Annotated in this window: 54 protein-coding genes (2 of these 54 cut by a window edge); 40 read left to right on the top strand and 14 right to left on the bottom strand. The window is 71.5% G+C overall.

Annotated elements, in window-relative coordinates; genetic code table 11:
• On the top strand, nucleotides 1-89 hold the end of the coding sequence (locus tag ACFFR3_RS31200) for a hypothetical protein (protein ID WP_345386147.1). The gene continues 703 nt to the left of window position 1, outside the view; the window shows 89 of its 792 coding nt (coding positions 704-792); its start codon lies off the left edge, out of view; its stop codon occupies nucleotides 87-89.
• A gap of 63 nt (nucleotides 90-152) precedes the next feature.
• On the opposite strand, the gene ACFFR3_RS31195 is transcribed toward ACFFR3_RS31200, so the two are convergent.
• Nucleotides 153-905 (bottom strand): class I SAM-dependent methyltransferase, encoded by a 753-nt coding sequence (locus tag ACFFR3_RS31195; protein ID WP_345386145.1) that lies wholly within the window; start codon nucleotides 903-905, stop codon nucleotides 153-155.
• Nucleotides 906-1003: 98 nt separating this feature from the next.
• On the opposite strand from ACFFR3_RS31195, the gene add reads away from it, so the two are divergent.
• Nucleotides 1004-2023, top strand: coding sequence for an adenosine deaminase (gene add / locus ACFFR3_RS31190; protein ID WP_345386143.1), 1020 nt, complete (start codon nucleotides 1004-1006; stop codon nucleotides 2021-2023).
• Nucleotides 2024-2130: 107 nt separating this feature from the next.
• On the opposite strand, the gene pgl is transcribed toward add, so the two are convergent.
• The 6 genes from pgl to tkt are packed head-to-tail and all read right to left on the bottom strand — an operon-like array spanning nucleotide 2131 to nucleotide 10207.
• Nucleotides 2131-2904, bottom strand: coding sequence for a 6-phosphogluconolactonase (gene pgl, locus ACFFR3_RS31185; protein ID WP_364381188.1), 774 nt, complete (start codon nucleotides 2902-2904; stop codon nucleotides 2131-2133).
• 5 nt (nucleotides 2905-2909) lie between these two features.
• Nucleotides 2910-3824 carry a glucose-6-phosphate dehydrogenase assembly protein OpcA gene (locus tag ACFFR3_RS31180; RefSeq protein ID WP_345386141.1) on the bottom strand — a complete coding sequence of 305 codons (915 nt, stop codon included), beginning with the start codon at nucleotides 3822-3824 and terminating at the stop codon, nucleotides 2910-2912.
• Between the two features lies 1 nt (nucleotide 3825).
• On the bottom strand, nucleotides 3826-5463 hold the full coding sequence (gene zwf / locus ACFFR3_RS31175) for a glucose-6-phosphate dehydrogenase (RefSeq protein WP_364381080.1): 1638 nt from the start codon (nucleotides 5461-5463) through the stop codon (nucleotides 3826-3828).
• Nucleotide 5464: 1 nt separating this feature from the next.
• Entirely contained in the window at nucleotides 5465-7078 is a 1614-nt protein-coding gene (locus ACFFR3_RS31170; protein ID WP_379484308.1) for a phosphoglucose isomerase-related protein, read from the bottom strand.
• A complete protein-coding gene (gene tal / locus ACFFR3_RS31165; protein WP_345386137.1) occupies nucleotides 7078-8169 on the bottom strand; it encodes a transaldolase in 1092 nt (363 codons plus the stop codon). The genes ACFFR3_RS31170 and tal overlap by 1 nt, the downstream gene beginning before the upstream one ends.
• A 7-nt stretch (nucleotides 8170-8176) precedes the next feature.
• Nucleotides 8177-10207: a transketolase gene (gene tkt, locus ACFFR3_RS31160; RefSeq protein ID WP_379484307.1), complete on the bottom strand. Its 2031-nt coding sequence runs from the start codon at nucleotides 10205-10207 to the stop codon at nucleotides 8177-8179.
• Nucleotides 10208-10578: 371 nt separating this feature from the next.
• On the opposite strand from tkt, the gene ACFFR3_RS31155 reads away from it, so the two are divergent.
• Genes ACFFR3_RS31155 through ACFFR3_RS31140 form a run of 4 tightly spaced genes read left to right on the top strand, consistent with a single transcriptional unit; the run spans nucleotide 10579 to nucleotide 14099 of the window.
• A complete protein-coding gene (locus ACFFR3_RS31155; protein ID WP_345386135.1) occupies nucleotides 10579-11523 on the top strand; it encodes a heme o synthase in 945 nt (314 codons plus the stop codon).
• Between the two features lie 53 nt (nucleotides 11524-11576).
• A complete protein-coding gene (locus ACFFR3_RS31150) occupies nucleotides 11577-11960 on the top strand; it encodes an ArsR/SmtB family transcription factor (RefSeq protein ID WP_345386133.1) in 384 nt (127 codons plus the stop codon).
• A complete protein-coding gene (locus ACFFR3_RS31145) occupies nucleotides 11957-12922 on the top strand; it encodes a cation diffusion facilitator family transporter (RefSeq protein ID WP_345386131.1) in 966 nt (321 codons plus the stop codon). Before ACFFR3_RS31150 ends, ACFFR3_RS31145 begins: the two co-directional genes overlap by 4 nt.
• Complete coding sequence (locus ACFFR3_RS31140; protein ID WP_364381071.1) at nucleotides 12909-14099, top strand: PrsW family intramembrane metalloprotease; 1191 nt, start codon at nucleotides 12909-12911, stop codon at nucleotides 14097-14099. Before ACFFR3_RS31145 ends, ACFFR3_RS31140 begins: the two co-directional genes overlap by 14 nt.
• On the opposite strand, the gene ACFFR3_RS31135 is transcribed toward ACFFR3_RS31140, so the two are convergent.
• The gene (locus tag ACFFR3_RS31135; protein WP_379484288.1) at nucleotides 14075-14836 is read right to left on the bottom strand and encodes a SanA/YdcF family protein; all 762 of its coding nucleotides are present in this window, start codon (nucleotides 14834-14836) and stop codon (nucleotides 14075-14077) included. The two genes, ACFFR3_RS31140 and ACFFR3_RS31135, sit on opposite strands and share 25 nt — an antisense overlap.
• A 62-nt stretch (nucleotides 14837-14898) precedes the next feature.
• A complete protein-coding gene (locus ACFFR3_RS31130) occupies nucleotides 14899-15885 on the bottom strand; it encodes a COX15/CtaA family protein (protein ID WP_345386124.1) in 987 nt (328 codons plus the stop codon).
• On the opposite strand from ACFFR3_RS31130, the gene ACFFR3_RS31125 reads away from it, so the two are divergent.
• From ACFFR3_RS31125 to ACFFR3_RS31090, 8 genes are read left to right on the top strand one after another with little or no spacing between them, the layout of a single operon-like run.
• Nucleotides 15767-17140 carry an NAD(P)/FAD-dependent oxidoreductase gene (locus tag ACFFR3_RS31125; RefSeq protein ID WP_345386122.1) on the top strand — a complete coding sequence of 458 codons (1374 nt, stop codon included), beginning with the start codon at nucleotides 15767-15769 and terminating at the stop codon, nucleotides 17138-17140. The genes ACFFR3_RS31130 and ACFFR3_RS31125 overlap by 119 nt on opposite strands.
• Nucleotides 17137-17379, top strand: coding sequence for a (2Fe-2S)-binding protein (locus tag ACFFR3_RS31120; RefSeq protein WP_345386119.1), 243 nt, complete (start codon nucleotides 17137-17139; stop codon nucleotides 17377-17379). Before ACFFR3_RS31125 ends, ACFFR3_RS31120 begins: the two co-directional genes overlap by 4 nt.
• Nucleotides 17376-19031 carry an FAD/NAD(P)-dependent oxidoreductase gene (locus ACFFR3_RS31115; RefSeq protein WP_345386117.1) on the top strand — a complete coding sequence of 552 codons (1656 nt, stop codon included), beginning with the start codon at nucleotides 17376-17378 and terminating at the stop codon, nucleotides 19029-19031. The genes ACFFR3_RS31120 and ACFFR3_RS31115 overlap by 4 nt, the downstream gene beginning before the upstream one ends.
• A gap of 19 nt (nucleotides 19032-19050) precedes the next feature.
• Nucleotides 19051-19944, top strand: a complete 894-nt coding sequence (locus ACFFR3_RS31110; protein ID WP_364381059.1) for a dihydrodipicolinate synthase family protein — start codon at nucleotides 19051-19053, stop codon at nucleotides 19942-19944.
• Complete coding sequence (locus ACFFR3_RS31105) at nucleotides 19941-20942, top strand: proline racemase family protein (RefSeq protein ID WP_345409239.1); 1002 nt, start codon at nucleotides 19941-19943, stop codon at nucleotides 20940-20942. The genes ACFFR3_RS31110 and ACFFR3_RS31105 overlap by 4 nt, the downstream gene beginning before the upstream one ends.
• A 10-nt stretch (nucleotides 20943-20952) precedes the next feature.
• Nucleotides 20953-21927, top strand: coding sequence for a proline racemase family protein (locus tag ACFFR3_RS31100; RefSeq protein ID WP_345386115.1), 975 nt, complete (start codon nucleotides 20953-20955; stop codon nucleotides 21925-21927).
• A complete protein-coding gene (locus ACFFR3_RS31095; protein ID WP_379484287.1) occupies nucleotides 21924-22901 on the top strand; it encodes an ornithine cyclodeaminase family protein in 978 nt (325 codons plus the stop codon). The genes ACFFR3_RS31100 and ACFFR3_RS31095 overlap by 4 nt, the downstream gene beginning before the upstream one ends.
• Nucleotides 22902-22914: 13 nt before the next feature.
• Complete coding sequence (locus tag ACFFR3_RS31090) at nucleotides 22915-23583, top strand: GntR family transcriptional regulator (protein ID WP_345386113.1); 669 nt, start codon at nucleotides 22915-22917, stop codon at nucleotides 23581-23583.
• A 292-nt stretch (nucleotides 23584-23875) separates the two neighbouring features.
• Here ACFFR3_RS31090 and ACFFR3_RS31085 read toward each other — a convergent pair whose 3' ends face one another.
• Nucleotides 23876-24796 carry an EamA family transporter gene (locus tag ACFFR3_RS31085; RefSeq protein ID WP_364381050.1) on the bottom strand — a complete coding sequence of 307 codons (921 nt, stop codon included), beginning with the start codon at nucleotides 24794-24796 and terminating at the stop codon, nucleotides 23876-23878.
• A gap of 120 nt (nucleotides 24797-24916) precedes the next feature.
• On the opposite strand from ACFFR3_RS31085, the gene ACFFR3_RS31080 reads away from it, so the two are divergent.
• The gene (locus ACFFR3_RS31080) at nucleotides 24917-26125 is read left to right on the top strand and encodes an MFS transporter (protein ID WP_379484286.1); all 1209 of its coding nucleotides are present in this window, start codon (nucleotides 24917-24919) and stop codon (nucleotides 26123-26125) included.
• Nucleotides 26126-26128: 3 nt separating this feature from the next.
• On the opposite strand, the gene ACFFR3_RS31075 is transcribed toward ACFFR3_RS31080, so the two are convergent.
• Nucleotides 26129-26896, bottom strand: a complete 768-nt coding sequence (locus tag ACFFR3_RS31075) for an ABC transporter permease (protein ID WP_379484285.1) — start codon at nucleotides 26894-26896, stop codon at nucleotides 26129-26131.
• Complete coding sequence (locus tag ACFFR3_RS31070) at nucleotides 26893-27849, bottom strand: ABC transporter ATP-binding protein (RefSeq protein WP_364381041.1); 957 nt, start codon at nucleotides 27847-27849, stop codon at nucleotides 26893-26895. Before ACFFR3_RS31070 ends, ACFFR3_RS31075 begins: the two co-directional genes overlap by 4 nt.
• Nucleotides 27850-28026: 177 nt before the next feature.
• Between ACFFR3_RS31070 and ACFFR3_RS31065 the strand changes: the two genes are divergently transcribed.
• From ACFFR3_RS31065 to ACFFR3_RS30990, 16 genes are all read left to right on the top strand, one after another.
• Complete coding sequence (locus tag ACFFR3_RS31065; RefSeq protein WP_345386102.1) at nucleotides 28027-29331, top strand: multidrug effflux MFS transporter; 1305 nt, start codon at nucleotides 28027-28029, stop codon at nucleotides 29329-29331.
• Between the two features lie 92 nt (nucleotides 29332-29423).
• Nucleotides 29424-30122 carry a helix-turn-helix transcriptional regulator gene (locus ACFFR3_RS31060; RefSeq protein ID WP_364381038.1) on the top strand — a complete coding sequence of 233 codons (699 nt, stop codon included), beginning with the start codon at nucleotides 29424-29426 and terminating at the stop codon, nucleotides 30120-30122.
• Complete coding sequence (sufB, locus tag ACFFR3_RS31055; protein ID WP_345386100.1) at nucleotides 30119-31531, top strand: Fe-S cluster assembly protein SufB; 1413 nt, start codon at nucleotides 30119-30121, stop codon at nucleotides 31529-31531. The genes ACFFR3_RS31060 and sufB overlap by 4 nt, the downstream gene beginning before the upstream one ends.
• Nucleotides 31531-32661 (top strand): Fe-S cluster assembly protein SufD, encoded by a 1131-nt coding sequence (gene sufD / locus ACFFR3_RS31050; RefSeq protein WP_345386098.1) that lies wholly within the window; start codon nucleotides 31531-31533, stop codon nucleotides 32659-32661. The genes sufB and sufD overlap by 1 nt, the downstream gene beginning before the upstream one ends.
• The gene (locus ACFFR3_RS31045) at nucleotides 32658-32978 is read left to right on the top strand and encodes a non-heme iron oxygenase ferredoxin subunit (RefSeq protein ID WP_345386096.1); all 321 of its coding nucleotides are present in this window, start codon (nucleotides 32658-32660) and stop codon (nucleotides 32976-32978) included. The genes sufD and ACFFR3_RS31045 overlap by 4 nt, the downstream gene beginning before the upstream one ends.
• A 4-nt stretch (nucleotides 32979-32982) precedes the next feature.
• Entirely contained in the window at nucleotides 32983-33729 is a 747-nt protein-coding gene (sufC, locus tag ACFFR3_RS31040; protein ID WP_345386094.1) for a Fe-S cluster assembly ATPase SufC, read from the top strand.
• The gene (locus tag ACFFR3_RS31035; RefSeq protein WP_364381033.1) at nucleotides 33726-34982 is read left to right on the top strand and encodes a cysteine desulfurase; all 1257 of its coding nucleotides are present in this window, start codon (nucleotides 33726-33728) and stop codon (nucleotides 34980-34982) included. Before sufC ends, ACFFR3_RS31035 begins: the two co-directional genes overlap by 4 nt.
• 2 nt (nucleotides 34983-34984) lie before the next feature.
• A complete protein-coding gene (gene sufU / locus ACFFR3_RS31030; protein ID WP_345386092.1) occupies nucleotides 34985-35425 on the top strand; it encodes a Fe-S cluster assembly sulfur transfer protein SufU in 441 nt (146 codons plus the stop codon).
• On the top strand, nucleotides 35422-35781 hold the full coding sequence (locus ACFFR3_RS31025; protein ID WP_345386090.1) for a metal-sulfur cluster assembly factor: 360 nt from the start codon (nucleotides 35422-35424) through the stop codon (nucleotides 35779-35781). The genes sufU and ACFFR3_RS31025 overlap by 4 nt, the downstream gene beginning before the upstream one ends.
• Nucleotides 35782-36085: 304 nt before the next feature.
• Nucleotides 36086-37906 (top strand): DEAD/DEAH box helicase, encoded by a 1821-nt coding sequence (locus tag ACFFR3_RS31020; protein WP_364381028.1) that lies wholly within the window; start codon nucleotides 36086-36088, stop codon nucleotides 37904-37906.
• 251 nt (nucleotides 37907-38157) lie between these two features.
• Entirely contained in the window at nucleotides 38158-38421 is a 264-nt protein-coding gene (locus ACFFR3_RS31015; protein WP_345386086.1) for a phosphoribosyl-ATP diphosphatase, read from the top strand.
• A 61-nt stretch (nucleotides 38422-38482) separates the two neighbouring features.
• Nucleotides 38483-39328: an ATP phosphoribosyltransferase gene (gene hisG, locus ACFFR3_RS31010; RefSeq protein ID WP_345386084.1), complete on the top strand. Its 846-nt coding sequence runs from the start codon at nucleotides 38483-38485 to the stop codon at nucleotides 39326-39328.
• Nucleotides 39329-39403: 75 nt separating this feature from the next.
• Nucleotides 39404-40288 carry an ABC transporter ATP-binding protein gene (locus ACFFR3_RS31005; RefSeq protein WP_379484284.1) on the top strand — a complete coding sequence of 295 codons (885 nt, stop codon included), beginning with the start codon at nucleotides 39404-39406 and terminating at the stop codon, nucleotides 40286-40288.
• Complete coding sequence (locus ACFFR3_RS31000) at nucleotides 40288-41022, top strand: ABC transporter permease (RefSeq protein WP_345386078.1); 735 nt, start codon at nucleotides 40288-40290, stop codon at nucleotides 41020-41022. The genes ACFFR3_RS31005 and ACFFR3_RS31000 overlap by 1 nt, the downstream gene beginning before the upstream one ends.
• A complete protein-coding gene (locus ACFFR3_RS30995) occupies nucleotides 41019-42140 on the top strand; it encodes a sensor histidine kinase (protein ID WP_345386076.1) in 1122 nt (373 codons plus the stop codon). Before ACFFR3_RS31000 ends, ACFFR3_RS30995 begins: the two co-directional genes overlap by 4 nt.
• Nucleotides 42137-42742, top strand: a complete 606-nt coding sequence (locus tag ACFFR3_RS30990) for a response regulator transcription factor (protein ID WP_345386074.1) — start codon at nucleotides 42137-42139, stop codon at nucleotides 42740-42742. Before ACFFR3_RS30995 ends, ACFFR3_RS30990 begins: the two co-directional genes overlap by 4 nt.
• 42 nt (nucleotides 42743-42784) lie before the next feature.
• On the opposite strand, the gene ACFFR3_RS30985 is transcribed toward ACFFR3_RS30990, so the two are convergent.
• The gene (locus tag ACFFR3_RS30985) at nucleotides 42785-43807 is read right to left on the bottom strand and encodes an EAL domain-containing protein (protein ID WP_379484283.1); all 1023 of its coding nucleotides are present in this window, start codon (nucleotides 43805-43807) and stop codon (nucleotides 42785-42787) included.
• Between the two features lie 217 nt (nucleotides 43808-44024).
• Between ACFFR3_RS30985 and ACFFR3_RS30980 the strand changes: the two genes are divergently transcribed.
• On the top strand, nucleotides 44025-44681 hold the full coding sequence (locus ACFFR3_RS30980) for an acVLRF1 family peptidyl-tRNA hydrolase (protein ID WP_345409238.1): 657 nt from the start codon (nucleotides 44025-44027) through the stop codon (nucleotides 44679-44681).
• 4 nt (nucleotides 44682-44685) lie between these two features.
• Here ACFFR3_RS30980 and ACFFR3_RS30975 read toward each other — a convergent pair whose 3' ends face one another.
• Complete coding sequence (locus ACFFR3_RS30975; protein ID WP_379484282.1) at nucleotides 44686-45507, bottom strand: NAD(P)H-binding protein; 822 nt, start codon at nucleotides 45505-45507, stop codon at nucleotides 44686-44688.
• Between the two features lie 88 nt (nucleotides 45508-45595).
• On the opposite strand from ACFFR3_RS30975, the gene ACFFR3_RS30970 reads away from it, so the two are divergent.
• The 8 genes from ACFFR3_RS30970 to abc-f all read left to right on the top strand — a co-directional run.
• Nucleotides 45596-46165, top strand: a complete 570-nt coding sequence (locus ACFFR3_RS30970) for a TetR/AcrR family transcriptional regulator (protein WP_345386068.1) — start codon at nucleotides 45596-45598, stop codon at nucleotides 46163-46165.
• Nucleotides 46166-46342: 177 nt separating this feature from the next.
• A complete protein-coding gene (locus tag ACFFR3_RS30965; RefSeq protein WP_345386066.1) occupies nucleotides 46343-47365 on the top strand; it encodes a LacI family DNA-binding transcriptional regulator in 1023 nt (340 codons plus the stop codon).
• A 588-nt stretch (nucleotides 47366-47953) separates the two neighbouring features.
• Nucleotides 47954-48583: a YesL family protein gene (locus ACFFR3_RS30960; RefSeq protein ID WP_345386064.1), complete on the top strand. Its 630-nt coding sequence runs from the start codon at nucleotides 47954-47956 to the stop codon at nucleotides 48581-48583.
• Nucleotides 48584-48708: 125 nt separating this feature from the next.
• Entirely contained in the window at nucleotides 48709-50139 is a 1431-nt protein-coding gene (locus ACFFR3_RS30955) for an extracellular solute-binding protein (protein WP_364381005.1), read from the top strand.
• Between the two features lie 50 nt (nucleotides 50140-50189).
• Nucleotides 50190-51152, top strand: a complete 963-nt coding sequence (locus ACFFR3_RS30950; RefSeq protein WP_345386059.1) for an ABC transporter permease — start codon at nucleotides 50190-50192, stop codon at nucleotides 51150-51152.
• A gap of 9 nt (nucleotides 51153-51161) precedes the next feature.
• Nucleotides 51162-52037 (top strand): carbohydrate ABC transporter permease, encoded by an 876-nt coding sequence (locus ACFFR3_RS30945; protein WP_345386057.1) that lies wholly within the window; start codon nucleotides 51162-51164, stop codon nucleotides 52035-52037.
• A 19-nt stretch (nucleotides 52038-52056) separates the two neighbouring features.
• Nucleotides 52057-54633 carry an exo-rhamnogalacturonan lyase family protein gene (locus ACFFR3_RS30940; RefSeq protein WP_379484281.1) on the top strand — a complete coding sequence of 859 codons (2577 nt, stop codon included), beginning with the start codon at nucleotides 52057-52059 and terminating at the stop codon, nucleotides 54631-54633.
• A 109-nt stretch (nucleotides 54634-54742) separates the two neighbouring features.
• A protein-coding gene (abc-f, locus tag ACFFR3_RS30935; RefSeq protein ID WP_364380996.1) for a ribosomal protection-like ABC-F family protein crosses the window boundary here: on the top strand, nucleotides 54743-55905 show its 5' portion. 436 nt of this gene lie beyond the right edge of the window; only the first 1163 of its 1599 coding nucleotides appear in the window; its start codon is at nucleotides 54743-54745; the stop codon falls past the right edge of the window.

Here is a 55905-nt window from a genome sequence, read left to right as displayed (position 1 = left end):
AGGCCCGCAAGAAGCTCGACGACGCCAGGCAGCGCCTGGAGGTCACGAAGCGGGAGGAACGCCACGCCCGGCAACGGCTGGAACGGTGACCGGCGCGGACGGGGGCGGGCCGCGATGGTGAGCCGGGCGGACGCGCAGGGGTGGCGCGGGGGTTACGTGGGGCGGTGGGCGGTGACGAGGTAGGCGCAGACGGGGAAGCCGTCCTGTCCGTACGGAGCCGCGAGCCTCAGGTAGTGGGCTCTGACGCGTGCCACGACCTCGGGCGGGCGGCCGGCGATCGTGCCGAAGCGGGCGCCGCCCGCCGCCACCACGTCGGTCCACCACGTCGCGAGGTCGACCTGGTGCCGCCAGCGGACGCACTCCACGGCCGGTTCGCCGAAGCCCGTCTCGGTCAGCAGGGCCGTGAAGCGGGACGGGGTGTCGTGGGCGGAGAACGGCCTGACCGGCGGGTCGTAGGGGATGCCCGCCTGGGCGATGGCGTCGGCGAAGACGTTGGTGGCGGTCATCTCGTCGCCCTTCCACCAGGTCAGCGCGAGCGTGCCGCCGGGACGCAGCAGCCGGTGCAGCTCGGCGAGCGCCGCGCGGGTGTCGGGGACGTGGTTGATGACGAAGTTGCCGGCGATCGCGTCGAAACGCCCGTCCTCGAACGGCAGGTCGGGCAGGGCGGCGAGCCGCACGGTCGCGTACGGGTGCCGCCGGGCGGCCAGCTCCAGCATGGCGGCGTCGGCGTCGACGGCGGTGACCTCGGCGCCCAGCGCCAGCGCGGCGGCCGTCACCACGCCGGTGCCGCAGCCCACGTCGAGCAGGCGCGGCGCGCGGCCAGGGCACGCCCTGGCGAGGAGGGGGCCGACGGTGTGGCAGCTGAGGTGGGCGAAGCCGCGATCGTACGCTTCGGCGTTGGTCACCGCCTCAGCCTAACCCAGCCGAGTAAACTGACAATGTCGTGTGAGATTCAGCGGAAAAGCCTGTTCTTCGGGGGAATGCCCGTCCTAGGGTCGTCCGCATGACCATCGACGCCTTCATCGACGCCCTGCCCAAGGTCGAGCTGCACGTCCACCTCATCGGCTCCGCCTCGGTGCCGACCGTCCTGGAGCTCGCCAGGCGCCACCCCGGCAGCGGCGTGCCGACGGACGAGGAGGAGTTGCGCCGCTTCTACACCTTCACCGACTTCCCGCACTTCGCCCGCGTGTACGGCGCCGTCAACGCCCTCGTACGCGAGCCGGAGGACATCGCCACCCTCGTGCTCGGCCTGGCCCGCGACCTCGCCTCCCAGGGCGGCCGCTACGCGGAGCTGCAGGTCACCCCGTACGCCCACCGCGTGGTCGGGCTCCCCATGCGCGCGGTCACCGAGGCGCTCGACCTGGCCGCCCGCCGCTCGCTCACCGAGCACGGCGTCGAGATGGCGTACATCTTCGACATCCCCGGCGAGTACGGCGAGGAGGCCGCCAAGGTGACGCTGGAGCACGCCCTGCAGGAACCTCCCGCCGCATTGGTAGGTTTCGGCATCGGCGGGATCGAGCAGGAACGCCCGAAGTACCGCGACGCCTACCGCGCCGCGTTCACCGCCGCGCGGGCGGCCGGGCTGCACAGCGTCCCGCACGGCGGGGAGATGAGCGGGCCCGAGACGATCTGGGAGGTCGTCGAGCACTACGGCGCCGAGCGCATCGGCCACGGCATCAACTGCCTGGACGACCCCCGCCTGGTGGCCCACCTGCGCGAGACCGGGATCCCGCTCGACGTGTGCCCCACCTCGAACCTGTGCACCGGCCAGATCGGCCGCATCGAGGACCACCCGCTGCCCCGCCTGCTGGCCGAGGGCCTGTTCGTGACGCTGAACAGCGACGACCCGCCCATGTTCGCGACCACGCTGGCCGACGAGTACCGGGTCGCCGCCCGGGTCTTCGGGCTCGGCCGGCAGGACCTGGCCGAGCTGGCACGTAACGGGGTGCGGGCGTCGTACCTGGCCGAAGAGCGCAAGCAGGCGCTGCTCGCCGAGATCGACGCCCTCACCGCGACGGCCTGACGCGGCAGAAGCCGCTCGAAGGCGAACAGGACGGGCCCGGTCTCACGAGGAGACCGGGCCCGGAATGACCTGGGCGAACCCGCGAGGCCGGTGGCTCGCGGGCCGGGTCACGGAGAGGCGTGGCGGCCGAGGCCGGGCGGGATCTTGGCCGCAGCGGCCCGGTCGAGCAGGAACAACGTCCGCCCGCGCCCCCGCGCCCCCGCTGCCGGCACCTGGACGGGGCCGGAGTCGGACAGCGCCATCCGCACCGCGCCCGACTTCTCCTCACCGGCCGCGACCACCCACACCTCGCGCGAGGCCTGGATGGCGGGCAGGGTCAGCGAGATGCGGGTCGGCGGCGGCTTGGGCGAGCCGTGCACGGCCACCACGGGGCGCGTGTCGTACAGGGCGGGCATGCCGGGGAACAGCGACGCCACGTGGGAGTCGGGCCCCATGCCGAGCAGCATCACGTCGAAGGCCGGCACCGGGCCGTGGTCCTCGGGTCGCGCCGCCTTGCGCAGCTCGGCGGCGTACGCGTCGGCGGACTCCTCGGCCGACATGCCGGAGTCGGAGCCGCGCATGACGTGCACGCGCTCCGGATCGACGTCGACGTGGTCGAGCAGCGCCTGGCGGGCGCCGGTCTCGTTGCGCTCCTTGTCGCCGTCGGGCAGGAAGCGTTCGTCGCCCCACCAGACGTCGAGGCGCCGCCAGTCGACGGCGTCCCTGGCGGGCGTGGCCGCGATGGCGGCCAGTGTGGCGATGCCGACCGTGCCGCCCGTCAGCACGATCGACGCCGAGCCCTTCGCCGACTGCACGTCGACCAGCCGTGTGATGATGCGCGCCGCCACGGCCTTGGCCAGGACGTCGGCGTCGCGGTGCACGACGATGCTGGGCACGCTCACTTTGCTCATCCCTTGAACGTCCTCGCGAACCGCTTCACCGCGGCCTCGTAGATCTCGTCGCTGTCGAGCCTGCGCAGCTCCTCCGCCATCAGCTCCGACGTCTGCCGCCTGGCCAGTGCCACGTTCCTGTCGGGCTGGCCGGGGCGGGAGAGCGTGGCCAGCCGGGCGTCGGTGCGCACGACGGACAGCTCACCCTCGGCGAGCTGCAGGCGTACGGCGGTCAGGCCGGGACCCGCCGACTCGGTCACCCTGACCGAGCAGCCCAGCCGCTCCGACAGCCACGCCGCGAGCAGCGGCGCGCTGGGGTGGCCCGCCGACGCCTCGACGACGCCCTTGCGCACCTTGCCCACCGGCTGGTCGAACGCGGCGGCGAGCAGGCTGCGCCACGGCGTCAGCCGGGCCCACGCCAGGTCGGTGTCGCCGCGGGCGTAGCCCTTGGCGCGGGTCACCAGCGACTTGACGCCGCCGTCGTCGAAGCCCTTGGCATCGGTGATGCGCCGCTGCGCCAGTGCCCCGATGGCGTCCTTGGACGGCGCGTCCGGCGCCGCGCCCGGCCACCACGCCACCACGGGCGTGTCGGGCAGCAGCAGCGGGCTCACGACGGAGTCGGCGTGCTCGGTCAGCTCGCCGTACAGGCGCAGCACCACGACCTCGCCCGGCGTGTTCTCGCCGATGCGCAGCTCGGCGTCGAGCCTGATCGGCTCGTCCTCCTCGCGCTTGATCACCACGATGATGCGCGACGGGTGCTCGCGGGCCGCCTCGGTGGCGGCGCGCAGCGCGTCGTACTGGTGGCGCTCCTCGCTCACCACGACGAGCGTGAGCACCATGCCGATGGCCGGCGCGCCCATCTGGTGCCGCAGGTGCGTGAACTGGGCGGCGATCTTGCCTGCCGTGGTGTCGGTCAGCATGAAGGTCGTCATGTCAGAGCCTCCTCCACACGCGGCCGTCGCGGGCCATCATCGCGTCGGCCGACTCGGGGCCCCACGACCCCGACTCGTACGCCTCCGGCTGGCCCTGCGTGGCCCAGAACTCCTCGATCGGGTCGAGGATCTTCCACGACAGCTCCACCTCCCGCTGGTGCGGGAACAACGGTGGATCACCGATCATCACGTCGAGCAGCAGGCGCTCGTACGCCTCCGGCGACGACTCCAGGAACGACTCGCCGTAGGCGAAGTCCATGGACACGTCGCGCACCTCCATCGCCGTGCCCGGCACCTTCGAGCCGAAGCGCACGGTGATGCCCTCGTCCGGCTGCACGCGCACGACCAGCGCGTTCTGGCCGAGGATCTCGGTGTCGTCGGCGCTGAAGGGCAGGTGCGGCGCCCGCTGGAACACCACGGCCACCTCGGTCACCCGGCGCCCCAGCCGCTTGCCGGTGCGCAGGTAGAACGGCACCCCGGCCCAGCGCCTGTTGGCGATCTCCAGCTTGATCGCGGCGTACGTCTCGGTCGTGGACTCCGCCGAGATGCCCTCCTCCTGGAGGTAGCCGACGACCTTCTCGCCGCCCTGCCAGCCGGCGGCGTACTGGCCGCGCGCGGTGTTGAGCCCCAGGTTGGCCGGCAGCCGCACGGCCTTGAGCACCTTCTCCTTCTCCCGGCGCAGCGAGGCCGCCTCGAACGAGGTCGGGTCCTCCATCGCGACCAGCGCGAGCAGCTGGAGCAGGTGGTTCTGGATCACGTCGCGGGCGGCGCCGATGCCGTCGTAGTAGCCGGCCCGGCCGCCGATGCCGATGTCCTCGGCCATCGTGATCTGCACGTGGTCGACGAAGCTGCGGTTCCAGATGGGCTCGTAGAGGTTGTTGGCGAACCTCAGCGCCATGATGTTCTGGACGGTCTCCTTGCCCAGGTAGTGGTCGATCCTGAAGATCGAGCTCTCCGGGAAGGCCGAGGTGGTGATCTCGTTGAGCTCGTGGGCCGACTGCAGGTCGTGGCCGAACGGCTTCTCGATCACCACGCGCCGCCACGAGCCGTCGGGGGCGTCGGACAGGCGGGTGCGCTTGAGCTGCTCCACCACCACGGGGAAGAACTTCGGCGGCACCGACAAGTAGAAAGCGTAGTTTCCGCCCGTGCCCCGGGTCTCGTCGATCTCGGCCAACGCCATGGCGAGCGCGTCGAAGGCGCCGTCGTCGGAGAACTCGCCGGGCACGAAGTGGATGCCCTCGCGCAGCTGCTTCCAGACCTCCTCGCGGAACGGCGTCCGCGCATGCGCCTTGACGGCCTCGTACGTCAACTGGGCGAAATCCTGGTCCTTCCAATCGCGCCGGGCAAAGCCGACCAGCGAGAAGCCGGGCGGCAGCAGCCCCCGGTTGCCCAGGTCGTAAATGGCCGGCAACAGCTTGCGCTTGGCCAGGTCACCCGTCACGCCGAACAACACCATCACGCACGGCCCTGCCACCCTGGGCAGCCGCTTGTCGCGCGGGTCGCGCAGCGGGTTGGCCGCCGCCACCGCCTCGGTCGTGGCGGTGCCGGCGACGGCCGACGCCACGGCGAGCGCCTCTTCCGCGGGAGCCGCGGCGACGGGCTCCTTCGCGGATGCCGCGGGGTCTGCGCGGTCAGTCATCTCAAGCCTCCTGTGCGGCTGCGAGCAAACGCGCGACTCCCGCCGCGCGGTCGGTCAGATGCAGGCGTACGGCGGGACGCCCGCGGGTCTCCAGGGCCCCCAGGTCGCCCAGCGCCTGCGCGAGCTGGAGCCGGCCCAGCGTGTAGGGCCGGCCGGGAACGGCGACGTCTTCCTCCACTGCCCCTGTGATCTGCAGAAACACGCCGTTCTGTGGCCCGCCCTTGTGGTATTGCCCGGTCGAGTGCAGATAGCGCGGCCCCCACCCGAACGTCACCGGCCGGTCGGTGCGCAGCGCGAGCAGGGTGCGCAGGGTCAGCGGGTCGGCCATCATCCAGGCGTCGGTCATCTGCTCGAAGTCGGCGCCGTCGGGCACCGGGGCGTCGAAGGCGGCCAGCCGGTCGAGGTAGGCGGTGACCGCGAGGTAGCCGTCGCCCGGGATCGCGCGCAGCAGCTCGGCGAACAGGCCGGGCAGATCCTTCGCCGTCGCCGCGCCGTACGCCTCGACCGGGCCGTCCACGAACGACGGCGCGCCGGTCGGCAGGTCGGGCAGGGCCAGCAGCGCGTCGGCGCCCGCGGCCGACTCGGCCACGTTGGGCTCGTCGAACGGGTTGACGCCCAGCACCGAGCAGGCGAGGGCGGTCGCGTACTCCCAGACCAGGAACTGCGCGCCCAGCGGCCCGTCCACCCGCACGTCCCCGACGTCGGAGTCGATGGCGACGACCAGCTCGTCGCGGGTGCCGTTGGGGTCGGCGCCCACCACCGGCAGGATCCCCCTGCCCTGCTTGCCGGTGGACTCCGCGACCAGCTCCTCGATCCAGTCGGGCAGGCCGTTGATGGCCGTCAGCTGGTCTTCGAGCACCAGCTTGTCGCGGCCGGCCAGCGCCGCGCCGGCGAGCGCGGCGCCCAGCTCGAGACCGGGGTTGCCGGTGTCGCGCGACAGCAGCGGCGACACCTCGTCGGCGTCGTCCAGCAGCCGCTCCACGTCGGCCCCCGCCAGCGCGGCGGGCACCAGCCCGAACGCCGACAGCGCCGAGTAGCGGCCGCCCACGCTGAGGGCGGCGGGCACGAGCTGGTAGCCGGCCGACACGGCCCGCCGTTCGAGCGGCGAGCCGGGAGCGGTGACGATCACGATGTGGCCGGCCGGGTCGAGCCCCGCGTCGGCGAAGTGCTGCTCATAGACGCGCAGCAGGCTGTCGGTCTCGACCGTCGAGCCGCTGCGCCCCGCCACCACCACGACCGTGGCGGAAAGGCCCTCGGCCAGGGCCCTGCGGACCTGGCCCGGGTCGGTCGTGTCGAGCACGGTGAGCGGCACGTCGGCGGTGTCGCAGATGACCTGCGCCGCCAGCGACGAGCCGCCCATGCCGGCCAGCACCACGTTCGTCAGGCCCGCGGCGCGGGCCCGGCCCGCGAGCTCGCCCAGCACGGGCAGCAGCTCGCGGGAGTGGCGGGGCAGCGACAGCCAGCCGAGCCGGGCCGCCGCCTCCGCCTCGGCGTCCTCACCCCACAACGTGGGGTCGCCGCCGGCGAGCCGCGCGGGCACGCCGTCGGCGACGAGGCGCCCCGCGACGGAGGAGGCGGCGGATGCCACCCCCTCCTCGCGGTAGGAGACCTCCATCACGGAACCAGGTTCTTGGTGACGCTCTCGAGCAGCTCGTTCCAGGACGCCGCGAACTTCTCCACGCCCTCGTCCTCCAGCACCTTCACGACGTCGTCGTAGTCGATGCCGGCGTCCTTGAGCGCGGCCATGGTGTTCCAGGCCTGCTCGTAGAACGGGCGCACGGTGTCGCCCGAGACGGCAGCGTGGTCGGCCGTGGCGTCGAGCGTCTTCTCCGGCATCGTGTTGACGGTGCCGGGCGCGACGAGCTGGTCGACGTAGAGGGTGTCGGAGTACTCGGGGTTCTTGACGCCGGTCGAGGCCCACAGCGGCCGCTGCGGCCGCGCGCCCGCCTCACGCAGGCGCTGCCAGCGCTCGGAGTTCATCACGTCCTCGAACGCCGCGTACGCCAGGCGCGCGTTGGCCACGCCCGCCTTGCCCTTCAGCTCCGGCTTGCCCACCTTGTCGAGCCGCTTGTCGATCTCGGTGTCGACGCGGCTGACGAAGAACGAGGCCACCGACTCGATCGTGGCCAGGTTGAGCCCCTTGGCCTGCGCGGCCTCCAGGCCGGCGAGCCAGGCGTCCATGACCGCGCGGTAACGCTCGAGGGAGAAGATCAGCGTGACGTTGACGCTGATGCCCTCCGACAGCGCCTGCGTGATCGCGGGCAGACCCTCCACCGTGGCCGGGATCTTGATCATCAGGTTGGGCCGGTCGACCAGCCACCACAGCGCCCTGGCCTCGGCGATCGTCTTCTCGGAGTCGCGCGCCAGGCGCGGGTCGACCTCCAGCGAAACGCGGCCGTCCACGCCGCCGCTGGAGTCGTAGACCGGGCGCAGCACGTCGGCGGCCCAGCGGATGTCGTAGGTGGTGATGGCGCGCACGGCCTCCCCGACGTCGACGCCGCGGACCGCGAGGTCGTGCAGCTGGGCGTCGTAGGCGTCGCCCTTGCTGAGCGCGTTGGCGAAGATCGTCGGGTTGGACGTCACCCCGACGACGTTCTTGACGCGGATCAGCTCTTCGAGGTTGCCGGTGCGCAGCCGCTCACGGCTGATGTCGTCGAGCCAGATGGCCACGCCCTGGCCGGACAGCTTGTTGAGGATCTCGCTCATCTCTTCTTCAGTTTCCCGTCGTCTCGCCCTTGTCCTGACCCAGCTTGGCCAGGCTCGCCCTCGCCGCGGCCGCCACGCGCTCCGCCGTCAGCCCGAACTGCTCGTACAGAGTCCTGTACGGGGCCGAAGCACCGAAGTGTTCGAGGCTGACCACCTCGCCGCACTCGCCGACGTACTCGTGCCAGCCGAGCGCGATGCCCGCCTCGACCGCGACCCGAGCCCGGATCGACGAGGGCAGAACCGTCTGCCTATATGCGGAATCCTGCCCCTTGAACCATTCGACACACGGCATCGAGACCACCCGCGTCGGGATGCCCTGCGACTCCAGGAGTTCGCGGCCCTCGACGGCGAGCTGCACCTCGCTGCCCGTGGCGATGAGGATGACCTTCGGCTGGCCGTCGGACGCCTCGCGCAGCACGTAGCCGCCGCGGGCCACGCCGTCGGCGCTGGTGCCCTCGTAGACCGGGAGGTTCTGGCGGGTCAGCGCCAGCGCGGCGGGCCGGTCGGTGTGCTCGAGCACGGCCTTCCAGGCGTAGGCCGTCTCGTTGGCGTCGGCGGGCCGGACCACGTCGAGGCCGGGGATCGCGCGCAGCGCCCACAGGTGCTCGATCGGCTGGTGGGTGGGGCCGTCCTCGCCGAGGCCGATGGAGTCGTGCGTCCACACGTAGGTGACCGGCAGCTTCATCAGCGCGGCCAGGCGCACCGACGGCCGCATGTAGTCGGAGAAGACCAGGAACGTGCCGCCGTAGGGGCGGGTGCCGCCGTGCAGCGCGATGCCGTTGAGAATGGCGCCCATGGCGTGCTCGCGGATGCCGAAGTGCAGCGTGCGGCCGTAGCGGTTACCGGGGAACTCCTTGGTCTGGTGTTCCTCCGGGATGAAGGACGGCTCGCCCTTCATCGTGGTGTTGTTGGACTCTGCCAGGTCGGCCGAGCCGCCCCACAGCTCGGGCAGCACCGGCGCGAGCGCGTTGAGCACCTCGCCGGAGGCCTTGCGGGTGGCGATCGAGGCGCCCTTGTCGAACGACGGCAGCGCGGTGGCCCAGCCGGCCGGCAGCTCGCGGTGGGAGATGCGGTCGAGCTCGGCGGCCCGCTCGGGGTCGGCCAGACGCCACTCGCTGTAGCGCTTGTCCCAGTCGGCGTGCTCGGCGCGGCCACGCCGGGCGATGCCGCGGGCGTGCTCCAGCACCTCGGCCGGCACGTCGAAGCTCTTGCTCGGGTCCATGCCGAGCACTTCCTTGGTGGCGGCGACCTCGGCCTCGCCCAGGGCGGAGCCGTGGATCTTGCCGGTGTTCTGCTTGTTGGGCGCGGGCCAGCCGATGATCGTGCGCAGCCGGATGAACGACGGGCGGTCGGTCTCGGCCTTGGCCGCCTGGAGCGCCTCGTAGAGCGCCTGGACGTCCTCGACGTAGTCGCCGGTCGCGGTCCAGTCGACGCTCTCGGTGTGCCAGCCGTAGGCCTCGTAGCGGGCCACGACGTCCTCGGACTTGGCGATCTGGGTGTCGTCCTCGATGGAGATGTGGTTGTCGTCGTAGACGACCACGAGGTTGCCCAGCTTCTGGTGGCCGGCGATCGCGCTGGCCTCGTGGCTGATGCCCTCCTCGATGTCGCCGTCGCTGACGATGCACCAGATGTGGTGGTCGAACGGCGAGGTGCCGGGCGCGGCGTCGGGGTCGAACAGGCCGCGCTCGCGGCGGGCCGCCATCGCCATGCCGACCGCGTTGCCGAGGCCCTGGCCGAGCGGGCCCGTCGTGGTCTCGACGCCCGCGGTGTGTCCGTGCTCGGGGTGGCCGGGGGTCAGGCTGTCCCACTGGCGCAGCCGCCTCAGGTCGTCCAGCGTGAGGCCGTAGCCCGACAGGTAGAGCTGGATGTAGAGCGTCAGGCTGGTGTGGCCGCACGACAGCACGAAGCGGTCACGCCCGATCCACGAAGGATCGGTCGGGTCATGCCGCATGACGTGCTGGAACAACAGGTAGGCGGCGGGGGCCAGGCTCATGGCGGTGCCGGGGTGACCCGAGCCCGCCTTCTCCACTGCGTCCATCGCCAGTGCCCGGACGACGTCGACCGCCTTCTTGTCGAGGTCGGTCCATTCAAGGGCTGGCACGAGTTCGGTGCTCAAGTGCTCGATCTCCGGAATCTAGTTGTCATTGGTTGTGGCTTGTCCCGCCCGCGGCCCGCACGATCGGCCGCGAGATCGCGTGGCCCGCGCCTACACCGGACACTAACCGAGGCGGCGGGGCGATCGATTCCCATTCCACCCTCGCGTGTCCATGTACGGCTCAAGCCCCCCATTGGCCGGACCGGCTCACCCTGCGACTACAGTTTGTTTGTTCGCAGGGGCGTTCCGGCGCCCGCCCATGGATCCGCTCTAATCAGAGGTTACGCGTTGACTTCCGACAGGCTGGAAGCGCCTTGACGGTGCTGACCAACAGGCAGGCGACGGCCCCCTCTCCGCAGGTGGAGGCGCCGCGCTCGATCGGCATGACCGTCAAGGCCTACATCGCTCTCACCAAGCCGCGGATCATCGAGCTGCTGCTGATCACGACACTGCCGGTGATGTTCCTCGCGGCAGGCGGCCTGCCGCCGCTGTGGACGTCGATCTCGGTCATGGTGTTCGGCACCCTATCGGCGGGCAGCGCCAACGCGCTCAACTGCTACGTGGATCGCGACATCGACCAGAAGATGCGGCGCACCCGCAGGCGGCCGCTGGCCAGGCACCAGGTGTCGCCGCGCAACGCGCTGATCTTCGGCATCGCGCTGGGTGTGGCGTCCACGCTGGGGCTTTGGCTGACCACCAACTGGCTGGCCGCGCTGCTGTCGCTCGGCGCGATCCTGTTCTACGTGCTGGTCTACTCGATGATCCTCAAGCGCCGCACGGCCCAGAACATCGTGTGGGGCGGCATCGCGGGCTGCATGCCGGTGATGATCGGCTGGGCCGGCATCACCGAGCGGCTCGACTGGGCGCCGCTGGTGCTGTTCGGGGTGGTGTTCTTCTGGACGCCGCCGCACACGTGGACGCTGGCCATGCGCTACAAGGAGGACTACGCGGCGGCGAAGGTGCCGATGCTGCCGGTGGTGGCCACCGAGCGGCGGGTGGTGCTGGAGTCCATCGCCTACACCTGGGCGACCGTGCTGTGCTCGCTGGCGCTGTGGCCGGTGGCGGGCACCACGCTGTTCTACCCGGTGGTGGCGGCCGTGCTGGGAGTGGTGTGCCTGTGGGAGGTGCACCGCCTGCTGGCCAGGCTCAACGCCGGCAAGACGGGCGTGCAGCTGCGGCCGATGCGCTTCTTCCACTGGTCGAACGCCTACCTGGCGCTGCTGTTCCTCGCCGTGGCGATCGACCCCCTCTTGTCCTGACTTTTCCGGCCCGGCCATTGCGCCGGGCTTTTTCACGTTCGTATCATGCACAGATGAACACCTCTTCAGATGTTGTCACCAGCCTGGACGGATGCGCCGTGCCGGAGGCCGACGCCGCCAGGGTCGCGGCCACCCGCGACCGGCTCGTGACCCCTGAGGAGGCCACCCGGCTGGCCGAGCTGTTCCGCCTGCTCGGCGACCCCACCAGGGCCAGGCTGCTGTACGCGCTGCTGGAGGCGGGCGAGCTGTGCGTGTGCGACCTGGCGGACGCCGTCGAGGTGACCGACACCGCCGTCTCCCACGCGCTGCGCCTGCTGCGCACGGCCGGGATCGTGGCCAGCCGCAGGGCCGGCAGGACGATCTACTACCGGCTGGCCGACGCCCACGTCCGCATGCTGCTCGACCTGAGCCGGGAGCATCTGAAGGAGACGGGATGAGCGGGGGGCACGGGCATGGTCATGGGCACGGGCATGCCCTGAGCCAGGAAGCCGACAAGCGCTACCTGTGGGGCGCGCTCGCGCTCATCCTCACCTTCATGGTGGCCGAGGTGGTCGCCGGCGTGGTCGCCAACTCGATCGCGCTGATCTCCGACGCCGCCCACATGCTGACCGACGCCAGCGCGATCGCGCTCGCGCTGATCGCCATGCGCATCGCCGCCCGCCCGCCCAAGGGCGCCTACACCTTCGGCTACAAGCGCGCCGAGATCCTCTCGGCGCAGATCAACGGCGTGACGCTGCTGCTGCTCGTGGCGTACTTCGTGTACGAGGGCGTGCACCGCATCCTGGAGCCGCCCGACGTGCACGGCCCGATCGTGCTGGTCACCGCGGTGGCCGGGATCGCGGTCAACGCGGGCGCCGCCCTGCTGCTGTCGAAGGCGAACCGGCGCAGCCTGAACGTCGAGGGCGCCTTCCAGCACGTGCTCAACGACATGTACGCCTTCGTCGCCACCGCCGTCTCCGGCCTCGTGGTGTGGCTGACCGGCTTCCGCCAGGCCGACGCCATCGCCGCGCTCGTGGTGGCGGCGCTCATGCTCAAGGCCGGCTGGGGGCTGCTGCGCGACTCCGGCCGCGTGCTGCTCCAGGCGGCGCCCAGCGACCTCGACCCCGACGAGATCGGCCGCCTGCTCGCCGCGGACGCCGACGTGGAGGAGGTGCACGACCTGCATGTCTGGACGGTGACGAGTGGCTATCCGACGCTGTCGGCCCACGTGATCGTGGCCCGCGGCTCCGACTGCCACCAGGTGCGCACCCGGCTCGCGGACCTGCTGCACGAGCGGTTCGCGATCGGTCACACGACGCTGCAGGTCGATCACGGGGTGCCGGGGCTCGACCGGCACTGCGCGGACCCGCACGGACCCCGCCACTCTGATCCGTTAAAGTCACCCTATGGCGACCCGTGATCCACGCTGGGTGTTGAAGGACCGCCCGTCGTTCGCGTTGATCATCGGGCTGGTCGTCACCGGCATCTGCGCCCTCGTCTCGTTCTCCTTCGACGTGATCAACGGCGCGCCGGTGCAGTTCTTCATCGCCCTCGCACTCGCGCTCGCGCCGGTGCCGCTGCTGCTCGCCGCGGTGCTGGCGCTCGACCGCATGGAGCCAGAGCCGCGCAGCAACCTCATCTTCGCCTTCGCCTGGGGCGCGGGCATCGCGGTGCTCGTCGCCGGTGTGATCAACTCGCTCAACCTGCACTACATCATCGACACCGCCAAGCTGTCGGAGGCGAGCGCCCGCAACATCGCGGCCACGTTCGGCGCCCCGGTCGTGGAGGAGACGATGAAGGGGCTGGTGCTGCTCGGCCTGCTGCGCTTCCGCAGGGCCGAGCTGGACGGGCCCACCGACGGCGTCATCTACGCCAGCATGGTCGGCCTCGGCTTCGCCATGAGCGAGAACGTCAGCTACTACCTCGGCGCCCTGTCCACCTCGGGCGTCAAGGGGCTGGCCGTCACGGTGGTGCTGCGCGGGGTGCTGTCGCCGCTGGCCCACCCGCTGTTCAGCTCGATGATCGGGGTCGCGGTGGCGTACGCGGCGCAGCGCAGCGGGCCTGAGCGCACCACGTACGTGCTGGCCGGCTGGACCGGCGCGATGATCCTCCATGGGCTGTGGAACGGCCTGGCCTCCTACGGCGGGTTCCCCGGGCTCGTGGTGGCCTACCTGGCGCTGCTGGTCGTGCTGGTGGTGCTCATCGGCGTGGTGTTCAGGGACCGGCGGCGCATCGTGGCGCTCATCCAGCGCTACCTGCCGCCGTACGAGCCGACCAAGCTCGTCACCCAGGCCGACATCTACATGCTCTCGGCCTTCTCGCGGCGCCGCCAGGCCCGGCAGTGGGCGCGCGCCCACGGCGGCAAGACCGGCGTGCGCGCCATGCGCGACTACCAGCTCGCCGCCACCGAGCTGGGGCTGCTGCACGAGCGGGCGGCCCGCCACATGGTCGACGAGCACACCTTCCACGAGGAGCAGCGGGCGCTGCTGGAGTGCATGAGCACGGCCAGGGCCGACTTCCCCGTGCCGTCGATCCACGCGCGCTCGGCGGCGCGGGGCTCACCCCCGCCCGGCTACGCTCCCGGCGCCCCCACCTGACCGGCTGGTGATTCGGCCAGGATCCGCGTGAGCGAGACCTCGCGCGGCCCCGGGAAGACGGGGTCGGAGCGCAGGATCACGGCGTCGGCGAACGCCTTGCCGGCGGCGAACAGCTCGCGGGCGGCGCCGGCGTAGGTGGTGGCGGCGTAGCGCCCGGCCGAGTCGTCGCCCACGCCGAACGCCTCCAGCCCCGCCGCCCTGCACAACGTCACCGCGCGGGGGAGGTGGAACTCCTGGGTCACCACGGTGACCTGCTCGGCGCCGAAGACGCGGCGGGCCCGCACGCACGAGTCCCACGTGTCGAACCCGGCGTAGTCGAGCACCATCACGGAGTCGGGCACGCCCTTGGCGCGCAGGTAGTCGCGCATCGCCGTCGGCTCGTCGTAGTCCGCGCGGCTGTTGTCGCCCGACAGCAGCAGGGCGCGCACCTTGCCGGTGCGGTAGAGGTCGGCGGCGATGTCGAGCCTGCGGGCCAGCATCGGGCTGGGGTGGACGCCGTCGTACAGGCCGGCGCCCAGCACGAGCGCGGCCTGCGCGGCCGGCACCCGCGCCTGCCAGCCCTGGTCCCCGCCCGTGTCCTCCGCCGTGTCCTCCGTCGTGTCTTCCACCGTGGTCCGATGCCCGTAGCTGCTCAGCCAGGCCCACGTCATGGGGGCCAAGGCCAGCACGCTGGCCAGCACCAGCCCTTGGTACGTGCGGCGGAGCGCCTTACGGGAGAGGCGGACTTTTCCCAGCAAATCGCACCCCTTCGGAGCCGGGGGAGTGGCGGACATCACCCCTCAAACCCTGGCATATCCGATCAGAGGGCGGCGGCCGTTTCGGTGGGGGAGGGGCTCACGGGGGCGGGCTCGCGGTCGCGAGACCGCAGCGAGGTGACGACCCGCAGCGCGGCGATCCACACCAGGGTCGAGCCGAGGACGTGCAGCAGCACCAGCATCGCCGGCACGGCGAGGAACCACTGCGTGTAGCCGATCACGCCCTGCAGCAGCTCCACCCCGAACAGGGCGAGCGCGGCCCGCCGGGCCGGACGCGGCGCGTTGGTCACGTGGAGGGCGAACAGCAGCGCGAACGTCAGCCCGACCACGGCGTAGGCGATGTCGGCGTGGAAGCGGGCGATGGCCTCGATGTCGAAGTCGAAGCGGGAGGCCAGCGCGTCGCCCGAGTGCGGGCCGGTGCCGCTGACCCCGACGCCCACCACCAGCAGCACGAACACGGCGGCCAGCAGCACGTGGCCGAGCCGCCTGATGTCGCGGTGGGTGATGCGCCGCACGGGGGCGTCGCCCTCGCCGGAGCGCGCGTAGAGCAGCCAGCAGACCGCGATGAGGCCGCTGGAGATGAGGTAGTGCATGCCGACCGTGAACGGGTTGAGCATGGTGTTGACCACCAGCCCGCCCCACAGCGCCTGGGCGACGATGCCGACCGGCTGCAGCCAGGCCAGCCGGACGAGGGAGGTGCGCCGGGGCGCCATCCGCAGCGCCGCGAGCACGCACGCCACGCCCACGGCCAGCACCAGGAACGTCAGCAGCCGGTTGCCGAACTCCACCGCCATGTTGAGCGGATCGACCTCGGGATGCAGCACGGGGACGAAGCTGTCGGGCGTGCACCGCGGCCAGGTCGGGCAGCCCAGCCCGGAGGCGGTCACGCGCACGCCCGCCCCGGTGACCGTGATGCCGGCGTTGACCACCACGGACGCCAGCGCCCATGCCCGCATGGACCGTTCGGTCGGGACCCAGAACGAGCGCAGGAGCCGGACGAAGGGGTGGGTGCTGTCGGCGGGTAGCTTCACGTCATCGATGGTAGGGGCCGGACCGGGCGGTCCCGCCATCGGCCACCGGACCCGCTGGTACGGGCTTCTCAAGCCCTCAAGGTATGTGACATATTACTGGAAGGAGGTGGTGATGTCCGACGTGATCGTCGTCGGCGCCGGAGTCGTGGGCGCGGCCTGCGCCTATTACGCCGCGCGCGCGGGACTCGACGTGACCGTGATCGACCGCGGGCCCGTGGCCGGCGGCACGACCGGCTCGGGCGAGGGCAACGTGCTGGTCTCCGACAAGGAGCCGGGGCCCGAGCTGGAGCTGGCGGTGCTGTCCAACCGGCTGTGGCGCGAGCTGGCCGGCCACGGCGGGTTCGAGTTCGAGCCCAAGGGCGGGCTCGTCGTCGCCGAGACCGAGAAGGTCATGGTCGCGCTCACCGACCTGGCCGGGCAGCAGGGCGTGGAGCACCGCCTCGTCCCGGCGACCGGGCTGCGCGACTACGAGCCGCACCTCGCGGACGGGCTGGCCGGTGGGGTCTTCTACCCGCAGGACGCCCAGGTCCAGCCCATGCTCGCGGCCGCCACCCTGCTCAGGCACGGCGCCGACAGCTTCGGTAAGGGGACGCTGCGGCTGCGGCTCGGCGCCCGCGTCACCGGGTTCCTGCGCTCCGGCGACCGGCTCACCGGTGTGCGCACCACCCAGGGCGACGTGCTCGGCGGCGCCGTCGTCAACGCGGCGGGCACCTGGGGCGGCGAGGTCGCCGCGCTGGCCGGGGTCGAGCTGCCGATCCTGCCGCGGCGCGGCTTCATCCTCGTCACCGAGCCGCTCAGCGAGCCGCTCATCAGGCACAAGGTCTACACCGCCGCCTACGTCACCAACGTCGCCAGCGACAACGCCGGCCTGGAGACCTCGGCCGTCATCGAGGGCACCCCCGCCGGGACCGTGCTCATCGGGGCCAGCAGGGAACGCGTCGGGTTCGACCGCACCACCTCCGTGCCCGTGCTGGCCCGGCTCGCCCGGCAGGCGGTCGAGCTGTTCCCCGCGCTGGGCGGGATCCGGGCCATCAGGTCCTACTGCGGGTTCCGGCCGTACTGCCCGGACCACCTGCCCGTCATCGGCGCCGATCCGCGCGTACCAGGGCTCTACCACGCCTGCGGGCACGAGGGCGCCGGCATCGGGCTCGCGCCCGCCACCGGGCACCTGCTCGCCCAGTTGCTCACCGGCGAGCCGCCCGCGCTCGACCTGCTCCCCTTCCGCCCCGACCGCTTCGCAGAGGAGGCCGCATGACCTTCCACATCACCGTGGACGGCCGGCAGGTGCCGGTCGTGCCCGGCCAGACCATCGGCGCGGCCCTGCACGCGGCCGGGGTGCGGTCGTGGCGCAGCACCCGCTTCGGCGGGCGGCCACGCGGGCTGTTCTGCGGCATCGGCGTCTGCTTCGACTGCCTCATCTCGGTGAACGGCCGCGCGCCCGAGCGCGCCTGCCTCCTGGAGGCGGCTCCCGGGGACGAGGTGACGACGGCATGAGCACGCCATCGACCGACGGCACCGTGATCGGCGGCAGGGGTCCCGAGGGTGGGACATACGACCTCGTGGTGATCGGCGGCGGCCCCGCCGGGGTGGCAGGAGCCCTCACAGCGGCCCTGGCCGGCCTCCGTGTGGCTCTGCTGGACTCCGGCCTCCGACTCGGCGGCCAGTACTTCCGCCACACTGCCACCGAGGAAGCTGGCAGCGCCGCGCCTGGCGGCGGGCGGACCGGCGGGCGGACCGGCGCGAGGGCCTCTGACGGCGATGGGCGCACCGGCGGGAAGGTCTCGCCCGACCTCGCCCGTTTCCTGCGCCAGGCGCGGGACCTGGAGGCGCGCGCCGACGTGCTGCTGCGCCACCAGGTCTGGAACGTCTCCCACGAACCCGACGGCGAGTTCCTCGTGCACTGCGCGACGCGCGGCACGGCCGGGCGGCGGCCGGACGGGGACCGCACGGTGAGGGAGCGGACGAGCGAGGAGCGCCCACCTGAGCTGCGCACGGATGGGGAGCGGGTCGTCGAGGTGCGTGCCCGGCGGTTGCTGATCGCGACCGGTGCGCATGATCGGCCGTTGCCGTTCCCCGGGTGGGATCTGCCCGGGGTGCTCACCGCCGGAGGCGCGCAGGCGCTGCTCAAGGGGGCCGGGGTCGTCGCGGGGCGGCGGATCGTGGTGTCCGGTACCGGGCCGTTCCTGTTGCCGGTCGCGGCCGGGCTGGCCGCGGCCGGGGCGCGGGTGCTCGGTGTGCACGAGGCCAACGGCGGGCTCGGGCTGGCCAGGCATCCTCTGCGGGCCCTGGGCAAGGCGGGGGAGGCCGCCGGGTACGCCGCCGCGCTGGCCCGGCATCGGGTGCCGTACCGGACCAGACAGGCGGTCGTGGCCGCGCACGGCGAGCGCGAGGTCCAGGCCGTCACCGTGGCCAGGCTCGACGCCGATTGGAACGTGCTGGCCACCCGCGTCGTCGAGTGCGACACGGTGGCCGTGGGCTACGGGTTCGTGCCGCAGATCGAGCTCGGCACCCAGCTCGGCTGCGCGACCAGGAACGACGTGGACGGCAGCCCCGTGCTCGACGTGGACGTCGCCCTGCGCACCAGCGTCCCCGGCGTCTGGGCGGCCGGCGAGCCCACCGGCGTGGCCGGATGGCGGCCCGCCGAGCTGGAGGGCCGCATCGCCGGGCACGCCATCGCCACCGCCGCCGGCCGCACCACCGCCCCCGGCGGCCCCACCACCGCAAACAGCCCCACCACCGCAGGCCGCGCCGCCGTAGGGGCGGGCGCTGGGAGCGATGGTGTTCCCGCGGCGCTGCTGCGGCGGCGGGAGCGGGGGCGGGGGTTCGGGGTGGCGTTGCAGGAGGCGTACCCGGTCAAGGCGGGGTGGCGCACCTGGTTGCGTGACGACACGCTCGTGTGCCGGTGCGAGGAGGTGCCGCTGGCGCGCGTACGCGAGGCGCAGGAGCTCGGCGCCACCGACGCCCGCGCCGTCAAGCTCCTGGCCCGCCCCGGCATGGGCTGGTGCCAGGGCCGCATCTGCGGCTACGCCGTCTCCTGCCTGGCCGGGGAGCCGCCGCAGCCGCCGCGCCGCCCGATCGCCCAGCCGGTGACGCTGGGCGCGCTGGCCGAGCTCACCACCGACCCCGACGAGCGCCCCGCTCACTGACCTCTGGAGGACTGCCCCGATGGACAACCGCAGCAAGCCCTGGCACGGCATCATGGTCGCCACCGCGCTGCCCCTGCGCGACGACCTGTCGGTCGACTACGGCCGCTACGCCGAGCACTGCGCCTGGCTGGTCGAGCACGGCTGCGACGGCGTCGTGCCGAACGGCTCGCTCGGCGAATACCAGACCCTCACCCACGACGAGCGGGCCAAGGTGATCGAGACCGCCGTCGAGACCGTGGGCGGCGCGCGGGTGATGGCCGGGGTCGGCGCGTACGGCGCGGCCGAGTCGCGCCGCTGGGCGGAGCAGGCGGCCGACGCCGGCTGCGGCTCGGTGCTGCTGCTGCCGCCCAACACCTACCGGGCCGACGAGCGGGCCGTCATGGAACACTACGCGCAGGTCGCCGAGGTGGGCATCCCGGTCGTGGCCTACAACAACCCCTACGACACCAAGGTCGACCTGACCCCCGCGCTGCTCGCCAGGCTGCACGAGGCGGGGTTCATCGTGGCGATCAAGGAGTTCACGGGGGACGTGCGGCGCGCGTACGAGATCGCCGAGCTGGCCCCCGAGCTGGACCTGCTGATCGGCTCCGACGACGTGCTGCTCGAGCTGGCCCTCGCGGGCGCGAAGGGGTGGATCGCCGGCTACCCGAACGCGCTGCCCGAGTCGAGCGCCGCGCTCTACCGGGCGGCGGTGGCGGGCGACCTGGAGACGGCGCTGCCCCTCTACCGCAGCCTGCACCCGCTGCTGCGCTGGGATTCCAAGACCGAGTTCGTGCAGGCCATCAAGCTGTCGATGGACCTGGCGGGCCGGCACGGCGGCCGGTGCAGGCCGCCCAGGCAGCCGCTCACCGACGAGCAGGCCGCTATCGTGCGGGCGGCGACCGAGAAGGCACTGGCAGAAGGGCTGCGATGAGGACAAAGCGCGTTTTCCACGCCGTCGACTCCCACACCGAGGGCATGCCGACCCGCGTCATCACCGGCGGCATCGGCGTCATCCCCGGCGCGAGCATGGCCGAGCGGCGCGTCCACTTCCGCGACAACCTCGACCACATCCGCACCCTGCTGATGACCGAGCCGCGCGGCCACTCGGCCATGAGCGGCGCCATCCTGCAGCCGCCGACCAGACCGGACGCGGACTTCGGGGTGCTGTTCATCGAGGTGTCGGGGCTGCTGCCGATGTGCGGCCACGGCACCATCGGGGTGGCGACCGTGCTGGTCGAGACCGGCATGGTGGAGGTCGTCGAGCCGGTCACCACCGTACGTCTCGAGGTGCCCGCCGGGCTGGTCGAGGTGGACGTCGAGGTCGAGGACGGCATGGCCATGTCGGTGACGCTGCGCAACGTGCCGTCCTACTGCGACCGGCTGGACGCCAAGGTGAGCGTGCCGGGGTTCGGGGAGATCCCGTACGACCTGGCGTACGGCGGCAACTTCTACGCCATCGTCAACCTCGACCACTACGGCCTGCCGTTCGACCGCGCCGCCAAGAACGAGATCATCGCCGCCGGCCTGGCCACCATGGAGGCGATCAACGCTGCCGACGAGCCGGTGCACCGCGAGGACGACCGCATCCGCGGCTGCCACCACGTCTACTTCGCCGCGCCGGGCTCCGACGCCACGCGTTCCCGGCACGCCATGGCCATCCACCCCGGCTGGTTCGACCGCTCGCCGTGCGGCACCGGCACCAGCGCGCGCATGGCGCAGCTGCACGCACGCGGCGAGCTGGAGACCGGGAAGGAGTTCGTGAACGAGTCGTTCATCGGCACCCGGTTCATCGGCCGGGTGCTGGAGGAGACCGAGGTGGGCGGGCGGCCCGCGATCCTGCCCTCGATCACGGGGCGGGCCTGGATCACCGGCACCGCCCAATACTTCCTCGACCCTCGCGACCCGTTCCCCGCCGGTTTCGAGCTGTGAGGACGCCGCGATGATCACGACCGTCGACTACCACACGGGCGGTGAGCCGTTCCGCATCGTCACCGGCGGGGTGCCCGAGATCGCCGGGTCCGGGGTGCTCGACCGGCGCACCACCGCGATGGCCGAGTTCGACGACGTGCGGCGGCTGCTGTGCAACGAGCCGCGCGGTCACGCCGACATGTACGGCTGCTTCCTGGTGCCGCCCGACGATTCGGGCGCGCGGCTGGGTGCGCTGTTCTGGCACAAGGACGGCTTCTCCACCGCGTGCGGGCACGGCACGATCGCGCTGGGCGCGTACGCGGTGCACGAAGGGCTGGTCGAGGCCCCGGCCGACGGGGTGACCGACGTGGTGGTGGACGTGCCGTCGGGGCGGGTCACCGCCCGCGTACGCACCGCCGCCGGCCGCGTCGACGCCGTCACCTTCGTCAACGTCCCCTCCTTCGTCCTGGCCAGGGGCGTGCCCGCCGGGGACGTGCTGGTGGATCTCGCGTACGGGGGCGCCGTCTACGCCTCGCTGCCCGCCGCCGGCCTCGGACTGACCGTCGAGCCCCGGCACCTGGGCGCGCTCATCGAGCACGCCCGCCGCATCAAGGCCGCGCTGGCCGGCCACCCCGCCACCCGGCACCCGTCCGACGAGCGGCTCTCCGGCGTGTACGGCGTGATCTTCCACGAGGACCTGCCCGACCTGCCCGACCTGGACGGCGTACGGCACCAGCGCAACGTCACCGTCTTCGCCGACGGCGAGGTGGACCGCTCGCCCTGCGGCTCCGGCACGGCCGCCCGCATGGCGCTGCTGCACGACGCCGACGGGACCGCGACGCTGGTGCACGAGAGCGTCGTGGGCAGCGTCTTCACCGCCCGCGTGGGCGCCACGAGCAGCGACGGCGTGGTGGCGGAGATCGACGGCACGGCCTACAGGACGGGCCGGCACACCTTCGAGCTCGACCCGGCCGACCCGTTCCCGACCGGATTCACGCTCCGATGAGCGCGCCGGCGGGCGGGTTGCCCTATCTCGACGCGGCCACCGTCGAGCGGCTGGTGCCCATGGGGCGGGCCGTGGCGGTGCTGGAGGAGGCGTTGCGGGCCGGGCTCGATCCGGAGGAGACACCGCGGCGGCCGGTCGTGGACGTGGCCGCGGGCCAGCTGCTGCTCATGCCCGCCGCCACCCGGCGGTACGCGGGCGTCAAGGTCGTCAGCATCGCCCCCGGGAACCCGGAGCGCGGGCTGCCCCGGATCCAGGGGACGTACCTGCTGTTCGACGGCGACACCCTGGCGCCGCTCGCCGCCCTGGACGGGATCGCGCTGACCTCGCTGCGCACGCCCGCCGTCTCGGCCCTGGCCGTCCGGCACCTGGCCGAGGAGGGGGCGCGGCGGCTGGTGGTGTTCGGCAGCGGGCCGCAGGCGTACGGGCACGTCGCGGCCCTGCGTGAAGTTCGGCCCGTCGAGGAGGTCACGGTGGTCGGCCGCGACGCCGCCCGCGCCGAGGCGCTCGCCGCCCACTGCCGCGCCCAGGGCCTCACCGCCCGCGCCCTGACCAACCCCGCGGCCGCGCCCGCGGACCCTGCCGCCGGCCCGGGAGCGGAGGCCGTCGCCGGGGCTGATCTGGTCGCGTGCTGCACCACCGCCAGGACCCCCCTGTTCCCCGGTAAGCTCGCCCGCGACGGTGTCACCGTCGTCGCCGTCGGCTCCCACGAGCCCGGCGCCCGCGAGCTCGACGACGACCTGGTCGCGCGCGCCACCGTGGTCGTCGAGGCGAGGGCGGCCGCCCTGGAAGAGGCGGGAGACCTCCTCGTGCCGATAGGCCGGGGTACGATCACCTCTCGCCATCTCGCCGGTAACCTCGCCGACCTGATCGCCGGAAGGGTGGTCGTGGGGCCGGGGCCGCGCGTGTTCAAGAGCACCGGCATGGCGTGGGAGGACCTCGTGGTCGCGGCAGCCGCTTACGAGGCGTGGACATAGAAGGGATGGGCGGATGACCGCCGACGACCGGCTGGATCTGCCGATGGTGGGAGAGCGCCAGAGCCTGCGCGAGCAGGTGGCGCACGCGTTGCGGGCCGCGCTGATCACGGGTGAGATGCGCCCCGGTGTGGTCTACTCCGCGCCGGTGCTGGCCGCCCAGTTCGGCGTCTCGGCGACGCCCGTCCGCGAGGCGATGCTCGACCTGGCCAAGGAAGGGCTGGTCGAGGCGGTGCGCAACAAGGGCTTCAGGGTGACCGAGCTGTCCGACCGCGACCTCGACGAGCTGACCGAGATCCGCCAGCTCATCGAGGTGCCGACGGTCTCGCGGCTGGCCGACAGCTCGCGGGCGGAGGAGTTCGAGCGGCTGCGGCCCATCGCCGAGGAGATCGTCTCGGCCAGCGAGCGGGGCGACCTGCTCGCGTACGTGGACGCCGACCTGCGCTTCCACGTCGAGCTGCTGTCGCTGAGCGGCAACACGCACCTGGTGTCGGTGGTCCGCGACCTGCGCAACAGGGCCAGGCTGTACGGCCTGTCGCAGCTGTCGGAGCGCGGCACGCTGACCGACTCGGCCAGGGAGCACCTGCAGCTGCTCGACGCGCTCAAGAGCGGCGACGGCAAGGCGGTCGGGCACCTGATGGCCGAGCACATCGGCCACGTACGCGGCATCTGGGCAGAACACTGAGCCGGGAACAGAACGCTGCACTGACCGCAAGTTCCGACATTCACGGATCGAGCACTCCCCGATGGGGGTAATCTCGATGCGGGCCGCCAGAGCGGCGAACGCCGGCGGTCCCACCATTCTCGTCCATGACGGCTGCGGTCACCCCGCATCCGCTGATGGCGCATGCCTGGTCAAGCGGACTCCCGCACTCCGCTGACCTTCCCGGGCTCGGCACACCCCGCCCACCGAGCCGAGCCCACCGCCGCGCGCCCGAGAGACCCCATCCCACGGGCGCGCGGCGGAACCCTCGTGACTATCTCCGGGCCCTGCTCGTCCTGGTCGAGCCGAGGCTGGCGGCCACGATGCACACGATCGCGGCCCACTGCTGCACGTGCAGGATCTCGCCGAGCACCAGCACGCCGATCAGCGCCGCCGCGGCCGGCTCCATGCTCATGAGGATGCCGAAGACGTGCTTGGGCATCCGCCGCAGCGCCTGCAGCTCCAGCGAGTAGGGGATCACCGACGACAGCAGCCCCACGCCGAGCCCGATGAGCAGCAGCTCGGGCTGCAGCAGGTCGGCGCCGCCGGTGGTGACGCCGACGGGCGCGATCACCACGGTCGAGACGATCATCGCGAACGCGAGCCCGCTCGTCCCGGGGAAGCGCCGCCCGGCGGCGGCCGACAGCAGGATGTACGCCGCCCAGAACACGCCCGCCATCAGCGCGAACGCGATGCCGAGCCAGCTCACCGTGTCGGACTCGCCCCACGGGGCCAGCAGCACCACGCCCGCACCGGCCAGCCCGACCCACAGCAGGTCGATGCGCCGCCGGGAGGCCGCCACGGCGACGCCGAGCGGCCCGAGGAACTCGATCGCCACCGCGATGCCCATCGGCAGCCGCGCGAGGGCCTCGTAGAAGACGAGGTTCATGAGGGCGAGCGTGACGCCGAACCCGGCGCCCACCGCCCAGTCACGCCAGGAGAGCCCCCTCAGCCTGGGCCGGACGAACGCCCCCATGATGAGCGCCCCCGCCGCGATGCGCAGGAACACCACCGCGCTCGGCGGCAGCACCCCGAACAGCTCCTTGGCGAATCCGGCGCCCAGCTGCACCGAGAAGATGCCGAGCAGCACGAGCCCCGTGGGCGGGATCGAGTCGGCGGCGCTGCGCAGCAGGTTGCCGGCGCCGCTCAGGCGGGATCCGCGGTCGAGCGGATCATCGAGGGCGAAGTCGGTCACGGAACTCCTCGGTGGTGCTGGGACAACCGTCTGAGCTTACCCAGGTCAGGCGACATTCCCGGTCTGAGGTGGTACGACTGACATTTGGCTCATATTTCCGGACAAAACCACCAGGGATCGATGAAAGCCCCCACCCCGCCGGTGAACCTCGCCCGGCCGCCGCTGGCCCTGTCCGTGTCCTCCTTCGTCAGCAGCTTCGACCGGTTCGCGGTGAGCCCCATGCTCGTGCTCATCGCCGCCGACCTGGACGTCCCGCTGTCGGCCTCCGTCACCGCCGCCAGCGGCTACTACCTGGCGTACGGGCTGACCCAGCCGCTGTGGGGCCTGCTGTCCGACCGGTTCGGGCGGGTGCGGGTGATGCGCTGGGCGCTGTCCGGCGCCGCAGCCGCGGGCGCGGTCTCCGCGCTGATGCCGGTGCTGTGGGCGCTGGTGCTGGCCAGGGTCGTCACGGGCGCGTGCTTCGGCGCGGTCATCCCGACGAGCCTGACGTACGTGGGGGACACCGTCGCGCCCTCCGTACGCCAGCGTGCGCTCACCGACCTCATGGCCGCCGCCGCGCTCGGCACGGCGCTGGCCACCGGGCTCGGCGGGGTCGTGGCGGGGTTCGTGGACTGGCGGGTGGCGTTCACCGTACCGGCGGTGTGCGCGCTGGTCTGCGCCCTCGCGCTGCGCTCGCTGCCCGAGCCGCCGGCGCACCCGGGAGTGGGCAGGGGCGTCGCCGGGCATCTGGGGGCGGTGCTCGGGCAGCGGTGGGCGCTGCTGGTGTTCGGGCTGGCGTTCACCGAAGGGGCCATCATGCTGGGCGCGATGCCGTTCCTCGCCACCGCGCTGCAGCACACCGGGCTGGCCGCCGCCGTGGCGGGCCTTGCCATCACCGCGTACGGGCTGGGCCTCTGGGGCTTCTCCCGCCTGGTCAAGACGCTCTCGGGACGCTGGCCCGCACCCGTGCTCATGCTGGTCGGCGGCGCGCAGCTGTGCCTCGGGTTCGCTCTGGTGAGCGTGCACGTCAACGTGCCGCTGGTGGCCGTCACCGCGCTGCTGCTCGGCGGCGGCTGGTCGTTCCTGCACTCCTCGCTGCAGACCTGGGCCACCTCGGTCGTCCCCGAGGCCAGAGGGACCACGATCGCGTTCTTCGCCTGCGCCTTGTTCGTCGGCAGCGCGGTCGCGTCGTGGGCGGCCGGCCCGCTCGCCGAGGACGGACGGTACGCGCTGCTGTTCGGCCTGGCCGCGGCCGCCGCCGTGCCGCTGACGGCGGTGGCCGTGCTCAGCCGCCGCCGCTACGGCGCCCTGCGCGCCGCCACGGATCCGGGAGCCGGGCCGGGAGGCTGAGCGTCACTCCCAGCGGAACGTCCGCGAGACCAGCGCCAGCGACAGCACCGCCCACGCGGCGAGCACGGCGAGCGGCACGAGCGGGAGCGCGGCGCCCTCGGCGAGCACCGAGCGCAGGCCGCCGGTCAGCGCCCCGATGGGCAGCGCCTCCAGCACCGGCCGCACCCCCTCGGGGAACGCGCTCAGCGGGAACATCACCCCGCCCACCCCCAGCAGCACCAGGTAGACCAGGTTGGCGGCGGCCAGCGTGGCCTCGGCCCGCAGCGTGCCGGCCATGAGCAGCCCCAGCCCGCTGAAGGCCGCCGTGCCCGCCACGATCAGCAGCGCCGCGCCCAGGAACGACCCGTGCGGCCGCCAGCCCAGCGCCAGCCCCACGGCCACGATCACCACGGCCTGCACCAGCTCGACGCCCACCACGGCCGCGGTCTTGGCCAGCATCAGCCCGCTCCTGGACAGCGGCGTCGCGCCCAGCCGCTTGAGCACGCCGTAGCGGCGCTCGAAGCCGGTGGCGATGGCCTGCCCGGTGAAGGCGGTGGACATGACCGCCAGCGCCAGCACCCCTGGCACCAGGAAGTCGACCCGCCGGCCGCCCCCCACGTCGATCAGCGGCGCCAGCGAGAAGCCGGTCAGCAGCAGCACGGGGATGATGAGCGTCAGCAGCAGCTGCTCGCCGTTGCGCAGCGTGGCCCGCATCTCCGCGCCGGCCTGCGCCAGCACCATGCGCGGGAACGGCGCCGCGCCGGGCGCGGGCGTGAGGTCGAGCGCGGTCATCGCAGCTCCTTGCCGGTCAGCTCGAGGAAGACGTCTTCGAGGGTGCGCCGCTCGATGCGCAGGTCGTCGGCCGTGACGCCCTCGGCCGCGCACCAGGCGGTGACGGTTGCCAGCAGCTCGGGCCCGACCAGGCCCTCGATGATGTAGTGGCCGGCCGGCGACTCCTTGGCCGCGCTGCCCGTGGGGAGCGCGTTGAGCAGCTCTTCCAGCGCCAGCCCTGGCCGCGCCCTGAACCGCAGCTGCCGCTCGGCCCCGGTCAGCGAGGCCGGGCTGCCCTCGGCGACCACGCGGCCCCTGTCGATGATGACGACGTGGTCGGCCAGCCGCTCGGCCTCGTCCATGTGGTGGGTGGTGAGCACCACCGACACCCCCGAGCCGCGCAGCTCGGCGACGAGGTCCCAGCACGCGTGGCGGGCCTGCGGGTCGAGGCCGGCCGTCGGCTCGTCGAGGAAGACCAGCTCGGGACGCCCGATGACGGCCGCGGCCAGCGACAGCCGCTGCTGCTGCCCGCCGGACAGCCGCCGGAACGGGGTGCGGGCGTGCTCGGTAAGCCCCAGCCGCGCGAGCAGCGCGCCGGAATCGAGCGGACGGGCGTAGAAGCGGGCGACCAGGCGCAGCCACTCGGCGCAGCGCGTGGCCGGCGGCACGCCACCGGCCTGCGGCATGATGCCGACGCGGGCGCGCAGCTCGGGCCGCGTCGGGGCGAGGCCGAGCACCTTCACCGTGCCGCCGTCGGCCCTGCGGAACCCCTCGCAGATCTCCACGGTGGACGTCTTGCCCGCGCCGTTGGGGCCGAGGACGGCGGTGACCTCGCCGCGTTCGGCCCGGAAGGTGAGGCCGTCGACGGCCGTGGTGGCGCCGTAGCGTTTGACCAGGCCGGCGACCTCGACGGCCGGCTCCGGCGGCTGCCGTGGGACCGGCCCTGGCAGCGGGTCGGCGGCTCGGGATTCCATGGCCACGAGTTTAGGGACTCCACGGGGCGGTTCGCCGCGCAGGTGAGAGCGCCGCCGGGCGCGGCTCTTGCGTAAAGTCAGGAAATATCAGATAACCGGGAATTAGGAGGACCGGAACACCGTTCCTACACCTCGGCCCTCGTGGGGCCAGCGCCGACGAGGGAGAGGGGAACACGCATGTCCGTGGCCGAAGCCGCCACGTCCGCAGCACCGTCCGTCACCACACCCGCAGCACCGGGTTCAGCACAGAACGCAGCAGGTCCAGCAGGCACGGCCGTCCCGCAGGAGCGGAGGAGCCGCCGCGGACTGCTGCTGCTGATCCTCGGCGCGCTGTCGGCGATCGGCCCGCTGTCCATCGACATGTACCTCCCCGCCCTGCCCGCCATCACCTCCGAGATGCTGAGCGCGCCCGCGCAGGTGCAGCTCACCTTGACCGCCTGCCTCATCGGCGTGTCCGTCGGCCAGGTGGTCGCCGGGCCGCTCAGCGACGTCCGCGGGCGGCGGGTGCCGCTGATGATCGGCGTCGCCGGGTTCATGGCCGCCTCGCTGCTGTGCGCGTTCGCGACCTCGGTGCCGGCCCTCATCGTCTTCCGGCTGCTGCAGGGCGTGCTGGGCGGCGCCGCGCTGGTCATCGTGCGCGCGGTCGTGCGCGACCTGTACGACGGCGCCGCCATCGCCCGCATCTTCGCCACGCTGATGCTGGTCAGCGGTCTCGCGCCGATCCTCGCCCCGATCGCGGGCGCGCAGCTGCTGGCGTTCACGTCGTGGCGCGGGGTGTTCGTGGCGCTCAGCCTCGCGGGCGTCGTGCTGCTGGTGGCCGTGCTGGCCGGCGTGCGCGAGACCCTGCCGGCGGGACAGCGCGAGGCCGGCGGCCTCAAGCACACCGTGCGGACGTTCTGGCAGCTCCTGCGCGACCGTACGTTCATGGGCTTCGCCCTGACCGGCGGCCTGGCGTTCGGCGCGATGTTCGGCTACATCTCCGGCTCGCCGTTCGTCCTCCAGGAGGTGTACGGCGCCACGCCCCAGCAGTACTCGCTCATCTTCGGCCTCAACGCCCTGGCGCTGACCATCACCGCGCAGGTCGGCGGCCGGCTGTCGGGACGGGTGCCGCCCGTCCTGCTGGTCCGCATCGGCCTGGCCACCTCGCTGGCGGGCGCGGTGCTGCTGCTGACCGCCGCGCTGGCCGGGCTCGGCCTGTGGGGCGTGGTGGCGGGCCTGTTCGTCATCATGCTCGGCCAGGGCCTGACCCTGCCCGGCACCGGCGCGCTGGCGCTCGGCTCCCAGCCCGCCCAGGTCGCGGGCAGCGCCTCGGCGCTGACCGGCGTGCTGCAGTTCGCGCTGGGCGCGGCCGCCGCCCCGCTGGTCGGACTTGCCGGATCCGGCTCCGCGCTGCCCATGGCATGTGTCATGCTCGGGCTCTTCCTGTGCTCGGCGCTGTCGTTCACGATCCTGGGCCGGGCAAAGGCGACAAAAGTTAGGTAAGCCTACCCTGCGTGACAAATTCCATTCCCGCCCCTGCTCAGATCCGTTTGTGCACCGGGAAGGAATTACGGCACACTGATGTTGTGAAAAACATGTCCACGATGGAGCCAGGCAGCGAGCGCGGCACGCGCGCCCGTGTCGCCAGGCTGATCCTGGAGCATGGTCCCATCGCGGCCGCCGCCCTGGGCGAGCGGCTCGGGCTCACGCCCGCCGCCGTCCGGCGTCACCTCGACGCCCTGGTGGCCGAGGGGATGATCGAGCCTCGCATGATCCGCCCGCGCGGTCAGCGCGGGCGCGGACGGCCGGCCAAGCTGTTCGCGATCACCGATGCGGGGCGCAGTGCTTTCGAGCACGCCTATGACGACCTGGCAGGGAGCGCGCTGCGATTCCTGGCCCGGCGCATGGGAGAGGAAGCCGTGGCCGACTTCGCCCGCGAGCAGGTGGCGAGCCTGCTCCAGCGGCTGGAGCCGGCCATGCGGACGGTGCCCGCGGACCAGCGCGTGCAGATGCTGGCGCAGGCTCTGTCGGCGGAGGGGTACGCCGCCTCGGCCACCAAGGCCAAGTCCGGCGGCGACCAGCTCTGCCAGCACCACTGCCCGGTGGCTCACGCGGCCGCGGAGTTCCCGCAGCTGTGCGAGGCCGAGACGGAGGCGTTCGCGCAGCTGCTCGGCACCCCGGTGCAGCGCCTGGCCACGATCGCTCACGGCGACGGGGTGTGCACCACGCACGTGTCCCCCCAGTCCCTGGCCGATTCCGCACATAAAGACAAGAGCAAGGAGACCGGAAGGTGACTGTCACCGACCGCCCGGAGCTGGAAGGCCTCGGGAATTACAAGTTCGGCTGGGCCGACCCGGATGCCGCGGGTGCGGCGGCCAAGCGAGGCCTGTCCGAGGAGGTCGTCCGCAACATCTCCGCGCTCAAGAGCGAGCCGGAGTGGATGCTCGACCTTCGCCTGAAGGGCCTCCGCCTGTTCGACAAGAAGCCGCTGCCGACGTGGGGCTCCGACCTCACCGACATCGACTTCGACAACATCAAATACTTCGTGCGCTCGACCGAGAAGCAGGCCGCTTCCTGGGACGAGCTGCCCGCCGACATCAAGAACACCTACGACAAGCTCGGCATCCCCGAGGCGGAGAAGCAGCGCCTCATCGCCGGTGTCGCGGCCCAGTACGAGTCCGAGGTCGTCTATCACAAGATCCGTGAGGACCTCGAGGAGAAGGGTGTCATCTTCGTCGACACCGACACGGGCCTGCGCGAGCACGAGGACCTCTTCAAGGAGTACTTCGGCTCGGTGATCCCGGTGGGCGACAACAAGTTCGCCGCGCTCAACACCGCCGTGTGGTCCGGTGGCTCGTTCATCTACGTGCCGCCGAACGTCGAGGTCGAGATCCCGCTGCAGGCCTACTTCCGGATCAACACCGAGAACATGGGCCAGTTCGAGCGGACCCTGATCATCGTCGACGAGAACAGCTACGTCCACTACGTCGAGGGCTGCACCGCGCCGATCTACTCCTCCGACTCGCTGCACAGCGCGGTCGTCGAGATCGTCGTGAAGAAGAACGCCCGCTGCCGTTACACGACCATCCAGAACTGGTCCAACAACGTCTACAACCTGGTCACCAAGCGCGCCGTCGCCTACGAGGGCGCGACCATGGAGTGGATCGACGGCAACATCGGCTCCAAGGTGACCATGAAGTACCCGGCCGTCTACCTCATGGGCGAGCACGCCAAGGGCGAGACGCTGAGCGTCGCGTTCGCCGGCGAGGGCCAGCACCAGGACGCCGGCTCGAAGATGGTGCACCTGGCGCCCAACACCAGCTCCAGCGTCATCTCCAAGTCGGTGGCGCGCGGCGGCGGCCGCACCTCCTACCGCGGTCTCGTGCAGATCGAGGAGGGCGCCCACGGCAGCGCCAGCACCGTCAAGTGCGACGCCCTGCTGGTCGACCAGATCAGCCGCTCCGACACCTACCCCTACGTCGACGTCCGCGAGGACGACGTCTCGATGGGTCACGAGGCCACGGTCTCCAAGGTCAGCGAGGACCAGCTGTTCTACCTCATGAGCCGCGGGCTCGACGAGGACGAGGCGATGGCGATGATCGTGCGCGGCTTCGTCGAGCCGATCGCGCGTGAGCTGCCCATGGAATACGCGCTCGAGCTCAACCGGCTGATCGAGCTGCAGATGGAAGGAGCCGTCGGCTGATGGGCCTGAACGAGAAGCCCCTGTCGACCCTGCACGAGAAGTCGTCCTTCGACCTGGCCGACTTCGACGTCCCGACGGGTCGCGAGGAGGCGTGGCGCTTCACGCCGCTCTCCCGCCTGAAGGGCCTGCACAGCGGCAAGGCCGAGCCGGCCGGCCACGTCCGCGTCGACGTCGAGGCGGCGCCCGAGGTGACCGTCGAGACGGTCGGCCGCGACGACGCCCGCCTCGGCACGTCGTTCGTGCCGTCCGACCGGGTCAGCGCCCAGGCCTGGACCAGCTTCGAGAAGGCCACCGTCATCACAGTGCCGCGCGAGGCCGTCACCTCCAGGCCGACCGTGCTGACGCTGACCGGCGAGCAGGCCGTCGCCGGCGGCGCCGCCTACGGCCACATCGTGGTCAAGGTCGAGCCGCTGGCCGAGGCCGTGCTCGTGCTCGACCACAAGGGCAGCGCCGTCTACGCCGACAACATCGAGTTCGTCGTCGGCGAGGGCGCCAGCCTCAAGGTCGTCAGCCTCCAGGACTGGAACGACGACGCGGTCCACGTCTCGGCCCACCACGCCCAGCTCGCCAAGGACGCGACGTTCCGCAGCTTCGTGGTGACACTCGGCGGCGACCTCGTACGCCTGTCGCCCAGCGTCTCCTACACCGCCGCGGGCGGCGACGCCGACATGTCGGGCGTCTACTTCGTGGACGCGGGCCAGCACCTCGAGCACCGCCTGCTGGTCGACCACTCGCAGCCCAACTGCAAGAGCAACGTCGACTACCGCGGCGCGCTGCAGGGCGAGGAGGCGCACGCCGTCTGGATCGGCGACGTCATCATCAGGGTCGAGGCCGAGGGCACCGACACCTACGAGCTCAACCGCAACCTCATCCTCACCGACGGCGCCCGCGCCGACTCGGTGCCCAACCTCGAGATCCTCACCGGCGAGGTCGCCGGCGCGGGGCACGCCTCCGCCTCCGGCCGCCTCGACGACGAGCACATCTTCTACCTCCAGGCCCGCGGCATCCCGCACGACGAGGCCCGCAGGCTGGTCGTGCGCGGCTTCCTCGGCCAGCTGATCGAGAAGATCGAGATCGAGGAGATCCGTGAGCGCGTCCTGAACGCCCTGGAGGCGGAGCTCGCGCGATGAGCGGTTTCGAGAAGGTGTGCAAGCTCGCCGACATCCCCGAAGACGGGGTCATCGGCGTCGAGGTCGATGAGACCCCGGTCGCGCTCGTGCGCAAGGGCGGCGACGTCTTCGCCCTGCACGACGTCTGCTCCCACGCCGAGGTCAAGCTCAGCGAGGGCGAAGTCTACGACGGCACGCTGGAGTGCTGGCTGCACGGCTCGTGCTTCGACATCCGCACGGGCAAGCCCACCGGACCTCCCGCGACCCGCCCAGTCAACGTCTACACAGTGAAGATCGACGGCGATGACGTCCTCGTCTCGCTCTCGAAGGAGTCCTAAGCACATGTCCACCCTTGAGATCCGTGACCTGCAGGTCGCCGTCGAGGACAAGGAAATCCTGCGCGGCGTCAACCTGACCGTGAAGGCCGGCGAGACCCACGCCATCATGGGCCCCAACGGCTCGGGCAAGTCGACGCTCGCCTACGCGATCGCCGGTCATCCCAAATACACGATCACCGGCGGCCAGGTGCTGCTCGACGGCGTGGACCTGCTGGAGCTGTCGGTCGACGAGCGGGCCCGCGCGGGCCTGTTCCTGGCCATGCAGTACCCGGTCGAGGTCCCCGGCGTGTCGGTCTCGAACTTCCTGCGCTCGGCCGTCACCGCGGTCCGCGGCGAGGCGCCGAAGCTGCGCGAGTTCGCCAAGGACCTGAAGAACGGCATGGACGCGCTGTCCATCGACCCGGCCTTCGCCCAGCGCAACCTCAACGAGGGCTTCTCCGGTGGCGAGAAGAAGCGCCACGAGATCCTCCAGATGGAGCTGCTCAAGCCGAAGATCGCGGTGCTCGACGAGACCGACTCCGGCCTCGACGTCGACGCGCTGCGCGTGGTGTCGGAGGGCATCAACCGCTTCCGCGCCTCCGGCGAGACCGGCGTGCTCCTCATCACCCACTACACCCGTATCCTGCGCTACGTGAAGCCGGACTTCGTCCACGTCTTCGCGGCGGGCCGCATCGTCGAGGCGGGCGGGCCAGAACTGGCCGAGAAGCTCGAGGCCGAGGGCTACGAGCAGTACACGAAGGCATCTGCATGACTTCCATCAGCTTCGATGTGGAGAAGATCAGGAAGGATTTCCCGGTCTTCTCCCGCGAGCTGCCCGACGGGCGTCCGCTCGTCTATCTCGACTCGGGCAACTCCTCACAGAAGCCCAACCAGGTCATCGAGACCATGCGGGAGCACCTGGCGCTGCACTACAGCAACGTCGGGCGCGCCATGCACGTGCTGGGCGCCGAGTCCACCGACGCCTACGAGGGAGCCCGCGACAAGGTGGCGGGCTTCATCGGGGCGCCGGCACGCGAGGAAGTGGTCTTCACCAAGAACGCCTCCGAGGCGCTCAACCTGCTGGCCTACTCCTTCGGCAACCCCGCCAACACCGACCCCCGCTTCACGCTGGGGCCGGGCGACGAGATCGTCGTCTCGGAGATGGAGCACCACTCCAACATCGTGCCGTGGCAGCTGCTCGCGCAGCGCACCGGCGCGACGCTGAAGTGGTTCGGCGTCACCGGCGACGGCCGGCTCGACTACGACCCCGCGCTCGTCACCGAGCGCACCAAGGTCGTCTCCATCGCCCACCAGTCCAACGTGCTCGGCACGATCAACCCGGTGGCCCAGGTGGCGCGGCGGGCTCACGAGGTGGGCGCGCTGCTCGCGCTCGACGCCTCCCAGTCCGTGCCGCACCACCGCACCGACGTGACCGCGCTGGGCGCCGACTTCGTGGCCTTCACCGGCCACAAGATGGTCGGCCCCTCGGGCATCGGCGTGCTGTGGGGGCGGGCCGAGCTGCTCGAGGCGATGCCTCCGTTCCTGGGCGGCGGCGAGATGATCGAGGCGGTCTGGATGGACCGCTCGACGTACGCGCCGATCCCGCACAAGTTCGAGGCGGGCACGCCGCCCATCGTCGAGGCCATCGGGCTCGGCGCGGCGGTCGACTACCTCACCGAGGTCGGCATGGACGCCATCGAGGAGCACGAGCGCGCCCTGACGGCCTACGCCCTCGAGGCGCTGCGCGAGCTGCCCGGGCTGCGCGTCATCGGCCCCGAGACGCTGGAGGAGCGCGGGGGCACGGTGTCGTTCACGCTGGAGGGCATCCACCCGCACGACGTGGGGCAGATCCTGGACGACTCGTTCGGGGTGGCCGTACGCGTCGGGCACCACTGCGCGCGGCCGCTGCACCTGCGGTTCGGAATACCGGCGACCACGCGGGCGTCTTTCTACCTGTACAACACCACGGGCGAGATCGACGCCCTGGTGCGCGGTCTCCATCACGTTCAGAAGGTGTTCGCATAGCCATGATCGGCGAGTCGATGTACCAGGAGCTGATCCTGGAACACTACAAGCACCCGCAGGGGCGGGGGCTGCGCGAGCCGTACGACGCCGAGGTTCACCACGTGAACCCGACGTGCGGCGACGAGATCACGCTCAGGGTCAAGGTGGACGACGCCGGCACGATCCTCGACGTCTCCTACGACGGCCAGGGCTGCTCCATCAGCCAGGCCGCCGCCTCCGTGCTGCACGAGCTGACCACCGGCTCGACGGTTCAGGAGACGCTGTCCGTGGTCGACGAGTTCACCCGGCTGATGCAAGGCAGGGGACAGGTGGAGGCCGACGAGGACGTCCTCGGCGACGCGGTCGCGTTCGCGGGCGTGGCCAAGTTCCCGGCGCGTGTTAAATGCGCGTTGCTTTCTTGGATGGCCTACAAGGATGCGGTTGTGAGGAGCGCTGCCCAATGAGCAAGCCAGTGGAGACGCCGACCGATTTCGACGGCGAGACGAGTGCCGACGAGGTCATGGAAGCCCTCAAGGACGTCGTCGACCCCGAGCTCGGCATCAACGTCGTCGACCTGGGCCTGATCTACGGGCTCAACCTCGACTCGGCCGACGGGGGCAAGCCCGTCGCCACCATCGACATGACGCTGACCAGCGCCGCCTGCCCGCTGACCGACGTCATCGAGGACCAGGCGCATTCCGCGCTCGACGGCATGGTGTCCGACGTGAAGATCAACTGGGTCTGGCTGCCGCCGTGGGGCCCTGACAAGATCACTGACGAGGGGCGCGAGCAGCTCCGTATGCTAGGCTTCAACGTCTGATCTTTTCCGCTGTCACGGCTGGCGTAAAGCGTCAGCCGTTTCAGTGTGCAATAGCGTTTCCGGAAAGTCCGGGCGCGTCCCGGGGGAATATCCGATAACATCCCCGGCGTTGGTAACAGATGTACCTGACGCCTCATCGCGCGTCTCGCACCGCCTGCGGCCGGTGCCAGGTATGTCCCCCCTCCTCTTCCCGCCCCCATGACGGCGGGTGCCCTTGAACCTGTGCGGCCCCGCCGCATGCCTTGGCTCGTCCTTTCGCAGAAGTGACGTGCCACTTCGACGGAAAGGCACGACTTTCGTGACCATGCTTGACGCTGTCATGCCCACGCTCGACGACACCACGATCGAGCCGGCCCCGTCCGAATTCGAGCTGCTCGGCCTGCCGAAGCCGCTCGTCAACGGGCTGGCCAAGCTGGGCTTCGACAGTCCGTTCCCCATTCAGAGCGCGACGATCCCCGACGTGCTCGCCGGCCATGACGTGCTCGGCCGCGGCCAGACCGGCTCCGGCAAGACGCTCGCCTTCGGCCTGCCCACCATGGCCCGCATCGCCGGCGTGAAGCCCGCCCCAGGGCGGCCCCACGCGATGATCCTCGTGCCCACCCGTGAGCTCGCGCTCCAGGTGCACGACGCCCTCGAGCCCCTCGGCCGCGGCCTCGGCCTGCGCATGAAGGTCGTCGTCGGCGGCATGTCGATGGGCAAGCAGATCGAGGCGCTGCGGCGCGGCGTCGACATCGTCATCGCCACCCCCGGCCGCCTCGGCGACCTCATCAGGCAGGGCGAGTGCTCGCTCGGCGACGTCGAGGTGAGCGTCCTCGACGAGGCCGACCACATGTGCGACCTCGGCTTCTTCCCGGTCGTCACCGACCTGCTCGCGCAGACCCCGTCCGACGGCCAGCGGCTGCTGTTCTCCGCCACGCTCGACGGCGACGTCGACAAGCTGGTGCAGCGCTTCCTGAAGAACCCCATCACCCACTCCGTGGCGCCCGCGACCTCCCCGGTCGACACCATGGAGCACCACGTCGTGCAGGTGACGCGCGACGACAAGTTCGACGTCACGGCCGAGATCGCCAACCGCGAGGGCCGTACGATCATCTTCGTCCGCACCCAGCACGGCGTCGACCGGCTGTGCAAGCAGCTCGCCAGGGTCGGCGTCAAGGCCGGCGGCCTGCACGGCGGCAAGCGCCAGAACCAGCGCACCCGCATCCTGTCGGAGTTCCGCGAGGGCTCCGTCAACGTGCTGGTGTGCACCGACGTCGCCGCCCGCGGCATCCACGTCGACAACATCAGCCTGGTGCTGCACGTCGACCCGCCGCAGGACCACAAGAGCTACCTGCACCGGGGCGGCCGCACGGCGCGCGCCGGCGAGAAGGGCACCGTGGTGACGCTGGTGCTGCCCAACGAGCGCCGCTCCACCGACGCGCTCACCCGCAGGGCCGGCATCCACCCGTTCCGTCTCAAGGCCACGCCGGGCCACCCGCGCCTCGCCGAGGTGGCCGGGGCCCGCACGCCGAGCGGCGAGTCCATCCCCGTGTGGGAGCCTGACGTCCGCAAGCCGCTGCGCCCGCGCCGCGACGGCGGCACCTCCGAGCGCCGTGGCGGCCGCCGCGGCCGCCGTGACTTCGACGGTGAGCGCCGCCCGCGCCGCCACGAGGACGGCGAGCGGTCGTTCGGCGACGACCGGCGTCCGCGCCGGGAGTTCGACGGTGAGCGCAGGCCCCGCCGCGAGTTCGACGGCAACCGCGCGCCGCGCCGCCACGACGGCGACCGGCCGTTCAGCGCTCCGTCCGACGAGCGCCGCCCGCACCGGCACGGTGAGGGTGAGCGGCCGTTCGGGGGCTCGCAGGAGCCCCGCACGTTCAGTGACGACCGCCGGCGCGAGGGGCGCGGCGGCCGGGGCGGCTACCGCTCCGACGACCGCCCGCTGCGCCAGGACGACCGTGGCCCGCGTTACGGCTCCGACCGTGGCCGCCCGTTCTCGGGTGACCGCGACCGCGGCTACCGTTCCGACGACCGGCCCGCCGGTTACCGTTCCGACGACCGTCCTGGGGGTTACCGCTCCGGGCGTACCGACGAGCGCGGCAACGGCGGCTACCGCCGCAACTCCGGCCGCCGCTACGAGCGCTGACCGGTTCTGATGCACGAACGTCGCCCGCCGCACCCCCGAGGTGCGGCGGGCGACGTGCTTTCCTGGTCACGCGAGCGGGATGGCGCTGCTCGCCGGTTCATCGGTTGGGGACGGGACGAAAGCAGCCGTCCGATGTGTCCGGACTCATGACCAGGTGATGACGGTCGTCTCGCGTGGCGGACGCCGGGCGGCGTCACCCCGTGACGCAGACTAGGCTTAGCAGGCACGCCAGCCGAACGACGAGAGAGACCATGAAGACCTTCGAAGAGCTGTTCGCCGAGCTGTCAGAGAAGGCCCGGACCCGGCCCGCGGGCTCGGGCACCGTGGCCGCGCTCGACGCCGGCGTCCATGCCATCGGCAAGAAGGTCGTCGAGGAGGCCGCCGAGAGCTGGATGGCGGCCGAATACGAGTCAGACGACAGGGCAGCGGAAGAGATCTCGCAGCTCCTCTACCACGTCCAGGTGCTCATGATCGCCAGAGGCATCGGCCTCGACCAGGTCTACAAGCATCTCTAGGGCGCCCCGGCGCCCGGCCACCGCGGAGAGACAATGAGAGCGAGACACGTAAGGACCTGACATGCTGCGTCTGGCAGTACCGAACAAGGGCGCGCTCAGCGAGGGCGCCCAGAGCATGCTCAAAGAGGCCGGCTACCGGTCGCGCAGAGACAGCAAGGAGCTCGTCGTCGTCGACGAGGCCAACGGCTGCGAGCTGTTCTTCCTGCGGCCCAGAGACATCGCCGTCTACGTCGGCGAAGGCACCCTCGACCTCGGCATCACCGGCCGCGACATGCTGATCGACTCCGGCGCGCCGGTCGAGGAGATCATGCCGCTCGGCTTCGGTGGCTCCACCTTCCGGCTGGCCGCCGCCGCGGGGGCGATGACCTCGGTCGCCGACCTCGACGGCCGCCGCATCGCCACCGCCTATCCTGGCCTGCTCGACAAATACCTGTCCGACCAGGGCGTCGATGCCCGGGTCATCAAGCTCGACGGCGCCGTCGAGACCGCCATCAGGCTCGGCGTCGCCGACGCCATCGCCGACGTCGTCGAGACCGGCACCACGCTGCGCAACGTCGGGCTCGAGGTGTTCGGCGAGCCGATCATGCGTTCCGAGGCCGTGCTCATCAAGCGGCAGGGCGCGCCGGAGTCGCCGGGCGCGGGCCAGCTCGTCCGCCGCTTCCAGGGCGTCGTGCACGCCCGCGACTTCGTGATGATGGACTACGACATCCGCGCCGAGCGCATCGAGGAGGCCATCGCGCTCACCCCCGGCATGGAGGGGCCGACGGTCTCGCCGCTGCACCGCGAGGGCTGGGTCGCCGTGCGGGCCATGGTCCGCCGCAAGGGTCACCAGCAGGTGATGGACCAGCTCTGGGACATCGGCGCGCGGGCCATCCTGGTCACCGACATCTACGCCTGCCGCCTCTGATCTGACAAATGTCACGGCGAAGGCCGGAGGGAACGCACTGCCGTCCCCACCGGCCACGCCCGTAGCGTTCCCGGCATGAACGCCATCGTGTTCGACCACGTCAGCAAGCACTACGGGGACGTGCTCGCCGTCGACGACCTGTCGTTGTCGGTCGAGCCCGGCTCGACGGTCGCGCTGCTCGGCCCCAACGGGGCCGGCAAGTCCACCTCCATCAACCTGCTGCTCGGCCTCCTCCTGCCCACCGCGGGCACGGTGGCGGTGCACGGGCGCGCCCCCGCCGAGGCGGTCAGGGCGGGGGAGATGGGCGCCATGCTCCAGGACGGCGCCCTCATCCCGGAGCTGACCGTCAAGGAGCTCGTCGACCTCGTCCGCCGCCTCTACCCCCGGCCCCTCGACCTGGCCGACGTCCTGGAGCTGGCCGACCTGACGAGCCTGGCCGGGCGGCGGGCGGGCAAGCTGTCCGGCGGGCAGGCGCAGCGGGTCAGGTTCGCCCTCGCGATCGCCGGGGCGCCGAAGATCCTGCTGCTCGACGAGCCCACCGCCGCCATGGACGTCGAGTCCAGGCTGCGTTTCTGGGCCGGGATGCACGACTACGCAGCCGGGGGACGTACCGTCGTGTTCGCCACCCACTACCTGGAGGAGGCCGACGAGCACTCCGACCGGGTGGTCGTCATCGCGCGCGGCCGGCTGGCCGCCGACGGCACCGCCGCCCAGATCAAGGCCGGCGCCGGAGGCAGCGCCGTCAGCTTCGACCTCGGCGACCAGCCGGCGGCCGGGCTCGACCGGCTGCCCGGCGTCAGCGCCGTCGAGATCCTGGACGGCACGGCCACCCTGCACACCTCCGACCCCGACGCCACCCTCGACGCCCTCTACCGGGGCACCACGCTCGACGTGCGCGGCGTCCGGCTGGCCGGCGCCGACCTCGAGGCCGCCTTTCTCCAGCTCACCCGGGAGCCCTGATGCTCGCCTTCGCCAAGACCGACATCCTGCGCATGCTGCGCAACAGGCGCTACTTCGTCTTCGTCGTGGCCTTCCCCGTACTGCTGTACGTGATCAACGCCAGCATCTACGGCCAGGACACCGACGCGGGCGGCGTCAAGTACAGCGTCCTGCTCATGGTGTCGATGGCCGCCTATGGGGCGCTCGCGTCGTCCACGATGAGCTCCGCCGTGCCGCTGGCCACCGAGCGGCAGTCCGGCTGGCTGCGCCAGCTCCAGATCACGCCGCTGCCCGGCTCCGCCGTCGTCGCCGCCAAGCTGATGACCGCGATGACACTCGTGCTGCCCGCGCTCGTGCTGGTCAGCCTGGCCGCGATCGTGCAGCAGGGCGTGTCGCTGCCGCCCGGCAGGTGGCTGGCGCTGCTGCTGGCCCTGTGGCTGGGCGCGGTGCCGTTCGTGGCGCTCGGGCTGGCCATCGGGTCGGCGCTGACCGCCGACGCCGCCCAGCCCGTCGCGATGATCTGCATGTTCGTGCTGGCCATCGCGGGCGGCCTGTGGTTCCCGCCGGAGGTCTTCGGCGCCACCATGAAGACCGTGGCCGGGCTGACGCCCTCCTTCCACTACGCGAGCCTCGGCTGGAGCCTCGCCGCCGGGAACGGCGTGGTGATGACGGACGTGCTGGTCATCGCCGGGTGGGCGGTCGTCCTGGGCGGGCTCGCGGCCTGCTTGTACCGGCGGGCTACCGTACGGGCATGAGCTTCGCCGACCGGATCAGCTTCGACGGCCCCGACGAGAACGGGTCGCCCGCCAGGCGACTGGTGGGCGTCTCCGTCGGCATGGTCTATCTCCTCTTCCCCGTCGCCGACATCGTGACCGGCGCCTTCACCGGGGCGAAGGCGGTCTGGGCCTGCCTGCTGCTGATGACGTACGTCGGCGCCTACGTCCTCGTCGTCGCGAGCTCTCCGAGCAGGCTCAGTCTGGGCCGCTTCATCTACCCGCTGTTCGCGCTGGTCAGCGTGCTCGGCGTGACCGCCGCGCTGGCCTTCGGCGGAGCCTGGCTGAGCCTGCCGGTCTACACCGTCGTCCTGTACGCCTTCGCTCTGCGGCCCGCCCACGCCCTGATCGGCATGGTCCTCAGCCTGCTGGTCGTCATCGGCGGCGGCGTGCTGCACCGCGACTCCTGGGACACCATCGCCGTGCTCGCCGTCCAGGTGGTGACGCTCGGCGTGCTGTTCATCAGCGTCCGCAACACCCGCGCGCTGAGCCACCGGCTGCGCCTCGCCCAGGACGAGGTCGCCAGGCTCGCCGCCACCGAGGAGCGCCTGCGCATCGCCCGCGACCTGCACGACCTGCTCGGCCACAGCCTGTCGCTGATCGTGCTCAAGAGCGAGCTGGCCGGGCGGCTGGCCGAGGAGTCGCCCCGGGCGCGCCAGGAGATCGCCGACATCGAGTCCGTCGCCAGGAAGGCGCTGACCGAGGTGCGCGAGGCGGTCACCGGCTACCGGCAGCGCAGCCTCGCCGAGGAGCTCGACAGCGCCCGCGCGGTGCTGGCGGCCGCCGGGGTCGCGGCCGACGTGCGCGTCGCCGGCGGGCCGCCGCCCGCCGTGCTCGACGAGCTGTTCGGGTGGAGCGTGCGCGAGGGCGTCACCAACGTCGTCCGCCACGCGCACGCCACCCGGTGCGAGATCACCGTGACCGTCTCGGAGTCCGGCGCCGTGCTGGAGATCGTGGACGACGGGGACGGCGGCGGCGGGCCGTACGCGATGGGCAGCGGCCTGCGCGGGCTCACCGAGCGGGTGACCGGCGCGAACGGCACGGTCACGGTCGGCGACCACCGGCTCAGGGTGCTGGTTCCTGCGGTGGAGTACGCATGATCAGAGTTCTCCTGGCCGAAGACCAGGGCATGGTACGCGGGGCGCTGGCCTCCCTGCTGGGCCTCGAACCCGACATCGAGGTCGTCGGCGAGGCCGCCGACGGCGACGAGGCGCTGGCCGTCGCCACCGCCGTCCGGCCCGACGTGGCGCTGCTCGACATCGAGATGCCCCGCACCGACGGGCTCGCCGCCTGCCGCGCCATCGGCCGCGACGTGCCCGGCTGCCGGGTGATGATCCTCACCACCTTCGGCCGGCCCGGCTACCTGCGCACCGCCATGGAGGCCGGCGCCGTGGCCTTCCTCGTCAAGGACAGCCCGGCCAGGGAGCTGGCGGCGGCCATCCGGCGGGTCCACGCGGGGGAACGCGTCATCGACCCGGCCCTGGCGGCGGCTGCGCTGAGCGCGGGGCCCAACCCGCTGTCGGGACGCGAGCGCGACGTCCTGAGCGCGGCGGCCGACGGCTCCACGATCGTGGACATCGCCGCACGCCTGCACCTGTCGGAGGGCACCGTCCGCAACTACCTGTCGTCCGCCATCCAGAAAACCCACACCCGCAACCGCATCGAAGCCGTCCAACGAGCCCGCACGCAGGGCTGGCTCTAACACCCACCCCTGGCCCCGTCCTTCGGTCCCTTGGGCGTGGGGTCAGGTTCTGGTCGTCAGCTGTCTGATCAGGTCTGAGATGCGGACGATGCCCAGGCAGCGGTTCAGTTCGTCCGTTACCACCAGGTCGTCGTAGACGCGGGTCGCGTCGCGGCCGGCGGCTTGCATGGCGGCGACGGCCGGAGTCGTGCGGGGGACCGTGCGCGGGGGGTCGGCCAGGCGGCGGGCCGGTTTGGAGCCGTGCAGGGCGTGGCCGTAGCGGGCGGCGATGGAGAGCAGGAAGCGGCTGCGGTCGAGGCTGCCCGTCGGGCGCTGGAACTCGTCCACCAGGATCACGCTGGTGATCGTCGGCTCATGGCCGAAGGCGGCCACCGCCTCCTCCGCCTTGGCCTCGGCGGGCAGCGTCACGGCGGGCAGCAGCAGCTCCTGGACGCGGGGGCCGAGCATGGCTGAGGCGGGCGGCTCGTCGGTGATCGGCAGCGGGACACGTACCTTGCCGTCCGGGCCAGGAGCGAGCAGCGGGCCGTGTGCGAGGCGGACGCCCAGCCCGCGCATCACCGCCGCCTGCTGCTCCCGTTCCACGCCCGGCGCCATGACGTGTGCGCCGATGCCGCGTGCCAGCGTGACCACCGCCCGCGCCACCGCCGTCGCCCGGTGGTCCCCTGGGATGCGCGCCACCACCTCGGGGTCCAGGGCCAGCAGGTACGGGGCCGCGCCGGCCACCAGGTCCAGGCTCGGGCCCGCCACACCCATGCCCGCGAAGCCCAGCAGGTAGCCGCTCGACCGCAGCCCGTCGATGCCCACCTTCAGCAGCGGCCGGTCCTGTTCGCGGCACGTACCGGTGAGGAGGAGGATCGCCTCGCGCGGATGCCGTCCCGCTCGCCGCAGCGCCTCGTGCAGCGGGGCCAGCGCGCCCGCGCCCGGCAGCACCACCCCGATCGGCAGCTCCAGCACCATGGGCAGCGGCGTGGCGCGCAGGACGCCGGAGGGGTCCACGACGGCGGGATGCGCGATGACGGCCCCGGTGTCGAGATCCACCAAGGGGCTGGTGAGCAGGGAGGACACGTAAGGAATGGTGGTCCTTTCGCAGCTCCCGCCAGAAGGCCCGAAAAGGAGAATTCACCGGCATTTCGGTTGAGGTTCGCGGGGGTTGGGGAGCGAGCGACCGTCCCTCAAGGTCTCCCGGGTGGGAGGGCGAGGGACCGTTCCACGCGTCGGCGCACCGGCGCCGCCCTGGGTGGGGTGGTCGAGGGGGTGGGGGTTGTTCGGTAGGGTTCGCGGCATGGGCGGGCGTCCGGCGAAGGGCGGCGGCCGGTGGGTCTGCGTGCCGCCGGAGCGCCTGCACCCGTGGATCGACGGGTTCGCCGGGCGCCATGGGCCCTTCTCGGCGAGCGGTGATGGCCGCGTCGTCCGGCTGATGGCCGACGATGGGGCGCTGGCCGAGCTCCAGGTGCCTTTTCCGCCCTTGGCGCCGCCTGGGCCGCCGCACGTCACCCGGCTGGTCACGCACGCGGGGGCCGCGCGGCGGGTCGGGGTGTTCCTGGTGCGGCTCGGTGGGTACGCGGCCGGCGTCTTCCATGGGGACGAGCTGGTGGTGTCCAAGGTGGGGTCGCGGCTGGTGCAGGGGCGTACGGCGGCCGGGGGATGGTCGCAGCAGCGCTACGCCAGGCGGCGGGCGAACCAGGCGGCGCGGGTGTACGACGACGCCGTGGAGACGGCGGTGCGGGTGCTGACGCCGTACCTGGGGGAGCTGGACGGGGTGGTGTTCGGCGGCGACAGGAGAGCCGTGGACGCGCTGCGGCAGGACCGGCGGCTCGCCCCGCTGCTGGCCCTGGAGCGGGAGCCGTTCCTGGTGGTGCCGGATCCGCGGCTGGCGGTGCTGCGGGAGACGCCCGCGCAGTTCAGGGCGGTACGGATCCGCGTGGTGGATCCGGGATGACCTCTCAACGGCTGAAGGCGTGGAGGTGGTCTGTGAGGTAGGCGGCCAGTGAGCGGGGCGGGCGGCCGGTGAGGTCCTTGACCGTCGTGGTGGTCGATGACCAGCGGCCGTCGCCGATGTCGGCCATCAGGGCGGCCAGCTCCTCCGCCTGGAGGCGGGGCAGGCCGCGGGTCTCGAGGCGGGCGGCCATCTCGGGGACGGGGAGGTCCACGTAGCGGTACGCGCGGCCCAGGACGCGGCCGATCTCCTCGGCGATCCTGGCGTGCGGCAGCGACTCTGGGCCGGTCAGCACGTGGTCGCGGCCGGGGCCGACGGGAGCGGTCAGCAGGGCGGCGGCGGTGCCGGCGACGTCGCGGGCGTCGATGTAGTTGACGGGGGCGGTGCCGTATGAGCCGTGCATGACGCCGGCCGCGAAGTCGTACGGCAGGTTCTGCATGAAGCCGGTCGGCTGCAGGATCGCCCACGGCACGCCCGACTGCCTGAGGTGGTCGTCCACGATGCCGTGCAGGCCGCTGGCGAGCCGGCCGCCGGGTGCGGCGCCGCGTACCGACACCGTGACGATCTGCGCCACGCCGGCGCGCGCGGCGAGGTCGATGACGGCGCGGTGAGCGTCGGCGAAACCGGGCCAGATCGAGCTGTTGAGGAAGAGCCGGTCGCCGGGGGACAGCAGCGCACCGATCGTCTCGGGACGCTCGAAGTCGGCCGGCCGGTACGGGATCCCGAGGTCGCCGGCGGGCCGGCGGACGGCGGCCACGACGTCCAGGCCCTTCAGGCGCGCGGCGAGGGCACGGCCGACGGACCCGGTGGCACCGGTCACCACGATCACGAGCACACCTCCATAAGCGGAAAGTCGTATTCCGGTTGACCGGACGGTACACTATGCGGAATCGAATCGTCCACTTAGGAGCCGGTACGTGCGCGCCGACGCAAGACGGAACCTCGGCAAGATCGTCACAGCCGCCGCCGAGGCCATCGCGGAGCGCGGCGTCAACGTCCCCATGGAGGTCATCGCCCGGCGCGCGGGCGTCGGCGTCGGCACCCTCTACCGGCGCTTCCCCGACCGCCACGCCCTGGTCGCGGCCATCGGCGAGCACTACGTGCACACGATGACCGAGGCGCTCGACACCGCCACGGCGGACAACGGCGACGCGTGGAGCGCGATCCGCGCCTTCGTCTCATGGGCCTCCGAGCCGGGGCGCACCGCGCTGTCCACGGCGCTCGCCGACCTGCCCGACGAGGTGATCGTGGGGCGGGCCGAGTTCAGGCGGGCGCGGGAGGAGTGGGTGGAGCGGCTCGACCACCTCGTACGCCGGGCGCAGGCCGACGGCTCGATGCGGGCGGACGTCGGCGTTGACGACCTCGTCCACCTCCTGAACGTCTTCACCTGCCACCCCGACCACCTCCCGGCGCCCGTGGCCGCCGATCCGGGGCGGTACCTGGGGCTGATGCTCGACGGCATGAGGTCAGGCGTCCCGAACTCGTGAGCGTGGAGCTCTTGAGACGATTCAATAATTTGCCGCTATGATGAGCCGAGTTCTCGGTGAACCGCGTTCTGCGGCCCACCGGACGACACCGGGTCACGCCTCCCGCCGGTGCGCCGCGTCAGGCGGGCACCCAGGGGGCGCACCCGCACCTTCAGCAGCACGGCCTCGTGAGGATCGATGGCGACCACGAACATCAAGGAGGTCGCGCAGCTGGCGCGCGTCTCGGTCGGAACGGTGAGCAATGTGCTCAACCGCCCCGAGATCGTGTCCCCGGCCACCCGCGAACGCGTCTTCGAAGCGATCAAGAAACTCGGGTTCGTCCGCAACGAGGTGGCCCGCCACCTGCGGGCGGGCCGCAGCCGTACGGTCGGGCTGGTCGTCCTCGACGTCGCCAACCCGTTCTTCGTGGACGTCGCCACCGGCGCCGAGGCGGTCGCCGACGACCACGACACGATGGTGGTGCTCTGCAACAGCGCCGGCGACTCCGGCCGCGAGCGCCGCCACCTCGACCAGCTCGAACAGCAGCGGGTGATGGGCGTCCTCATCACGCCCGTCGAGGCCGAGCCGCCCTGGCTCGAAGAGCTCGTCGCCCGCGGCACGCCCGTCGTGCTCGTCGACAGTCCCGCCACCGGGCTGCAATGCTCGGTGGCCGTGGACGACCGGCTCGGCGGCCAGATCGCCGGCGCCCACCTCATCGAGCGCGGGCACCGGCGCATCGTCTTCGTCGGCGGGCCGCCGAGCATCAAACAGGTCGCCGACCGGCAGGCCGGCGTGACCAGCGCCGTCGCCGCCGCCGGTGGGGCCGTCGAGCTGCTCACCGCCACCTCGCCGACCCTCACCGTGGCCGAGGGGCGGGCCATCGGCGAACGCGTCGCCGCCCTGCCCCCCTCCGAACGCCCCACCGCCGCCTTCTGCGCCAACGACATGATGGCGCTGGGGTTCCTGCAGGCCATGGCCTCCAACGGGCTGCGGGTGCCGGCCGACATGGCCATCATCGGCTACGACGACATCGACTTCGCCGCCGCGGCCGCCGTCCCGTTGTCCTCGGTCAGGCAACCCCGCGAGCTGCTCGGCCGCACCGCCATAGACCTGCTCCTGGAGGAGGTCTCGGAGCCCGGGGAACACCGCCACCGCCAGGTCATCTTCCAGCCCGACCTCGTCATCCGCGACTCCACCGCCCCCCACCTGACCCGCCCTTAGGGAGGGCAGGGGCTGGGAGGGCTGCGCGGCGCCTGGCTGTGCGGCGCCTGGCTGTGCGGCGTCCGGGTGTGCGGCGTCCGGGTGTGCGGCGTCCGGGTGTGCGGCGTCCGGGTGTGGGGCGTTCGGGTGTGGGGCGTCCGGGTGTGGTGCTCGCGCCCCGCGCGTGTGATCTGAAGGTGTGCGCAGGCGCCGGGGCGTGCCCGCCCAGCGCTTCGGTGCCTTTCGATGGTGGCGTTGTGGCTGGTTGTGCGGGCTGTGGGCGGTGGTGGGGCGGAGGTGTTTCAGGGGAGGTGGGCGGGGGTGGGAGGTGGCGTCGTGGGTGGCGGCTTCGGGGTGTGGCCCCGAGTGGTCTTGTGAGTGGGAATCAACGATTTGGTCTCGGGGGGTGCTGGTTTCTACGGTTTGGGCTGGTTGGGTGAGGGGTTCTGGGTGGGAATCGGAAATGTCGGATGTTTGTGTCATTGACTTTGAGTCGATTCAACACTAATTTCGCACCAACCGCCGTTCACTACCTTGTAACTGGGCAGGAACCACGGTGCAACACTCCACCCCCGCATTCGTGCACGTGCCACGAGAAGGTGGTGCCGGATGAACCATCCCGCCATGTCGATCAGGATCCAAGCTGCCTGCTCAGAGCTCATCTGGGTGGTGCAGCTCAACCTGATGTGGCTCGTCTTCACCCTGGCGGGAGGCGTGGTGCTCGGGATCGGGCCCGCCACCGTGGCCGCGTACACGCTGGCCCGGCGGCACGCCAGGAATGAATCGTTTCAGGCGTGGGCCGAATTCTGGGCCGCCTACCGGCGGGAGTTCGTCCGCGGCTCGCTGCTCGTCCTGCCGCCGGCGGTGCTCGCCGTCGTCCTGGTCGGCAACTACCTGTACTTCTCCGTCCTCGGCCAGGACGCGGGCGCGCTGCGTGTCACGACGTTCGTGGCGCTGCTGGCGCTGGCCGCCGTCGGGGCCTACGTCGGCCCGCTCTACACGCACTACGAGCTGCCGCTGTGGGCGTACATCCCGAAGGCGTCGCTGCTCGCGCTGACCCGGCCGGCCTCCACCGTGCTGCTGATGTTCACGCTGTGGGCGATCGTCTACGCGACCTCGCAGCTGCCCGTCCTGGCGCCCCTGGTCAGCATCGGCGCGTGGATCTCTGTCAACACCTGGCTCTGCCTGCGCTTCTTCGAGGAGAACGAGGCGCGTCTGCATTCGGAAGGAAACCCATGAGCGCATCCCGTAGTCGCCTCCTGGCTGGAGCGTTAGCGCTAACAACCGCCCTGGTGGCCTCCGCGTGCTCCGGCACCGGCGCCGGCGGAGGTGAAGGCCAGGCGGACGACGGCACGATCACGTTCATGACGCAGCTGTTCGGCACCGCCCCCGACCCCCAGGGTGAGCTGCACCAGGCGGTCGAGAAGTTCCTGGGCAAGAAGATCAAGGTCACCTGGGTGCCGAACGCCGAGTACTCGGAGAAGGTCAACGTCACCCTGGCCTCGGACAACCTGCCCGACGTCATGGTGGTCGACCCGAAGTCGCCGGCGTTCGGCAAGGCGGCGGAGGCCGGGGCGTTCTGGGACCTCACCGAGAAGATCAAGAAGTACCCGAACCTCGCCGGTGACCCCAAGGTCCTGCTGAACTCCTCGATCAACGGCAAGGTGTACGGCATCTACCGCATCAGGCCGCAGCTCCGCTCCGCGGTGATGATCCGCAAGGACTGGCTGAAGAAGGTCGGCCTGGAGGCGCCCGAGACCACGGACGACCTCTACGAGATCGCCGAGGCGTTCACCAAGAAGGACCCGGACGGCAACGGCAAGGACGACACCTACGGCCTCATCATCCCGAAGTGGCCGGGCGTCACGTTCTCCGCCTCCAGCCCGTTCAACGTGATGGACGTCTGGTTCGGCGCGCCGAACAACTGGGGCGAGCGCGACGGCAAGATCGTGCCCGAGTTCGACGTGCCCGAGTTCTTCGAGGCCAACCGCTTCATGAAGAAGATGATCGACGAGGGCCTGGTCAACCCCGACTGGAACACCCTCGACACCGCCAAGTGGAACGACCCGTTCGTCCAGGGCAAGGGCGGCATCATCATCGACGTCGACGTCCGCACGACGCAGCTGCTCGACCTGCTCAAGGAGCAGGACCCCGAGACGTACGGCGACAAGGTCCTGACGGTCGGCAACCTGGCCCGCCCCGACGGCAAGAAGTTCTCGCTGCCGTTCACCGGCTACAAGGACGTGCTGGCCATCTCCAAGCAGCGCATCCGCACCGAGGCACAGCTGGATCAGCTGCTCACCACGCTGGACAAGCTGGCCACCAAGGAAGGCCAGGTGCTGCTGTCCAACGGCATCGAGGGCCGCAACTTCAAGGTCGAGAACGGCGTGGCCGTGCTCATCAACCAGGACGACCCCAAGGTCAAGCAGCTCCAGGACGACGTGGACAAGGCGTTCATCCAGCTCGGCACGCAGGCCAGCACGGGCGTCGGCGGCGTCGCCTACCCGCGGGTGCCGCCGGAGGAGCCGTACCGCAAGGACCTCGAGGAGCGCGCCAAGCGCGTCGAGGAGGACCTGAAGACGGCCGTGTGGGACATCAGCGCCCCGGTGGTCTCGCCGACGGCGGTGGAGAAGGGCGCGACGCTCAACCCGATCGTCACCGACGCCCGGGTCAAGTACCTCGCGGGCCAGATCAGCGAAGACCAGCTCAAGGCTGAGATCAAGCGCTGGTACGACAGCGGCGGCACGCAGATCGCCCAAGAGATCCAGGACCTGGTCTCCAAGCTCGGCCAGTGACGCAAGCAGGGAGGGGCCCGGCCGGGCCCCTCCCATGGAAAGGAGGCCGAGTGGCCACCGACCTGGCGACGCCACCGGTCAAGACGGCCAGGACGCCCGGGAGCCCGCCCGGCGTGGCCCGCCGGCTGTGGCGGTTCCGATGGTTGTACCTGATGCTCGTTCCCGGGCTGGCGTACTTCCTGGTCTTCAAGTACGTCCCGATGCGCGGCCTGCAGATCGCCTTCCAGGACTTCATCCCGTTCCTGGGCTACAACGGCAGCGAATGGGTGGGCTTCAAGCACTTCGTGGACCTGTTCACGGGGCCGGACTTCAACCGCCTGATGTACAACACGCTGTTCCTGGCGCTGCTGAACATCATCTTCGTCTTCCCCGCGCCGATTATCGTCGCGCTGATGCTGAACGAGCTGCGGATCAACATACTCAAGCGCTCGGTGCAGTCGCTGATCTACATCCCGCACTTCCTGTCGTGGACGATCGTCGCGTCGCTGACGTACATCCTGTTCTCGGTGGACTACGGCGTGATCGCCGGCTGGATCCACGAGGTGGTCGGCGGCACCAAGGTCGACTACGTGGCGCAGCCCGAGTGGTTCAGGCCGGTCATCATCCTGCAGACGCTGTGGAAGACGACCGGGTGGACGACGATCATCTACCTGGCGGCGCTCGCGGGCGTGAACCACGACCTGTACGAGGCGGCCAGGATGGACGGCGCCGGCCGCTGGCGGCAGCTCTGGCACGTCACGCTGCCCGCCATCCGCCCGACGATCGTCGTCATGGCCATCCTCATGTCGGGCAACCTGCTCGACATGAGCTTCGAGCAGATCTGGCTCATGACCAACAACCTCAACCGCGCCACCGCCGACGTCTTCGACACCTTCGTCTACTACGTGGGCATCAACCAGGGCGCGTACAGCTACGCCACGGCCGTCGGCCTGTTCAAGGGCGTGGCGGGAGTCCTGCTGATCTTCGGTTCCAACTGGCTGGCCAAGCGCCTCGGCCAGCGGGGCCTGTTCTAGGAGCGCCGCATGTCCGTCAACCAGTACCGCTCCACGGGCAGCCGGATCTTCGACGCGATCAACATCACCCTGCTCACCGGGCTGGGCCTGATCACGCTCCTGCCGCTGCTGTACGTTCTCGCCGGCTCGTTCGCCTCGGAGTCGGAGATCGCCTCGCGGACGTTCTTCCTGTGGCCGCACAAGTTCGTCACCAGCACCTACGAGTACATCTTCGCCACCGACGTGTTCATCAGGGCGCTGCTGACGACGGTCGGGGTGACGCTCGTCGGCACGGTCGTCCAGCTCATGCTGACGCTGACCATGGCGTACCCGCTGGCCAAGCGCTACCTGCCGGGCCGGGCGCTGGCGCTCAACCTGGTGATCTTCACGGTGGTGTTCAGCGGCGGCATCATCCCGACCTACCTGGTGGTCCGCGACCTGGGGCTGCTCAACAGCTATTGGGCGCTGATCCTGCCGCTCGCGATCAACCCGTTCTACCTGCTCATCGTCAAGAGCTTCTTCCAGGAGCTGCCGGAGGCGCTGGAGGAGGCGGCGCGCATCGACGGCTGCACCGAGATGGGCGTCTTCTTCAGGATCGTGCTGCCGCTGTCGAAGCCGATCATCGCGACGTTCTCGCTGTTCTACGCCGTGGGCATCTGGAACGACTACATGTCGCCGCTGCTCTACATCGACGACTCCAGCAAGTGGACGCTGCAGGTGCTGGTCCGCCAGCTCACCGGCGCGGACGCGCAGAACGCGCTGTCGGCCCTCGAATCGGTCTTCTTCCCCACGCAGGGGCTGAAGTTCGCCGTCGTGGTCATCGCCACGCTGCCGATCCTGTGCTTCTACCCGTTCCTGCAGAAGCACTTCGTCAAGGGCGTGCTGATCGGGTCGGTCAAGGAATAAGGGAAGGGAAGGATCTCACATGACCGAGCTGCGCTGGCTGGACCGGCCCGGCGACCAGGGAACGACCTGGGGAGTGCCGTGGCCGCGCGGCGCGGTCGCGTCCGGCACGCCGTTCGCGCTGGCCGACGCCGGGGGGCGTGCGGTGCCGGTGCAGAGCTGGGTGAGCGCCACCTGGCCGGACGGCTCGGTCAAGTGGTCGGCGCACGCGATCGGGGCCGGGCCCCACGCGGAGGCGTACCGGCTGGAGCCGGGACGCGAGCCGGCCGCCACCGCGACGCCCGTCACGGTCGCCCGCGAGGGCCGCGAGCTGGTGGTGAGCACCGGCGTGATCACCTGGCGGATCGGCGGCGGCACGCTGGCCAGGTCGGTCACGCGCGCGGGCCGCGAGATCGCCAGGGACGTGCGCCTGGTCAGCCTGCGCCAGCGCGAGCCGGCGCCCGACGAGGGCGGCCACGTGGCCCGCGAGCGGGCGGACGGCGTCGTCGAGAGCGTCACCGTCGAGCAGGACGGGCCGGTGCGCGCGGTCGTGCGGCTGGAGGGCAGGCACGGCGACTGGCTGCCGTTCACCGTGCGGCTCTACTTCCACGCCGGCGCCGAGCACGTACGGCTGATGCACACCTTCGTCTGGGACGGCGACCCCGACCGCGACTTCCTGGCCGGGCTCGGAGTGCGCGCCGACGTGGTCATGCGCGACGAGCCGCACGACCGGCACGTCCGCCTGGCCGGCGCCACGGGCTTCCTCACCGAGGCGGTACGCGGACTCACCGGCCTGCGCATCGACCCGGGCGAGGCGGCCCGCCGCAACCAGGTCGAGGGCCGCCCCGCCGGGCCGCTCGCCCCCGGGGTCGCCACCCGGCTGCACCTCATCCCCACCTGGAGCGACTACACCCTCGACCAGGGCTCGGCCGACGGCTACACGCTGCGCAAGCGCACCAAGGACGGCCACGCCTGGGTGACGATCCCGTCGGGGACGCGCTCGGCCGGCTACGGCTACGTCGGCGGGGTGAGCGGCGGCCTCGGCTTCGGGCTGCGCGACTTCTGGCGCCTGCACCCCACCCGCCTCGACGTCAGGAACGCCGCCACCGATCTCGCCACCGCCACCGTCTGGCTCTGGTCGCCCTCCGCCCCGGCCATGGACCTGCGCTTCTACCACGACGGCATGGGCCAGGACACCTTCGCCGAGCAGCTCGAAGGGCTGGAGGTCACGTACGAGGACTACGAGCCCGGGTTCGGTGACCCGCGGGGGATCGCGCGTACGCATGAGCTGAGCCTGCGCTTCCACGAGAGCACGCCGGCCGCCGGCGAGCTGGCCGCGCACGCCGCCGCGATGAACGAGCCCGGCCTGCTGACCGCGAGCCCCGAGCGGATCCGCGAGGCGGGCGTGTTCGGCGTCTGGGAGCTGCCCGACCGCTCCACCCCCGCCCGCGCCGCCATCGAGGACCGCCTGGACTTCCTGTTCGACCTGTACGCCCGCGAACGCGAGCAGCGCCGCTGGTACGGCTTCTGGGACTACGGCGACGTCATGCACACCTACGACGCCGACCGGCACACCTGGCGCTACGACGTGGGCGGCTACGCCTGGGACAACTCCGAGCTGTCGCCCGACCTGTGGCTCTGGCTGCAGTATCTGCGCACGGGAAGGGCCGACGTCTTCCGCTTCGCCGAGGCGATGACCCGCCACACCGGCGAGGTGGACGTCTACCACCTCGGCAGGTGGCAGGGCATGGGCAGCAGGCACAACGTGCAGCACTGGGGCTGCAGCTGCAAGCAGGTGCGCATCTCCAACGCCGCCTACCGGCGCTTCCACTACTACCTGACCGCCGACGAGCGCACCGGCGACCTGCTGGACGAGCAGAGTGCGCCCGAGCGGACGTTCCTCGCCGTGGACCCGCTGCGCAAGGTGCGCGACGACGTCTACACGCCCGACCCTTCCGCCCTGTCGGTCGGGCTCGGCACCGACTGGGGCGCGCTCGCCGCCGCCTGGCTCACCCGCTGGGAGCGGCACGGCGACGAACGCGCCCGCGACCGGTTGCTCGGCACCATGGCCGGCATCGCCGCGATGCCGCGCCGCTTCCTGACCGGGGAGGGCCGGCTGGACCTGGAGACCGGCCGCTTCGACACCTCGCGCGACCAGATCTCGATCTCGCACCTGTCGTCGCTGTTCGGGCTGCCGGAGATCTGCGCCGAGCTGATCGGGCTCGGCATCGACGTGCCCGGCTTCGAGGAGGCCTGGCTGGAGTACTGCCGCCTCTACCTCGCCACCCCCGAGCAGCAGGAGGCGGCGGTGGGCCGGCCGCTGACCGGGATCTCGCTGATCGAGGCGCACAGCAGGCTCACCGCGTACGCGGCGGCGCGCACGGGGGACGCGGGGCTCGCCGCTCTGGCGTGGCGCAAGTTCTTCACCGGCGAGGGCGACCAGCTCAACGACAACCCGCTGACCGAGCAGAAGGAGTGGGCGCTGACGACGGTGGACGGCCCGCGGGTGCCGCACGCGGTGCGCGAGGCGGCGTTCGTCAGCACCAACAGCGCGGCGCAGTACGGCCTGGCCGCGATCCACAACCTGGCCCTGATAGGGGAGCACCTGCCGGAGAAATAGCAGAGGTGGAGCCCCTGCTGGGGGCTCTACACTGATCGGTATGCATACTCCCGATTGACCGGCGTCGCACGCCCAATCCTTGTTTCCTAGCTCGGGAGTGTCCGGTCACATGATCATCGCCAATGATATCGAGCTGCGCGCGGGCGCGCGCCTGCTCATCGAAAAAGCCTCCTTCCGGGTCAACCCCGGTGACAAGATCGGGCTCGTCGGCCGCAACGGCGCGGGCAAGACCACGCTGACCAAGGTGCTGGCGGGCGAGGGGTTGCCCGCCGCAGGCACGGTGACGCGCACCGGCAGCGTGGGCTACCTCCCCCAGGACCCGCGCACCGGTGACCTGCAGGTGCTGGCCCGCGACCGCATCCTGTCGGCGCGCGGCCTCGACGAGGTCATCCGCGAGCTGCGCGAGGCGGAGCTGGCCATGTCCTCCGCCGACGACCGCACCAGGGAGAAGGCCGTGCGCCGCTACGGGCGGCTCGAAGATCAGATGCACGTGCTCGGCGGTTACGCGGCCGAGTCGGAGGCGGCCTCCATCGCCTCCAGTCTCGGTCTGCCCGACCGCGTGCTCGGTCAGCCGCTGCAAACGCTTTCCGGCGGTCAGCGGCGCCGGGTGGAATTGGCGCGAATTCTTTTCAGCGGGGCGGAAACTCTCCTTCTCGACGAGCCGACAAACCACCTAGATGCGGACTCAATCGGGTGGCTTCGTGATTTTTTGCGCAGTCATCAAGGTGGCTTGGTGATCATCAGCCACGACGTCGGCCTTCTTGAAGCCACGGTCAACAAGGTCCTCCACCTCGACGCCAACCGGGCCGCGATCGATCACTACAACGTCGGCTGGACGGCCTACCTCGCCCAGCGCGAGACCGACGAGAAGCGCAGGAAGCGCGAGCGCGCCAACGCCGAGAAACAGGCGGGCGCGCTGCTCGCGCAGGCCGACAAGATGCGCGCCAAGGCCACCAAGGCCAAGGCGGCCCAAGACATGATGCGCCGCGCGCACCGGCTGCTCGCGGGCACCGAGGAGGAGCGCAAGAACGACAAGGTGGCGAAGCTGCGCTTCCCCGATCCGCAGCCGTGCGGGCGCACCCCGCTGACGGCGCGGGAGCTGTCGAAGTCGTACGGGTCGCTGGAGGTCTTCACCGACGTCGACGTGGCCATCGACCGAGGTCACAGGGTCGTCATCCTGGGCCTGAACGGCGCCGGCAAGACCACGCTGCTGCGCCTGCTGGGCGGTCTGGAAAAGCCCGACACCGGGGAGATCAAGCCGGGACACGGGCT

The organism is Nonomuraea salmonea, assembly GCF_042428605.1.
Lineage (GTDB): Bacteria > Actinomycetota > Actinomycetes > Streptosporangiales > Streptosporangiaceae > Nonomuraea > Nonomuraea salmonea.
This window is presented reverse-complemented; position numbering and strand designations above follow the sequence as displayed.

Excerpts from the sequence above, each read along its gene's own strand:
- add (WP_345386143.1), top strand. The coding sequence starts at position 1,004 with ATGACCATCGACGCCTTCATCGACGCCCTGCCCAAGGTCGAGCTGCAC.
- ACFFR3_RS31180 (WP_345386141.1), bottom strand. The coding sequence starts at position 3,824 with ATGACGACCTTCATGCTGACCGACACCACGGCAGGCAAGATCGCCGCC.
- zwf (WP_364381080.1), bottom strand. The coding sequence starts at position 5,463 with ATGACTGACCGCGCAGACCCCGCGGCATCCGCGAAGGAGCCCGTCGCC.
- ACFFR3_RS31170 (WP_379484308.1), bottom strand. The coding sequence starts at position 7,078 with ATGGAGGTCTCCTACCGCGAGGAGGGGGTGGCATCCGCCGCCTCCTCC.
- tal (WP_345386137.1), bottom strand. The coding sequence starts at position 8,169 with ATGAGCGAGATCCTCAACAAGCTGTCCGGCCAGGGCGTGGCCATCTGG.
- tkt (WP_379484307.1), bottom strand. The coding sequence starts at position 10,207 with ATGGACGCAGTGGAGAAGGCGGGCTCGGGTCACCCCGGCACCGCCATG.
- ACFFR3_RS31150 (WP_345386133.1), top strand. The coding sequence starts at position 11,577 with ATGAACACCTCTTCAGATGTTGTCACCAGCCTGGACGGATGCGCCGTG.
- ACFFR3_RS31145 (WP_345386131.1), top strand. The coding sequence starts at position 11,957 with ATGAGCGGGGGGCACGGGCATGGTCATGGGCACGGGCATGCCCTGAGC.
- ACFFR3_RS31140 (WP_364381071.1), top strand. The coding sequence starts at position 12,909 with ATGGCGACCCGTGATCCACGCTGGGTGTTGAAGGACCGCCCGTCGTTC.
- ACFFR3_RS31125 (WP_345386122.1), top strand. The coding sequence starts at position 15,767 with ATGCCGGCGTTGACCACCACGGACGCCAGCGCCCATGCCCGCATGGAC.
- ACFFR3_RS31120 (WP_345386119.1), top strand. The coding sequence starts at position 17,137 with ATGACCTTCCACATCACCGTGGACGGCCGGCAGGTGCCGGTCGTGCCC.
- ACFFR3_RS31115 (WP_345386117.1), top strand. The coding sequence starts at position 17,376 with ATGAGCACGCCATCGACCGACGGCACCGTGATCGGCGGCAGGGGTCCC.
- ACFFR3_RS31110 (WP_364381059.1), top strand. The coding sequence starts at position 19,051 with ATGGACAACCGCAGCAAGCCCTGGCACGGCATCATGGTCGCCACCGCG.
- ACFFR3_RS31105 (WP_345409239.1), top strand. The coding sequence starts at position 19,941 with ATGAGGACAAAGCGCGTTTTCCACGCCGTCGACTCCCACACCGAGGGC.
- ACFFR3_RS31100 (WP_345386115.1), top strand. The coding sequence starts at position 20,953 with ATGATCACGACCGTCGACTACCACACGGGCGGTGAGCCGTTCCGCATC.
- ACFFR3_RS31095 (WP_379484287.1), top strand. The coding sequence starts at position 21,924 with ATGAGCGCGCCGGCGGGCGGGTTGCCCTATCTCGACGCGGCCACCGTC.
- ACFFR3_RS31090 (WP_345386113.1), top strand. The coding sequence starts at position 22,915 with ATGACCGCCGACGACCGGCTGGATCTGCCGATGGTGGGAGAGCGCCAG.
- ACFFR3_RS31080 (WP_379484286.1), top strand. The coding sequence starts at position 24,917 with ATGAAAGCCCCCACCCCGCCGGTGAACCTCGCCCGGCCGCCGCTGGCC.
- ACFFR3_RS31075 (WP_379484285.1), bottom strand. The coding sequence starts at position 26,896 with ATGACCGCGCTCGACCTCACGCCCGCGCCCGGCGCGGCGCCGTTCCCG.
- ACFFR3_RS31070 (WP_364381041.1), bottom strand. The coding sequence starts at position 27,849 with ATGGAATCCCGAGCCGCCGACCCGCTGCCAGGGCCGGTCCCACGGCAG.
- ACFFR3_RS31065 (WP_345386102.1), top strand. The coding sequence starts at position 28,027 with ATGTCCGTGGCCGAAGCCGCCACGTCCGCAGCACCGTCCGTCACCACA.
- ACFFR3_RS31060 (WP_364381038.1), top strand. The coding sequence starts at position 29,424 with ATGTCCACGATGGAGCCAGGCAGCGAGCGCGGCACGCGCGCCCGTGTC.
- sufD (WP_345386098.1), top strand. The coding sequence starts at position 31,531 with ATGGGCCTGAACGAGAAGCCCCTGTCGACCCTGCACGAGAAGTCGTCC.
- ACFFR3_RS31045 (WP_345386096.1), top strand. The coding sequence starts at position 32,658 with ATGAGCGGTTTCGAGAAGGTGTGCAAGCTCGCCGACATCCCCGAAGAC.
- sufC (WP_345386094.1), top strand. The coding sequence starts at position 32,983 with ATGTCCACCCTTGAGATCCGTGACCTGCAGGTCGCCGTCGAGGACAAG.
- ACFFR3_RS31035 (WP_364381033.1), top strand. The coding sequence starts at position 33,726 with ATGACTTCCATCAGCTTCGATGTGGAGAAGATCAGGAAGGATTTCCCG.
- sufU (WP_345386092.1), top strand. The coding sequence starts at position 34,985 with ATGATCGGCGAGTCGATGTACCAGGAGCTGATCCTGGAACACTACAAG.
- ACFFR3_RS31025 (WP_345386090.1), top strand. The coding sequence starts at position 35,422 with ATGAGCAAGCCAGTGGAGACGCCGACCGATTTCGACGGCGAGACGAGT.
- ACFFR3_RS31020 (WP_364381028.1), top strand. The coding sequence starts at position 36,086 with ATGCTTGACGCTGTCATGCCCACGCTCGACGACACCACGATCGAGCCG.
- ACFFR3_RS31015 (WP_345386086.1), top strand. The coding sequence starts at position 38,158 with ATGAAGACCTTCGAAGAGCTGTTCGCCGAGCTGTCAGAGAAGGCCCGG.
- hisG (WP_345386084.1), top strand. The coding sequence starts at position 38,483 with ATGCTGCGTCTGGCAGTACCGAACAAGGGCGCGCTCAGCGAGGGCGCC.
- ACFFR3_RS31005 (WP_379484284.1), top strand. The coding sequence starts at position 39,404 with ATGAACGCCATCGTGTTCGACCACGTCAGCAAGCACTACGGGGACGTG.
- ACFFR3_RS31000 (WP_345386078.1), top strand. The coding sequence starts at position 40,288 with ATGCTCGCCTTCGCCAAGACCGACATCCTGCGCATGCTGCGCAACAGG.
- ACFFR3_RS30995 (WP_345386076.1), top strand. The coding sequence starts at position 41,019 with ATGAGCTTCGCCGACCGGATCAGCTTCGACGGCCCCGACGAGAACGGG.
- ACFFR3_RS30990 (WP_345386074.1), top strand. The coding sequence starts at position 42,137 with ATGATCAGAGTTCTCCTGGCCGAAGACCAGGGCATGGTACGCGGGGCG.
- ACFFR3_RS30980 (WP_345409238.1), top strand. The coding sequence starts at position 44,025 with ATGGGCGGGCGTCCGGCGAAGGGCGGCGGCCGGTGGGTCTGCGTGCCG.
- ACFFR3_RS30965 (WP_345386066.1), top strand. The coding sequence starts at position 46,343 with ATGGCGACCACGAACATCAAGGAGGTCGCGCAGCTGGCGCGCGTCTCG.
- ACFFR3_RS30960 (WP_345386064.1), top strand. The coding sequence starts at position 47,954 with ATGAACCATCCCGCCATGTCGATCAGGATCCAAGCTGCCTGCTCAGAG.
- ACFFR3_RS30955 (WP_364381005.1), top strand. The coding sequence starts at position 48,709 with ATGACGCAGCTGTTCGGCACCGCCCCCGACCCCCAGGGTGAGCTGCAC.
- ACFFR3_RS30945 (WP_345386057.1), top strand. The coding sequence starts at position 51,162 with ATGTCCGTCAACCAGTACCGCTCCACGGGCAGCCGGATCTTCGACGCG.
- ACFFR3_RS30940 (WP_379484281.1), top strand. The coding sequence starts at position 52,057 with ATGACCGAGCTGCGCTGGCTGGACCGGCCCGGCGACCAGGGAACGACC.